Here is a 54,653-nt window from a genome sequence, read left to right on the forward strand (position 1 = left end):
TCGTTGGGTTCGGATCGATGGCCCACACCGAACGGCACGTACATCATCGGGGATCTGCATGATTCGTTGGTGATGGACTCCGAGACGTTTGGCCTGTCCAAGGAGGACGGTGGGTATAAGACCACCGTGGACTTTGCCACGCAGATGTCCTATTCGGGGATCTACGTGCACGCCGCGCCGTGGTCGGTGTGGGCGCAGGGCAATACGAATACCTCGCACGGGTGTATCAACGTCACCGACGAGGCCGCGCAGTGGTTCCAGAACACCGTCAAGCGCGGGGATATCGTTAAGGTGCGCAACACCATCGGCGGGGAGCTCAACGGGCTTGATGGGTTGGGGGACTGGAACATTCCCTGGGAGCAGTGGAAGGCCGGCAACGCCGAGGAATAAACCCGCCCGCCCCGCGGCGTCGCGCGGCCTTGCCATCCCTGGCGCGCGGGCCTGAGCTACCTTCGGGTCACGCCGTAGTCCGTGCGGCTGATCCACGCGGCGTTCTCGGCGTCCTCGCTGGGGTAGATGCGCACCTGCCCGTTGTGGGTGGTGTCAAAGATGAAGCCGCCGAAGAGCACCCGCTGGTTCCTGCTTACGTCGCCCACCGTGGTGACGTTCTCCAGGGGCTCCTCCACGGCCTCCACCTGCACCGGGTCGATGCCCGTCACGCGGATCTGGGTGGCGTGGTACTCGGCGGACTGATCGTAGACGGCCGCCCCGGACTCGGCGCTCGCGGCGCCGGGGATCCAGTCGGCCTTCTCGGGATCGTCCGCCTGGCACACCGGCTGCTCGTCGATCACGCAGCGCACGCGCAGCGAGGGATCGACGTCCACGAGCAGGGCGTCCCGGGACATCCCCTCGGCGGTGGCGATCTCCTGATCGTAGGCCTTGCGGTACACGTTGCCCTCCGCGTAGAGGCGGGGGGCGATCGGCGGGACCGCGCCGCTGACGTCGAGCTGGGCGGTGGGGAAGGCCAGCGCGTCCTCGGGGTCCTCGGAGGTGATGCGCAGGGCGCCCTCGGTGTAGCGCACCGTGGCGGTGGACTCGCCGGTGGCGTCGATGCCCGCCGTGGTGACCTCCAGCTCGGAGTTAGAGCGGCGATCCACGTCCACCACGGTGGCGACCTCGGCGGGCATGGGGGCGGTGAGCAGCTCGTCGCGGTGGAAGAACACGATGGTGGAAAAGGCCCTGTCCGCGTCCGGGTTGTCGAGGTCGCCCTCGGCGCCCACGAAGGTCACCCAGCTCAGCTCCTTGCAGGGGTCAAAGTGGTTGTCGGCCACCTGCCCCAGGTAGCCCCAGGCCTCGGACTGGAGCCCGGGGCTGGGGGAGCCCGCCGGGACAAGGGGCACAATGGGCACGCCGAGGACGGGGCGCAGCGCGGTGTCGCTGAGCATGACGTCTCGGCAGTTCTTCTTCGGCTCCGGGGCGGCGCTGGTGCTCGTGGTGGTGGGGGCCGCACTCGTGGTGGTCTCGGGGGCGGGTCGGTTTCCCGCCTGGCTGATCCGGGTGGCGGGGGCCGCGTCGAGGGGAGCGTCGGCCTCGTCCGGGGCATCGCCGCAGGCGCTGAGGGCGAGGGCGGCGGCGCAGCACAGGGCCGCGGAGGAAAGCGGGCGTAGTCTCATGGTTCCTAAGATTAGGCTGTGAGCGGCGTGTTGTCCGGCTGAGGAGCCCGGCGCGTCGCGGGATTCGCTCCGCCCGGGCCCGGACGCGACACAAGGGCCGGTACCTACGCCTGTGGGGTACCGGCCCTTGTTCTCGGGGTGGCTGACGGGGCTCGAACCCGCGACACCCAGGATCACAACCTGGTGCTCTACCAGCTGAACTACAGCCACCATCGCCGCCTCGCGGCAGCGAAAACAACCATAGCCTACCGAGGGTTTTTTACAAAAACCGCTGGTAGGCCTCTGTGGCCCCGGCCTGGGCGCGGGCGGCCTCCTCGGAGGTGGGGCCCGGGGCGGGGGTAAACACGCTGCGTCGATAGTAGTCCAGTTCCCGCACGGACTCCACGATGTCCGCCAGCGCCCGATGGGCCATGCCCTTCTCCGGCTGGTGGTAGTAGGCGCGGGGGAACCAGCGCTTGCTCAGCTCCTTGATGGTGGATACGTCCACCATGCGGTAGTGCAGGGCGGCGTCGAGCCGGGGCATGTACTCGCGGATGAAGGAGCGATCCGTGGCGATGGAGTTGCCCGCCAGCGGGGCGGGGTGGTCGGGGTGGCAGTGCTCGGCGAGCAGCGCGAGCACCGCGTCCTCGGCCTCGCGGATGCTCACGGCGGAGGAGCGGATCTCGTCGAGCAGCCCGTTTTTGCGGTGCATGGTGCTCACGTACTCGTCCATCCGGCCCAGCTCCTCCTCGGTGGCGTGCACCACCAGGTCCACGCCCTCGCCCAGGATGGCGAGGTTGGCGTCGGTGACCAGGGCGGCGACCTCGACGATCACGTGCTGGCGCGGGTCGAGCCCCGTCATCTCCAGGTCTATCCACACGAGGCGGTCGTCTTTTGCGGGTGCTGGCTGATTCATACGATCCAGGATAAGCGGGGGAGGTGGGAGCGCTAGATTAGGGAAGGGTAACTTAGGGAAGTATGCCTTCAGATCTCATTGTTGTCAGCGGCGCGGCGGGCGGCATTGGCGCGGCCATCGCTCGCCTGTGCGCCCAACGCCCCGGGGTGACTCTCGTGCTCACCGACCGCGACGCCTCCGCCCTGGAGGAGACCGCCGGTGCGGTGGCGGAGCACCGCGCGCCGGGGGTGAGCGTGCGGACCCATCCCTGCGACCTCTCCTCGGAGGCCGAGGCCACCCGGCTGGTGGAGGAGGTGGCGCGCCTGGGTCGGCTGCGCTACCTGCTGCACGCCGCCGGGGTGTTCGTGGACCGCCCGGTGGCGGACACCACCGCCGAGGAGTTCTCCCGCATGATGGAGGTCAACGCCTACGGCACGTTCTACCTCCTGCGCGCGGCGGCGCGCGCGATGGAGGAGCAGGGGGGCCGCGACGATCGCGGCATCGTGGTGGTGGCGTCCAACGCCGTGGGGGTGCCCCGGGTGGGCATGGGGGCCTACGCGGCCTCCAAGGCGGCGGCCTCCGCGCTCACCCGCTGCCTGGGCCTGGAGCTGGCCCAGCAGGCGGTGCGGTGCAACGTGGTCTGCCCCGGCTCCACGGACACCGCCATGCAGCGCGACTTCTGGGGCGAGGACCCCCAGGCGGGGCGGCGTCGATCCCTGGAGGGTGACCTGGGCGCGCACCGTCTGGGCATCCCCTTGGGGCGCATCGCCAGCCCGGAGGACGTGGCCCGCACGGTGGACTTCCTAGCCTCCGAGGCCGCCTGCCACGTCACCCTCCAGGAGTTCTTCGTGGACGGGGGTGCCAGCCTGCATGCCTGAGACTCCTCGAGAGGAAACCACGGACGCCCTGTGGAACCCGCTCACGCGGGGCGACCTCCTCTTTTGCCAGCCGGGTGTCTCCCGCTACCTGCCCGCCGCGGCGCTGACCCCGGTGCCGCCGAGCGCGGCGGAGAATCCCTGGCGGCCCGGGATGGTGGTGGCGGGCGCGGTGCCCTTCGACGAGGCCGGTCCCACGCCCCCGGCGCTGTGGACGGCCCCCGCGTGGCGCGCCTGGCGCGGGGGCGCGCAGGAGGGCCACGCCGAGGCGACCCGGCCGCGCCTGCGCGGCGTGTACCCCACCCGCGCCCCGTGGGAGTACGTGCGCGCGGTGCGCCGCGCGGTGGAGCGGCTGAGCGCCCCGGACGGGGCCGTGGAGAAGGTGGTGCTGGCCCGGGAGATCAGGGCCACCCTGGGGGAGGAGCCCGACTGGGCCGCGCTGATGGGCCGCCTGGCGGACCGCAACCCCTCCGCCACCGTCTTTTCCGTCCCGGTGCCGGGCGAGGCGGACCCCGGCGCGGTGTTCTTCGGGGCCAGCCCGGAGCTGCTGCTGCGCAAGTCCGGGGACGCGGTGCTCAGCCACCCGCTCGCCGGCTCGGTGCCCCGCAGCGCCGACCCGGAGGAGGACCGGCGCCGGGCGAACGCCCTGCTGGAATCCGCCAAGGACGCCCGCGAGCACGCCTTTGTCACCCGGATGATCGGCCAGGCCCTGGCCCCGGTGTGCGCCGAGCTGAGCGTGCCCGCCGCGCCGAGCCTGCTCGCCACGGACACGATGTGGCACCTGGGCACCCGGATCGAGGGGCGGCTGGCCCCCGAGCACGCCCACCGCGACGCCCTGAGCCTGGCGCGCCTGCTGCACCCCACCCCGGCGGTGGCGGGCTGGCCCACGCGGGCCGCGATGAGCGCGATCCGCCGCCTGGAGCACGCGGATCGCGGGCTGTACGCGGGGGCCGTCGGCTGGGTGGACGGCAACGGCGACGGCCAGTGGAACGTGTCCATCCGCTGCGCCCTGCTGCAAGGCCTGGAGATGAGCGCCTGGGGCGGGGCGGGGATCGTGGCGGAGTCCGTGGCGGAGTCGGAGCTCAAGGAGACCTCCGCGAAGCTGCGCACGATCGTGGAGGGACTGGGAGTAGACGCTGAGGAGGCGGAACATGCGCGATGGTAACGAGCCTAGGGACTGGGAGCGCGAGGCGCGGGACAAGCACACCCCCTACCCGGAGGAGGCGGCCCGGCGCTACCGGGAGGCCGGGCTGTGGATCGGGCGCAGGCTCGACCGGCTGGCGGGCGGCGCCCCGGAGGCGATCGCGCTGATCGACGCCGCCGAGGCCCTCACCTACGCGCAGCTCGAGGGTGAGGTGGCGGCCTGCGCGGCGGTGCTGCGCGAGCGGGGGGTGCGCAGCCGCCAGCCGGTGCTGCTGCACCTGCCCAACCGCGTGGGCGTGGTGGTGATGTCCCTGGCGCTCATGCGCTGCGGCGCGCTGCCGGTGTACCTGCTGGACTCCCACCGCGCCGCGGACGTGGCCAGCATCGCCGCCCGCGCCCGCGCCACGGCGTACCTCTCCACCGCCGAGCGCGTGGCCGGGGAGCGGGGGAACTTCGACCTGCTTCTCGACGCCGAGGAGGTGCGCGCCGAGGCCCGTGCGCGGGCGGGTGAGTGCTACGAGGCCCCGGTCGATCCCGGGGAGGTGGCCTTTCTCCAGCTCTCCGGGGGCACCACCGGGGTGCCCAAGCTCATCGCCCGCACCCATGACGACTACCTGTATTCCGTGCTGCGCAGCAACGAGGTGTGCGGGGTCAGCGAGCGCACCCGCATGCTCGTGGTGCTCCCGGCCACCCACAACTATCCCACCAGCTCCCCCGGTTACCTGGGGGTGCTGGCCGCCGGGGGCGCGGTGATCCTGTCCGAGAACTCCGCCCCCGAGCACGCCTTCGGGCTCATCGAGGAGCACCGCCCCACCACCGTGGCGCTCGTGCCCCCGCTGGCGCGCGCGTGGTCCGCCGCGGCGCCCGCCTCCGGGGCGGACCTGAGCAGCGTGCGGGTGGTGCAGGTCGGCGGCGCCAAGCTCGTGCCGCAGGCCGCCCGCGAGCTCGCGGCGGCCGGGCCCTGGCGGGTGCAGCAGGTCTTTGGCATGGCCGAGGGGATGGTGTGCTACACCACCCCGGAGGACACCGAGGAGCAGGTGATGGGCACCCAGGGCCGCCCCATGAGCCCCTGGGACGAGGTGCGCATCGTGGGGCCGGACGGGCGGCCCGTTGCCGACGGCGCCAGCGGCGTGCTCCAGGTGCGCGGACCCTACACCATCCGGGGCTACTGGGACGCCCCCGAGCACAACGCCCGCTCCTTTACCCCGGACGGCTTCTACATCACCGGGGACGTGGTGCGCCGCCTGCCCACCGGGCACCTGGTGGTGGAGGGGCGCGATAAGGACCAGATCAACCGGGGCGGGGAGAAGATCAGCGCCGAGGAGGTCGAGGACCACATCCTGGCCCACCCGGCGGTGTTCGACGCCGCCGTGATCGGCCAGCCGGACCCCTACCTGGGCGAGCGCGCCTGCGCCGTGGTGGTGCTGCGTAAGGGGCACACCCTGCGCCGCCCGGACCTCTCCAAGTTCCTGCGCGAGCGCGGGCTGGCCCGCTACAAGATCCCCGATTCCCTCCGCCTCGTCGAGGCATTCCCCACCACCAGGGTGGGCAAGCTCAGCCGCACCGAGCTGCGCAGAGAACTCTCCGCGCTGGTGCGCGACCGTGATAGCGAGAAAGCAGCAAAGGAGCAATGACCATGCCGCAGTCCCTTCCCGATTCCATCGCCTACGCCATGCCCGCCGCGCCCGAGGACTCGGCGGCCCGGTGGGGCGTGGATCCCGGCCGCAGCGCCCTGCTGATCCACGACATGCAGCGGCACTTCCTGCGCCCCTTCGCCCGGGAGCAGGAGCCCGCCGCCAGCCTCGTGGCCAACGTGGCCAGGCTGCGCGAGACCGCCCGCGCGGCGGGCATCCCGGTGTTCTACACCGCGCAGTCCGCCGAGCAGACCGAGGAGGAGCGCGGCCTGCTCAGCGACGTCTGGGGCCCGGGCCTGGTGGGCCGCCCCGAGGCCGCGGAGATCGTGCCCGGCCTGGAGCCGGAGGCGGGGGACGTGGTGCTCACCAAGCGGCGCTACTCCGCGTTCGCCCGCGCGGACCTGGAGGAGCGGTTGCGGAGCGCCGGGCGCGACCAGTTGGTCATCACCGGCGTGTACGCCAACATCGGGTGCGCGGTGACCGCCGCGGACGCCTTCATGCGCGATATTCAGCCCTTCCTCGTGGCGGACGCCGTGGCGGACTTCAGCCTCGAGGAGCACCGGCGCGCGGTGGAGTGGGTGGCCGGGCGCGCCGGGGCGGCCCCGGACACGGCGGGCGTGCTGGCGGCATGGGGCGCGGCGGCGGGCACCGAGGCGGAGGACGCGGCGGCGCACCCCGGGCCCGGTGGCGTGGACCTGCGCGCCTTGCTGGAGGAGGTGCTGGGGGAGGACCTCAGTGACCTCGACGAACGGGAGGACCGCCTGGACGACTGGGGCCTGGACTCCGTGCGCCTGATGACGATGATTACCCGCCTGCGCGAGTCCGGCGTGGACGTGAGCTTCGAGGAGATCCCGGAGGAGACCACGTTCTCGGAGCTCAGCGAGCTGGTCCACAGCTACCTCGAGGAGGAATAGGGCGGCGCGCGGCCTCGCTACCAGCACGAAAGTAGATTAGGATAGGTAAACCTTGATTGTGGGAGGGGTTCTGGTCTAGTCTGGGGCAACCTCGGCGGCGCGGCGGTCCCGCGCGCCGCCGCAGAGCCGAAGGAAAGGACACACAACTCATGGCTCTTCCCCGCCGCCCCCTCCGCAGCCTCGGCGCGGTGCTCGCCGCCTCCGCCCTCGTGGTCACCGGGTGCTCCCGGGCCACGGAGGACTCCCCGGAGTCCGGCCCCGCCCCCGGGGAGTCCTCCCGCGTGGCGGCCCTCGGGCTGGGCGATGCCGACACCCTCCTGGCGCTGGGGATCACCCCCGTGGCCGTGGCCCCCTTCGGCCCCCAGGGCGAGGTGGACCCCTCCGGCGTGGGCCCGTGGGCCACGGATCTGCTGGGGGACGCCGAGCCCACCCCGATCTACAACACCTCCTCCGGCTTCAGCGCGGAGATCATCGAGCAGGTCACCGCCGCCAACCCCACCCAGATCATTGCCGTCAACGCCGCCGTGGACGGCCAGGCCCGCGAGGCCCTGAACAAGATCGCCCCCACCACCGTCAAGCCGGAGGGCGCCACGGACTGGCAGATCCCCTGGGAGGACCAGGTGAGCACCATCGCGCGGGCGGTGGACAGGGCCGAGGAGGGTGAGGAACTCATCGAGGAGACCGAGCGGGCCTTCGAGGAGTTCCAGAAGAGCCACCCCGAGGCGCAGGGCAAGACCGCCGCCGTGGTGCTGCCCTACAGCGGCAAGATCAGCCTGTACACCTCCGCCGACGGCCGCGGGCAGTTCGTGGAGGACATGGGCTTTGACATCCCCGAGTCCCTGGAGGGCGAGGGCGGCTCCTTCTACCGCGAGGTGGCGCCCGAGAACTACGCGGACCTCAACCAGGTGGACTACATCTTCGTGCTGGACTACCAGGGTTCCGCCGAGGAGCTGAAGAACGACCCCACCTTCAAGAACCTCGACGCCGTGCGCGAGGGGCGCGTGCGCTACCTGGACGAGCAGACCGGGCTGGCCATGAGCATGCCCAACCCGGTGACGATCCCGTGGGCGATGGATAAGTTCTCCGAGCAGCTATGACCCGCGCCGCTCGCTTCGGCGCGGTCGGTGCCGTCCTCGCCGCCGCCCTGATCGCCCTGTCCCTGCTGCTGGGCTCGCGCGCCATCGCCCCGGCGGAGGTGGCGCAGGCGCTCCTGGCCGGGCCGGACGCCGCCACCGGGACGGGCACCGGGCACGTGGTGTGGAACCTGCGGGTGCCGCGCACGCTCCTGGCCCTGGCGGCGGGGGCGGCGCTCGGCATGGCGGGCGCGCTGGCCCAGGCGTGGACGCGCAACCCGCTGGCGGACCCCGGCTTCATCGGGCTGACCGCCGGGGCGGCCTTCGCCGTGGCCCTGGCCACGGCCCTGGGGTGGGGCGCCACCGGCGGGCGGATCGCGGCCGCGCTGCTGGGCGCGGCGCTCGCGGCGGCGCTGGTGCTCGCGGTCTCGCGGGTATCGCCGGACCCGCTCACCGTGATCCTGGTGGGGGTGGGGATCAGCGCCGCGCTCCAGGCCGGGACCACGGCGCTGGCGCTCTCCTCGGGCGGGGTGATGGACGCCATGCGGCAGTGGACGGTGGGCTCCACGGCCGGGCGCGGCGCCGCGGACGCGGCCGTGGCCTGGGGCGGGCTGCTCCTCGGCGGGGCGCTCGCGGCGGCGGTGGCCCGCCCGATGGACCTGCTCGCCCTGGGGCGCGAGGCCTCCACCGCGCTGGGAGCCGCCCCGGAGCGCGCCCGCCTCGGGGCGCTCGCGGCGGTGGTGGTGCTCGCGGGCGCGGCCACGGCGGCGGTGGGTCCCGTGGTGTTCGTGGGCTTCGCGGCCCCGCACATCGCGCGCACGCTGGTGGGGCCGAGCCTGACCGCCATGCTGGCGCCCACCGCCCTGCTAGGCGGCTGCCTGGCGCTGGGGGCGGACGTGCTGGGCCGCCTCGTGCTGCGGCCTGGCGAGCTGGAGATGTCCATCGTCATGGCGGTGATCGGCGCCCCGATGATCGTGTGGGCGGTGCGGCGCTACCGCTCGCTGAGCGCGGGGGTGGGGCTATGAGCTTTCGGGTCGTCGAGCGGGCGCGGCGCGGCAGGCTGCTGCGCGGGGCCTGCGCCCTGGCGGGCTTCGTGCTCGCGGCCGCCGCCTCCTACGTGCTGCTGCTGGGCTCGGGCCCGCTGCCGCTGGGCCCCGGCGAGGTGCTGGCGGCGCTCACCGGGCGCGGCGGGTACGCCGCGACCACCGTGGTATGGGACATCCGCCTCCCGGTGGCCATCGCCACCGCCGTCGTGGGCGCGGCGCTGGGCGTCGCGGGGGCGTGGACGCAGGCGATGTCGCGCAACCCCCTGGCCTCCCCGGACGTCCTGGGCGTCTCCGGGGGCGCGGCGGTGGCCGTGGTGGCGGGCACGGTGCTGGCCCGCCCGGCGTGGTCGCAGGGCGTGGACGCCTTCTGGTGGCGCGCCGGGCTGGCCGTGGTGGGCGCGCTGCTCGTGGTGGTCGCGCTGCTGGCCCTGGGCGGGTTCGGCACCTCGCAGCGGGTGATCCTCATCGGTTTCGCGCTCTCGCTGCTGTGCCAGGCCCTCGTGTCCTACTTCCTCGTGCGCGCGGATCTCACGCACGCCACCGACGCCCAGGTGTGGCTGGCCGGTTCCACCGGATTCGTGCGCTGGGAGGCGGTGTGGCCGATGTGCCTCGGCCTGCTGCCCTTCCTGGCCCTGGGCGCCGCCCGGTACCGCGACCTGCCCCTGCTCGCGCACGACGACGCCCTGGCCACCTCCCTGGGCGTGCGCGTGGCCCGGACCCGGGCCGCGCTGCTGATCGCCGCCACCGGCGCGGTGGCCGTGGTGGTCTCGGTGGTGGGGCCCATCGGGTTCGTCGCCCTGATCGCCCCGCAGGTGGCCCGCCTCGCCAGCGGCGCGCCCACCCCGCCGCCCTGGAACTCGGCGGCGGCGGGCGCGGCCCTGCTCCTGCTGTGCTCCGTGGTGGCCGCCCGGCTGCCCGTGAGCATCCCGGTGGGCCTGGTGACCTCGGCCCTGGGAGGCGTGACGCTGGTGGTCCTCGTGGTCGCGGCCGCCGTACGGATGAGAAAGGGGATGGCGGGATGATCGCCGTCGAGAACGTGTACGCGGGCTATACCCCGGAGCGCGACGTGGTGCGCGGGGTGAGCCTGCACGCCCGCGCGGGCGAGGTGACCACCCTGCTGGGGCCCAACGGCTGCGGCAAGTCCACCCTGCTCAAGACCATGTCCCGCCTGATCCGGCCCCGCGCGGGCGCGGTGACGGTGGACCGGCGCGACGTCCACGCCCTCCAGGCCCGGGAGGCTGCGCGCACCGTGGCGCTGCTGCCGCAGCAGCCGATGGCCCCGGCGGGGCTGCGGGTGGCGGAGCTGGTGGCGCGCGGCAGGCACCCGCACCGGGGATGGTTCGGCGGGCCGAGTACTGCGGACCGCGCCGCCGTGGAGGCAGCCCTGGAGCGCACGGACACCGCGGCCCTGGCGGACAGGGACGTGGCCCAGCTCTCCGGCGGCCAGCGCCAGCGGGTGTGGCTGGCCCTGGCGCTGGCCCAGGAGACCCCGGTGCTGCTGCTGGACGAGCCCACCACCTACCTGGACCCGGCCCACGCGCTGGCCACCCTCGAGCTGTGCCGGGAGCTGGCCCGGGAGGGCCGCGCCGTGGTGATGGTGCTCCACGACCTCATGCTCGCAGGTGCCTACTCGGACGCGATGGTCATCCTGCGCGAGGGGGAGGTGATCGCCAGCGGCACGCCCCGCGAGGCGCTGACCCCCGAGGTCATGGCCCGCGCCTACGGCCTGCGGGCCGAGGTGTGGCCGGACCCGCGCGGCACCGCGCCCGTGATCGTGCCGCGCGGGGTGGCGGGGAGCGTGGATTAGCCCATCTTGGCGTAGAAGCGCCCGATGAGGGGGGAGATCAGCGCGGTGGGGGCGATGGCGGACACGGCGTTCATGGCCTTGGAGAGGGGGCCGGGGACCACGCGGCGCTTGTTGGCGGCCAGGGCCTCCAGCGTCTCGCGGGCGCAGGACTCGTAGGTGGTCCACAGGACGTCCGGCACCACCTTGTCCACGATGCTGGCCTCCGCCGGGTCCACGGTGGCCTCGCGCACGGGGCCGGGGGCTAGCAGCGTGCAGTGCACCCCGGTGCCCCTCAGCTCGTAGTGCAGGGCCTCCGTGAAGGCGTTGACGCCCGCCTTGGTGAACACGTAGGTGGCGTTGTTCGGGATGGGCACGTTCCCGGCGGCGGACCCCACGTTGCACAGCGCGCCCTCCCCGCGCTCCACCATGGGCTCCAGCACGGCGCGGCTCAGCCGGAACACCGCAGCGGCGTTGAGCTGGAACTGGTTGGTCTCATAATCCCAATCCTGGCGCAGGAAGGGGCCGAAGGAGGCGATCCCGGCGGAGTTGATGGCGATGTGCACGCGCCTGCCCGCCAGGTGCGCGATGAGCCGGGTGACCTCGTCGGCCACGGAGAGGTCGCAGGCAAAGACCTCCGCCTCCACGCCGTGGCGGGAGCGCAGGTGCGCCGCGAGTTCCCCCAGCACCTCCTCGCGCCGGGCCACCAGGATCAGGTTGTGCCCCCGGGCGGCCAGCTCCCTGGCCAGGGCCTCACCGATGCCCTGGCTCGCGCCGGTAATCAGGGCGTAGGAATCGGGGGTGGGGGAGGGCAGTGCCATGCGGGTCATCCTTAGGGTGGGGCTTATCGACGTCCCGGCCCATCGTACAAGCACCGCCCCCAGGCGTCCGCCCCGGACGCTGCCCTGTGGCGTGGGACATAATGAGGAACCGTGAGGCATGGTTCACGCGACAAATACTGCGTGAAACCACATCGAGAGAGCGAGAAGCGCGCCCCGGGGCGCGCGAGCATGCGCGGCGTCGTTAGTAACGCCCACACCCTGGCTGGGCTGTTGGTGGCCCCCTTGATCCTCGTCGCGGCGCTGACGGGGTTGTTCTACGCCTTTTCCCCGACCCTGGAAAAGCTGGCCTACCGCGAGGAACTCACCGCCACCTCGCAGGAACCGCCCAAGCCCCTCTCGGAGCAGGTGGCGGCGGCCCAGCAGGCCTACCCGGGCCTTGCGCTCAAGGGGGTGCGCGCCTCGGAGAACCCGGGGGACACCACCCGGGTGCTGCTGGCGGACCCGGAGCTGGGCCCGGCCAAGAAGTTCTCCCGAGCCGTCTTTGTGGACCCCGGTTCCCTGGAGATCAAGGGCGACCTGGCGCAGTACGGCACCTCCGGCTCGCTGCCGCTGCGCACGTGGATCTCCCACGGGCACAAGGAACTCTGGCTAGGCCAGCCGGGGCGCGTCTACTCGGAGGTGGCCGCCACCTGGCTCGGCCCGCTCGCCGTGACGGGCGTGGTGCTCTTCCTCGCCACGCGGGTGCGCAACCGCGCCCCGGCGCGGCGCGGCAGCCGCCGCTACGCCAAGGAAAAGCATGCGCTGCTGGGGCTGATCGTGGCGCCGGGGATGATCTTCCTCTGCGTCTCCGGGCTGACCTGGTCCCTGGTGGCGGGCCACAACATCGCCCAGGTGCGCACCCACCTCGACTGGATGGCCCCAACCCCGGACACCGCCGTGGCGGCGCCGACGAGCCTTAAGGCCGAGCCGGGCGCGGCGGGGCGCGATCCCCTGGACACGGTGCTGGACGTGGCCCGCGCGGAGGGCCTGACCGGGTTCATCGACCTCACCGCGCCCAAGGACGGCGAGGGAGCCTGGAAGGTGGTGGAGGCGCGGCAGCCGTTCCGCTTTGCCACCGACGCGGTAGCGGTGGACGGCGCCACCGGGGCCGTGGTGGATACGGTGCCCTTCTCCTCCTGGCCGCTGGCGGCCAGGGCGACCTCGTGGATCATCCAGCTCCACATGGGCACGCTGCTGGGCATCTACACGCAGATCGCGCTGGGGGCCGTGGCGCTGTTCATCATGGCGGTGGTGGTGCTGGGCTACCTCGCCTGGTGGCGCAGGCGGCGGCACCACCGGGCGCTGCCCTCGCTTTCCCCCTGGGCGGCGGTGCCCGCGTGGGGCAAGGCCGCCCTGCTGGCGGCCTGCGTGGCCTACAGCGTGATCGCGCCGCTCTTCGCGGCGAGCATGGTGGTGCTCGTGGCCCTGTCCTTCCTCCTGGAGGCGGTGCGCGCGGCGCGCGGCGGGGAAGGCCGAGGGGAACGGGTGCGCCCCCGGCAGGATTCGAACCCGCGACAGTAAAGCCCGTGACCAGCGAAAACAGGGGCAATTTCCTCAATCTGACTACAATCTGACTACACGATTTTTACCTGTGCCAGCCGCTTATCCATCGCCGCCGCCACCTCATCGAGATCACCATCAAAAAGGTCTGCATACGTATCTAGCGTCATCGCTGCGCTCGCATGGCCTAATTGCCGCTGCACCACCTTCACATTCGCCCCCGAGGACACCATCAACCCCGCCGCTACGTGCCGCAGCCCATGAGGTGTAACGCGCGGAAAATCAGGATCAGCCTTCATGCACCGCTCCAGCGCCCCGTGATACCACCCGTCCTTGGCCGGGAGTTTCATCGGCCCGCCACTACGATCCACCCACAGTAGCCCGTCGGGGCCTTTATCCTGCATGAGTGGCGAGATCATGCCCATCACAAAACGCGGCACCGCCACGACCCGCTGCTCATGCGTCTTAGGGGTGCCAATGTGTATCCTGCTCCCCACCGTCACTGCGTTACGCTCCACGCTGATGCGCCCTCGCAGTACATTCACGTCCCGTACCCGCAGTGCGGAGGCCTCACCCCACCGCAGGCCCACCGTACCCAGCAGCCACACCAACTCTGGGTACTTTGCCTCATCGGCAAGCGTCTTTAGCTGCTCAGCAGTGAGGTACACGCGAGTGCCCTTGGCCTTGCGGGGGAGTTTGATTCCGCGCGCTGGGTTGCGCTCTAGCCGGTGATCCTGCACCGCCAGGTCAAGCACCTGTGCCAGGCACGCGTGAGCTTTACGCACGATGGACGCGGAGCGTTCAATCCCCATGACCCATTCCTGTACCTCTGAGGGCATGATCTCTCCAATGCGCCGCGTGCCCCAGTAGGGCAGTACGTGCACACGCCACGATTGCTCTGTGACGCGCATGGTGGAGGGCTTGAGGTGTCCCTGCATGGTCAGCCACCTGGTGCCGAGTTCCTCGACGGTGATCTTGCGGTGTTGTGGGTCGATCCAGGTGCCTTCGCTGACGGCGACGGCGTTTTTCTCGGCCCATTTTTGTGCTGCGTTTTTCGTGGCGAAGCCGCGTTTGGTGTGGGATTTTCCGTCTGGGCCTCGGTATTGGACGCGCCAGGCGTAGCCGCTTTTGGCGCGGGCGGAGGCGTACTTGGTGATGGAAGCCATGATACGATTGGTTCGATCCTTTTGGGCTGGGTGTGAAAAGGGTCAGTGATGGGTAAAGCCCCCGCAGTGTGTGATGAACTGCGGGGGCTTTACTTGACCGAGGCTGGTATTACTTACCGAAGCCGAACAGGCCACCGAGGGTATCGACGATGCCCTTGGCGGTCTCCACGCCCTTCTTGGCGTTGTCCAGGCGCTTGCCGGTCAGCTCGGCCTGCTGAACCTGCTCCTCGTAGGACTTGCCGGGGCGGACCGGCTTCACATCGGTCTTGATGGTGGACGGGTCAAACTCCGGCTTCTCAGCAACGGGAGCGTTGTCCGGAATGGCCGCCGTGCCGTTGTTAACCTCGTAGGCCATGGCGGGGGCAACTGCGGTGGTGGCAGCAACTGCCAGGGTCGCGGCTGCGATAGTAGCCTTACGGATCATATAGTCCTCCTAGGGGTTGGGGTTGAGGTGCCGTGGCGGGTTGCCAGGCACCGTGGCCGATCATACATTGGCGATGTAGCGGGGGGTGCTGGTTGTGGTATGGTTCGAGCTTCTTTGGTGTTCTTTTGGGGGTAGATTGGGGGTCTTGGTGACTTAATAGCGGGTTGCGGCACTGTTCGTGTGCTAGGGTCGTTAGCCAAGGACACTGATCGTGGCCTATAGTATCGGTTTGGTAGTTCTTAAGGGGTACGCAGGAATGAGTAAGGCGCGTCGTTTTCTAGTGTCGGCTGCTGCGGTGTCTGTCATGGCGGGTGTGGCCGCTGCACCGGCTATGGCTTGCGAGGACCACGAGCAAGAGGCGCAGAAGCCGCTGGTGAATGTGGAGTTTAAGCCGTCGATTCAGCTGGCTGATGAGATTGAGCTGGAAGATTTTGATGAGCTGTCCACCTCGTTTGACGTGGTGACCGAGGCTCAGGACGCGCTGTATGGGGTCGTTGGCCAGGCGCGTGACGCGGCTAATGGTGTGGTTGCTCCGCTGGGGATCACGCTGTAGCAGCATTCCTTTGTGTGTGCGTCGTGTGCACCAAGGAGACACGCAGGAAGAAACCCCCGCAGACTGTGGTGGCCTGCGGGGGCTTTTTGAGGCTGTAGAGTGAGATTAGCAAAGAGGGCCACGGAGTGTCCCGTGGCCCTGATTTTTTATCAGTGAGTGTTGCCTGAAGGCTCTGAAGATTCAGTCTTCCTGGATAGCCGGATGATGCCTATAATGAGCACTGCGGCCATGCCGGGTACGACTAGTTTCACCCAATCGGGGGAATCTCCAGTGAGAATCTTGAGTATGAGAATAACAGCTGCGGCTGCTGCGATTACGCCTATACCCACTCCTCCAGTGAATGATTTGATTCTCTCATTCATTGTTTACTTGATGATGTACTTGTAGAATACGCCGCCACCGCACGAGATGATTGCGATTGCTCCTACACGACGAAGGACAAACTTTGCAGCCTTGTTCCAGTCTGTGACCTGGGACTCAATAGCCTCCCATGCTCCGACTTCAGCGAAGAAGTCAATCCCCAGGCAGGCGCCCACAGCTCGCTTAATCTCGTCCCTGGCGTCATAGGTCTGAATCCGGGGGGTTGTGCGGGTGGGGTTAATTTCTACCTCATTGCCGGCTTCGTCAAAAGCCTTGACCACCTCATCTTCTTCTTTGAGACGAACAACATTGTCGGGGATTGACGAATACCCAAGTTCCTGAAGCAGGGCATTGATCTCTTCGCGCTGATCTTCGGCAAGTTCCACGGTTTGGGGGGCTTGCGTGGCGGTGAGTGACTCTGGGATCGGGGTTGTTTCACTTGCATTAGCGTGAGCGATGCTGGTTCCCGTAAGGGGGATCGTGATGGCAAACGCGAAGGCGGCGATGCGCTGCCCCATGTGCTTAGGCATGCGCTTTCCTCTCTGTGTGGGTACAACCTAGTTCCTAGGACTGTAAGCAGTGTTACATACTTCCAAGAAGTCTGCTATTTATAGCGTGATAGATATTATTTTTGAAAGTGAACCTGCAGTACATCACGCTCATACTGCAGATCTGTCGCATTGTTACATAGAGGCCTCTCCACTAGCGGCCCTTCGAGGGTTAGTTTTCGCAGGCTACGCCGTCGCCGTCACGGTCGAGTCGGCTGCTGTAGCCGGGGCTCCCGGCGTACAGCGGCGCGGCACCAGCGGCCTTAGCTTGGGCGCAACTGGAGTAGTAGGTAGATGCGGGCGCTTCTTCCTGACAGCGTGCCCCTCCTCGGAATGGGGCTCTGCGACTGCATATGTGCCTCTACGACCCTCTACGACCGGGGGCTAGCCGTCTATTTGTTGGCGTAGATAGCGCCGCACGTCTTGTTCAATGTCGCCGGCGGTTTCACCACGATCCGCTAGTTTCTCCGCCCACCCACGCCCAGGGTGGAGGGTATCCCAGCGTGGCCGCATCATGTCCTTGCGGCCTTTGCCCGGGTTGTGGTTGCCCAGGCCGTCAACAATGGCGTTCCACACGGGGCGGTGCAGTCGGATGGCCACCACCTCGGCAAGCGGTATCCAGGTGGGTGCTACTGCGAGCATGCGCACGTGGAAGTCCTCTGCGTTCAGGTTTTGGGCGGCGTCGATGGAACTCCGGTGGTTGCGCACGCGGTTGAACAGTTTTGTCCCTACGGTGACGGTCGCTTGGTTCGCTTCGCCTTTCCGGGCGTTTTCGGCTTCCGCTTTTCCGATGTACAGCGCCCAGGAGCCCGGCTGCTCACGGTTACGCTCGGCGAGGAGTTCGTAGGCGGGAAAGTCGCCGGTGTAGTACAAAGCGTAGATCCCAGCGCCGTCAAAACGCTGGATCTCTGTCAACGGAACGACGGGTTCGTCGTCTAGGGCGCGGGCGATGGAGGCGCCGAGGTTGTCGTAGGACAGGGGATCGAAGGCGACCATTTAGCTCACCGCCCGTAGGTGTCGTTGGATGGGCAGTTGTTGGATGCGGCGCATGGCGGTGTCTCGTTCGAGGTGTTCTGCCACGCTGAGCATCACGGTCTGGGCGAGGTGGACGGGCACGGCGTTGCCGAGTTGGCGTAGTGCTTCTGTCCAGGCTCCGTGGAGGGCGTAGCGGTCGGGGAAGGTCTGGATGCGGGCGGCTTCGCGCGTGCTGTAGTAGCGCACGCTGCCGTCGGCAAAGCGCATCATGTTCTCTCCTCCGGGGACGCCGTGTACCCCGGCTTTGAGTGCCTTGGAGGGCTCATCGAGGGGGGAGCCGGTGTGTCCTTTGTAGGAGCGGGCGCCTTCTTGGAGGCGATGGTCTAGCCAGCCCGGGGTGCTGCGGTCTCGGTGGGGGGTGGGCATATCGTGAAGGGCTTGGCGCACGGTAACCCAGGGGCGGCGCCCATCGTCGTCAGGAAGGTGTGCCGGGGCGCGGTAGTCGGATGGTACGCGGATACCGAAGAGCTCCCAGTAGTCGCCGTGGGCTTGGGAGCGCACCAGCGCGGCTTTACTGTGCGTGGCAGTCGGGAACGCCCAGTTTGCCTCGACGTCTTGGCGGAAGCCCACCATGATGACTCGGTGGCGGCGTTGGGGTACTCCATAGTCGGCAGCATCGACCAGGGTGGTGATCAGTTTGTATTGGAGGTCGCTGCGGATGCTGGTGTGCTCTTTTTGGAGCCGGGTGTAGTGCTCGCGCCAGGATTCACCGTCGCGGGCGCGCAGCTCGGGGTGGGTGAGTCGCAGCTTGATGAACTCGAAGTAGTCGCTGAAGCTGGCGCGGGTAAGGCCCTTGACGTTTTCGATGACGAAGGCGCGTGGGCGTAGTTTCTCGATGACGGCTGTGGTGGCGGGGAACATATCGCGGGGGTCATCGGCGTTGCGGGCGAGCCCGCCGAGGGAGAACGGTTGGCATGGGGGGCCGCCGGTGACAACGTCAATATCGGCGCCATCGGTGACCTCGTCCCAGTTGACGTGCCGTACGTCGTCTTCGATGACGCGGAGGCCCTGGACAAGTGGGTAGCCTGCGGCCGCGTTGGCGCGCATGGTTTGGCATGCCCACTTGTTCCACTCGACTGCAGCGATGTGCTCGACGCCAGCGAGCGCGGACCCTAGTAAGAGTCCGCCTCCGCCTGCGAAGAGCTCTACACCCTTAACCGTCATCATGCACCCTTTCTTTGACTAGCACACTCATTCTATAGAGGCTCATCCCCGCATGCGCGGGGAAAACAAGTACGCCTGGGCTGCGGCCACCTCCGGCTTGGGCTCACCCCCGCATGCGCGGGGAAAACGCTGTCTTGACCGTGACCATCAAGCCCTCCTAGGGCTCACCCCCGCATGCGCGGGGAAAACACTTAACTACCTGCGGCAACACACCACTATACCCGGAATTACATATAACCTTCCCGCCTCATACCGCCTCGCTACAGCAAGAGTCCCACATCTCACGCCACACACCGAGCAAATGCACAGTCACCCCCAGCTCAGCAGCGATCCGCGCAGGCACAGGGCCGTAGATACCCTCCGCGTGAGCATAATCCGACGCCGATACTAAAAGCCATGCTGCCCGCCGATCCGCCGCCGCCTCATGCTTAGGGTCATGCCCGCCAGGGTGATTGTAATAAGCGTGCCCCAGCTCGTGGGCTAGGGTGCAGCGGGACTGGATTTCATCGAGGCCATGCCGCAGGCTGATTGCCCTCCGGCTCGGTATCCACATGCCTTTGGGGCCGCCGGTATGCCACTCCACACTGATCCCGTCCGCCTCCGCTAAGCAGATCAGGTCATCAGTCGATAGGGTCCTCGCCACGTTCCCACCTCTCCTCTGTCTCATCCGGGCTGCTATCGGCAGCATAAAGCTCGGCCGTGGCGGCGGGGGTACTTTCGGTACCCCCGTCTGTGTGGCGCCCACGACGGGCAGCGAGTTCGTCCACGTCCGCGAGGGTGTGGAGTGCCTGCTGTTCGGTTATTGGCTCTTCACCTTCTTGTTTGAGTACGGCGTTGAGGCCGGCGGTGCGGCGGGTGATCTCCTGCTGGAGGAGTAGTAGCGCGCGGGCGATATCTTGCCCGTCGAGGGTCTTGAGACGTTCGGGGGCGCGGGCAATGTCGGCGAGGGCGTCAGCCAGGGTCGCAGGATTGAGACGCCGCGCGAGCTCAAGAGCAATCTCAGACTCGGAGGCATTGTCAAGGAGGCGGCCATCTGCATCCATGTAGGCCATAACCTCTTCGTCTTCTAGGTGTCCAAGCTCTACGAGAGCATCAACGGGATTTACCTCAAGTGCTCTACAAACCGTGATGAGGTCTGTGGCGTTAAGGCCGTCATTGATCCGGCGATTCGCCGTCTTTCGGGTGACGCCTAAAAGTTCAGCTATGTCGGCATCTGTGACTCGGCTATGCGAGGTTTCCGAGAGCCACTTTTTTATGTCCATACCTCAAGGCTACTGGGTAGTTTTCTACCCGTCAAGTGGGCATCTAGCAGGTCATATGTAACCGATATTCCCCCATTCAGGGTAGGCAAGGTTGCATGTCTGGCGACTGTGTGAGTAGATTTTGTACCAACGGCTTGAAGAAAGGAGGCTGAAAGGGAATGGTTCTACTCTCCCTGAACGAGATTGACCGGGTAAAGAGGCTTAACGGGATCACGTCCTGGGAGGCTCTTGAAGAGCGATCTGGGGTCACCCGCAAGACCTGGCGGCGCGCTGCCAGGGAGCGCGTACCTACCGACACCGTTATTCAGGCGCTTTACCGTCTTGGCGCTCGGCCAGAACGAATCCTGGTGGCAGAGGAGGAACCTGTGGCCGCTGGTCGTGTCGCAGCATAAGAAAACCCCGCCTGGCAGGGCGGGGAAAAGAAAACCTAAAGATAAGGAGGACCGTACATGAGTACTGAGCTGGTTTCAATCCCGTTCCACGGGAGCACGGTGCAGGCCGTGGATGTTGATGGTGAGCCGCACGTGGTGTTCCGACCCATTCCCGAATCGCTGGGTTTGGATGCGGATTCGCAGATGAAGAGACTACGGCGCAAATCATGGGCCTGCACGGTCAAGACGACCGTGCAGCTTCCCGGCGATACTCAGACGCGAGAAGTCACCGTCATCGACCTGCGCACGTTGACGATGTGGCTCGCCACCATCGACGAGAACCGCGTGTCCGAGGAGGCCCGCCCGCTGGTGGTTGCCTACCAGTCCGAAATCGCTGACGTCATCGAGTCGTACTGGACGCAAGGTGGGGCGATCAACCCGCGCGCCACGGGTGAGCAGTTGGATCGTCTCCAGCAGAGCATTGACCATGCGAAGGGGCAAGCCCAGGTCCTATCCCTGTTGAGGGGTGTGGTGGATGCGCAGCATCTGGAGGCCAAGGGGCGGGTTGTGTTGGCTCGCGCGTTGGGTGAGACCCCTGAGATTGAGGCTGGAGAGATGCCCCTGTATACGGAGGATTATCTGCGGGAGAAGGGTATGCCGGAGGGGTGGGTGAAGCGTCACCGCTCGGTGTTTGGGCGGCGAGTGAAGAAGGCGTTTATCGAGGCTCGTGGGTATGAGCCGTCGAAGGCCCCTGGTGAGGTTGGGGGTAGGGTGCGCAACATTTTGGCCTATACCCAGGATGACCGCCCGATTTTGGATGCGGTGTGGGATTCCCACTACGCAGAAACGTTCCCGGAGATCACCGCCGCATAAATCAGATCACGCCGCATAAGCCGCATAAACAAGAAAGGAGGTTAGCAATGTCAACTGTCCATAGTGAACGTGATGTTACCGCTCTGGTCCTCGCGACAGCTCAGGCTGTGCTTGATCACGTCTCCGCATTCCCGCCCGCCGGGAGTGGTCCACTGCAATACAGCCACGATGTCGAACTTGACTGGGATTCGTCCGTCATGGATGGGGTGGGGGCCCAGGAAGTTGACGGTATTGGGTCTTTGCGCACGAGTCTTGGTGAGAAGCTGCGGGTAAATGCTCTCCGCGTTGAAAGGGAATTGCTTTCCAAAGGTCACGCGCGGTGTGTTCCGGCAGATCCATATGCCGGGGGCTATCGGTTCTCCCGTGGTTTCTGCCGTGGCGTAGATGGTGAGGTTGAGTGCATCGTGGGGGCTGCTATTGAAGATGAAGATTTCCCCATTGTGTTCGACCCTGAATCCCCACTGATACTCGAAGTCTTCGCCAGCGACCTTCAGCGCTCGCCCGCTGATCGTGTTCGCATCCTCTGCCAGCTTGTTTGCATCTACAGCGATGCGATTCGCTTCGGTGGCTTCCGTAAGTGCCCCCTTGGCGATGCGGTTCGCCTTCTTCGACTCGCGGTGCGCGAGTTGCGCGAGCACTACACCCGAGAGGCCAGTGATGGCGCCAGCAATGCCGAAGGCGATTGACCACGAATCCATGCGGGTAATGCTACCGCACCGAAAACTACACAACGAGAAAAGAAAACCCCCCGCCTGGCAGGGCGGGGAACAGTAAGAAAAGAAGATGGAGGAGATTGTAGCAGATGAGTGAGTTGATTCCCATCGTGACTACCGATGAGGGTGTGCAGGCGGTGATGGGCCGCAGGCTCCACGCCTTCCTGGAGGTGGCAACACCTTACGATAAGTGGTTCCCACGCATGGTTGACTATGGCTTTTCCGCAGGTCAGGACTTTTCGACAGAAATGTCGGAAAGTACCGGCGGGCGGCCTAGGACTGACCACATCGTGACCTTGGACATGGCTAAGGAAATCTCCATGATCCAGCGCTCCGAGAAGGGCAAGCAGGCCCGCCAGTACTTCCTGGAGTGCGAGCGCCGCGCCAAGGAGGCTGCGCCGCGTGAGTTGACGGGCCGGGAGTTAATGGCCCGGGCCTTGATGGAGGCGGACTCCACGATCAAGGAGCTGGAGGCTACGTCGGCGCGCCAGGCGGCCGAGCTGGAGGCCGCCGCGCCGAAGATCACCTACCACGACGAGTTCGTGGCGCAGTATGACCTGATTCAGTTCCGCACCCTGGCAAACCAGTTGAACCTCAACGAGGGGCGTCTCCGTGCAATGCTGGCTGCGCACAGGTGGATCTATGACGATCCGGTGTCCCGGTGGTCGAACTCCAAGGGGAAGAAGGTCACGGTGCATCGCTGGCGGGCTTACGCGGACAAGAAGCCGTACTTTCACCTGGTGCCGCAGCATGAGGCACCGCGCCTGAATGGCGAGGTGCAGCAGACGTTGAAGATCACCCCTGCAGGCGCGGCGGCCATTGTGCGCGCGGTGCAGCGCTGGGGCGGGCAAACCGAACTGGAGGTGGCGTGACATGGCTTTGCGTGACGTGAGCGGTTTCCCGGTGGTGGACGCTGATCGGAGTGATTCTGATGAGTGGTTTGGCCGTGAAGTGCTCTGCGAGTTCGGTATGGCCGAGGCGTATGTGCCAGAGGTGGATTCGTGGCGGCGGCTCCCGTTGAGGCTGAGCCATAGTCAGAGTGCGGGGATTGCGCTGGAGGTCGGCCCCTACGATTTCTCCGAGTCGGAGTTTTCCGACCTAGAGGCAGCGGTGAGGGCAATGCGCGAGGTGCTGGATCGAAATAAGGGGTAGGGCGGTGTGATCCGTCTGGGGCGCTGCTAGTAGCCACTCCCGGTGCGAGGCCGGGGAGCGCGCGGGGATACGTGTATCCCAAATTATCGACACAGTGATGTATTTGCTGTGTGTGTTGTATCAAAAACTCAATAGTGCATAGCGCTGGTGAGATACGGGACGAAAAGGTGCGTGGGCGAGCGTGGTTCTTAGATCGTCAAGACCTCACAGTAGTCACCCGAGTAGTCCTACACCGTGTGGTGGGGTAGCGCCCCCACGCGAGGCAACGACCAGCGCGGATACAAATACCAGGCGCGCGACAGGTGCAACTCACCCGGTTCAAGTCCGGGCGCGCGCACTAGGGGGTGGGGTGTCCAAGCAGGTTTTGATTCTTGCCCTGTCAAGGGCCACCCATGACGGCGCTGATACCCCTTCGCGTCGAGGTGGCACCTGCACCCCACCCCCCCCGTACTGAGGAAATTCAAGAAAGAAGGTGATTTTATGAATATAACTATCGTTATTTCGGCCATATGTGCCGCTGTTTCTACCGCCTCCGCGTTCATCGTATGCGAGAGGCTGAAGACGCTCAGATTCTACTGGGAACTGACTGAAGGGTACGACACGAGCATTACGACACGTGAGAAGCGCTTACAGGCCCAGATCGACGAACTCAACAAGAAACCTGTCCGATGGGCATGATCCCGGAGGGCCTGTCCAGGGCTGAGCTTTTCCTCATATACAAGGTGCTGGTGAATGTCCAGCAGCAGGCCGAAAAAGAGAGCTTTTTTAAGGACCACACTCGTGAGGCTTTGCAGGCCGCGAGGGAAGAAGTATTGCGTAAAGCTCAGCTTTCTTCATATTCGGCATAAGAAGAGGCCCACGCCTGGGTACCAGCCAGGCGTGGGCGTGATTTCTAGGTAAGGAGAAACCGATGACGAGGCTAGTCTCTCAGGACGGCCTGCCGCTAATTAGCGCTAACGAGGCTGCTGTCCATCTGGGGCGGCACCCAGACACAGTGCGAACCATGATGCGGTGCGGGGATTTGCGCGCGGAGAAACCAGCCGGGCGCTGGTACACCACCAAGCAGTGGTGCGACGAATATGTGACGAACGGGGCGGCGGCATGAGCGAGCTGGACGAGATGACTGGTGCGATGGCTGGGCGTGCCTGGCGGCAAATCGCGCGCCGGATTGGGGAGATCAACGCTCGTACCCGGTTTTATAGCGGTAGGCAGCATGAGCAGATTCGGGACATGATCGCCTTGGCGGAGAAGTGGGCGCGTATCGCGGATGGGAAGGCTGGCAAGCATGACCACCAGCGATTCTGAGCTCACGGCTTTGGCGGAGGTGGTGGGGGTGCTGGAGCCGGAGCACTACGACGGGCGCGAGGAGTGGGCCGTCGGGATGCTCATGGCCCTGTTCGTGTACGGGTTGACGGTCATGGCGGCGGCGGAGGTGGCGCTACCGTGACGAAACCCCCGCACTACCTGCCCGGGGCGCTGCGCTACATCCTGCGCCGCCACCGCGACCAGATCAGCGTTGATCTCACCTACGCCCTGGAAAACGCCATCGACATTGCAGAAGATGATCTTGAAAAGGAGGAAAAGTGACACCACAAGAAGCGATTAGGGAGTTGCGGCCAGAACAAATCGCCGCCCTCAAGATGCTTGCCGGAGGCAAGAAGAAACCTAGCGAGGAGAACCTCCGCGACCTGGAAAAACTCGGCCTCATTATTGAAATCGATGGCCGCTGGCTGACCACCACACTAGGGTCCTACACCCTAAAAGCACACTCCGACATGGGGAGGAAATAATGGCGCTTATAACACGAATTGGGCGGTGCGAGAACTGCCAGCGCACCACGCAGCTCCGCACCCTCCAGCTATGCCACTCATGCTGGAAGCACCGAGACCAACCCGGATACCAGCCCTGGGCCCCACGCAATCACACGAAAGGCCCCGAGGGGGTGACCGTGGCGGACAAGCTGCGGGATGACTGGTGGCACTTCCAATCATTCCTCGGCAGATACTGGGCCGTCCAGCGCCTCGCAGATGCCTACAAGTGCAGTGTCTCGACCATCGAGAACTGGGTGCGTATCCACGACCCGGGCCCGATTGAAGAACCGGTGGCAGCATGAGCGCCCCACTGACCATCGAAGACATGCTCACCCGTTATCCGGGTACGACGAAGCAGTCCTGGGCGCAGCACCGCTACCGGGGTACCGGCCCGAGGTTCATCAAGGTGGGTCGCCGCGTCTACTACCGCCTGGAGGACGTGGAGGCCTGGGAGGAAACCCAAACCCGCACCGCAACGAAGGAAGAGGCGCTATGAGCAGAACACCCGCCATCCCAGCTTCTATCTATCAACCTGGAAAGGGAAACTAGACATGGAACTGCAATTCGTCGAGGAGAAGGATATTCCCCAGCTTCGAAATCACTACCGCACCAATCCGATTGACATTGAGATAAGGGAAAGTCTCATTGCCAATCCCGGGAAGTGGGCAATCTACCCGTGGGAAAAGCGCTACCCCGATAGGAGTTTTGATTCTGCGTATTCGTCCGTATACAACAAGACGAAATCCACGCACCGGGGCGCTTACGTGCGGACCGAAAACGGGAACTTTGAAGTCCGGCGCAGCGGAGCAGAACAGCGTGTGTATATCCGCTACGTGGAGGCCGCCGATGTGGAGCAGTAAGTGGCCCAAGCACCGGGCTAAGGAGGCTCAGCGCCGGTGGATGAAGCGCTGGGTGAAAACCCACGGCGACCCGAAGAACGAGAAACGTGAAAAATGACCAGACCGAACCTCGCTGACCTACGCCAACGCATCAGCCAGTTCTACAAGTCGGCAGAAAAAGAAGCCCAAGACTGGGACGCCACCAAGAACACCTACATGCGCGGCTACACATCGGGCCTCATGTCCGCATACCACCAGGCAGAAAACGAAATCATTTCCTTCATGAATGACGTTCTCACCGAGGTATGCAACGAACACCGGCCCCCTGACATAAAAGAATGGGAAGGGGCATCATGACCACATTCACCCAACCCGACGCCCCTCACTGGGGAGGCAACCGCGACATTGGCCGCGACAGGTGGGGTAGACCGCTTGTCACACCCCCAGGCGGCGGAGAACCAGTGGGCTACACCCGCTGCACCACCTTCATCGACAAGCTCTCCGACAAGAGCAACCTGATCGCATGGAAAGCCCGCATGACCGCCCTCGGCATCGCCACCCACGATGAACTGGCATTGCAGATCGCTTCCTGTGACCCGGAGGACACAAAAACTCTCAACAGGCTGACGAGCCAGGCGGCGGACGCTGCTGGGGCAAGCCGGGCCGCCACCATCGGCACCCAACTCCACGAGGCCACCGAACGCCACGATCTCAGCCAGCCTGCAACCCCGTTGGGCAAGTACCAGGCCCACCTGGACGCCTACACCGCCGCCACGAAAGGGATCACGTGGCACGCCGTCGAGCAATTCCGCGTCCATGACGACCTCCAGATAGGAGGCACCGCCGACCGCGTAGCGCTCATCGGCAACGAACTGTTCATCGCGGACATTAAGACCGGGGGCCTCTACGACGTCGGCAAGATGGCGATGCAACTAGCCGTCTACGCCCGCAGCACCCCCTACAACCCGGCCACCGGGCAGCGCGAACCCGACCCCCACCCCGTGAACCAGGAACGCGGCTTGCTGATCCACCTGTCGGAGAAAACCGGCACGTGCGAACTCCACTGGCTCAACCTCACCCTCGGCTGGGAAGGCGTACTACTCGCGCAGCGGGTAGACCGTTGGCGAAGATTCCACACCAATAAAGCCACCCGTGGCGGAATGATCCAGCCCTACACCAATGAGCCGCCAGCCTTCACCTGGTGATGAGCCTCCGCGCCCACCATGCGGCCACCACGAACGCGACGACCACCACGCCGCATTCCTTCACCAGCGCAACCCCCACCTGGCGGGACGACCCGCCACATGCCCCCGATGCCTCCAACCCGTGTGGGCAATCCTAACCCCCGGCATGGAGCGCTGCTGGCACGGCTGGCCCAACCACCCCTGCGAGTACGAGGAGTACGCCGTTGAACCCCACAAAGCCCCGATTAACTACCGGGGGCCGATCGCCACCTACACAGAAGGCCTCTGGTGGAAACACAACCCCCAACCCGCCGGGTACGGGGTATGCGCACACGCCATCCACCAATGCCCCGGCCTCCACCGCGATGCCCCCGGCACGCAAGATTCCCTCTTCTAACCCCAGTCTCGAAAGGAGACCCCCTCATGTCCATGTTCGCACAACCCGCCTCCAGCACCGGCCTTGACCTGAAGGCCAACGAAGGTGCCCTGTTGATGATTACCCCCACCGAGTTCAAGGAGGGCATCACTACCGCCTACGGCACCTCAGACGCGGTAGCCGCCAGCGTGGTGATCCTCGATGGCCCCAACGCCGGAGAGGAAATCGACGACACCCTGATCTTCCCCAAGGTGCTCCAAGGCCAGCTGAAGAAGTACATCGGCACCGGGCAGCTCTGCCTGGGCCGCCTCGGCAAGGGGCAAGCCAAGCCCGGCCAGTCCGCCCCCTGGATCCTCGGGGACTTCACCGAGGCCGACGCCCAGCTCGCGCAGCGCTGGATCAACTCCAAGAAGAACACCACCCCGCAGCAGCCCAGCAGCACCCCCACCACTGGTGCCGCCTCCGGCGACGTCCCCTTCTAGCCCCTAGCACCCCAGGAGGACACCCCATGATCCTGACCACCCCCTGCAAAATCTGCGGCCAGGACATGGACACCTCCTGGACCCCAGACCAACCCCCACCCACGCACCACCCGGCCTGCGATACAAGGCCCGCCGAGGAGAAAGCCCACGGCCCGCACCCCAAACTCGGGAAACTCGCCGCTGCTGCACACCACGCCACCCTGCTGATGGCCCAGGCGGCCCCCACTTCGACAGGCTCCCCACAATGGGAGGCCTTCGATCACGCCTGCGAAGCCGTCCACGCCGCCCAACAGGCGATCCTCAACGCGGATAAATCCAAGGCCGCCGCCTACTATGCTCGCACCCTCGGCTGGCCCGTATTCCCTCTCAAACCCGGAGGCAAAGCACCCCTGACCCCGAGGGGCTTCAAGGACGCCACCTGCGATCTCACGCAGGTGGGCGCGTGGTGGGAGACGTGGCCGAACGCCAACATCGGCCTGCCGTGCGGGGAGCACTTCGCAGTTATCGACGTGGACGTGCCCTACACCGAAAACCAGTGGGATGCCCTCGCCGCCGACCCGAACCTACACGTCTACGGGCTCGCGCACACCGCCTCTGGAGGCTGCCACGCCTACATCCTCCCCGAAGAAGGCCCGGACAAAAACGGGGTGAACATGTTCGGCCCCAAGATCGACTACCGCACCCGTGGAGGCTACGTCGTCGCCCCCTACTCCACACGAGCCGATGGGGCACCGTGGACATGGATCACACCACCAGCTACCCGCATCTACAACCCGCAGGAAGGACGGTGACACCCCATTGTGGCTTGGTACGAGAAATACCTCACCACCCCCGCACCGACCGGGGCACCTGCCATCCCCAGCAGCGTACAAGGGGCATTGGTGGGTGACCCGCAGGCCGCCCGCTACGCCCAAGGGGCGCTGCGCCGGGCGTGCGATGAAATCGCCCACGCCCCCGAAGGCACCCGCAACCACACCTTGAATGCTCAATCCTGGTCTGTAGGCCAGCTGGTGAAAGCCGGACACCTAGCGGAGGGGGAGGCGCAGGAGGCGTTGTGGTTGGCGGGCAGAGAGTGCGGGCTGCCAGATGCGGAGATTGCGCGTACTGTACCGCGCGCTATTGACCAGGCGGAGGCGAGGGAAGTACACCTCGACCCCAATAAGGCCCCTAGTAGCCCGCCTGAGGGCGGAAACATCGCCTGGCAGCCCAAGCCCAACACCCCACCAGGGGGCAATAAGCCGCCTGGTGGGCGTATAGAGGCCGATTCCACCCCCAGGGGAGGGGAAGCAGGCGGAGATGATGAGCAGGGGGCCGGAGAACATGCAGAAACGGAGGAGGATACCCTCAGCGTGGAGGAAGCCGGAAGAATCCGCTTCCAGCACGATGTTGCCCTAGAGGCCCGCCGCCTGGCCGTCCACGAGGAGGCTAAACGCCAACTCGACGCTGACCGGGCCGCCCACACCCTCGCCAATCTCACCCCGCCTATCCCGCTCCCGGATTTCCTGGCCGTCCAAGACCCTCCTGTGCAGTGGGTGCTCGAAGGCCTCCAGCCGGTAGGTACCCGCGCTCTGCTGGCCGCCCAGGCTAAATCCGGAAAGACCACGATGGTCGCCAACCTGATTAAATCCCTCGCCGACAGTGAGCCGTTCCTGGGGGATTTCCTCAACCACTTCGACGGCACCATCACCCTGGTTGATGATGAGCTTGATGAGCGTATGTTGCGGCGGTGGCTGGACCGTGTGGGGATCGCCCACCCGGAGCGTATTCAGGTTGTGCCTCTGCGGGGGCGGTTGGGGACGTTCAACATCACCGAGTCGAATGTCCGCGCCCGCTGGGTGGAATACCTCGCCGGTACCGACTACCTCATCCTGGACTGCCTACGCCCCGTGTTGGACGCTTGTGGGCTTGATGAGTCTAGGGAGGCGGGGGTGTTTCTTAATGCTTTCGATGAGCTGATGGTGGAGGCGGGGATTGATTCGGCGCTGGTGGTACACCACATGGGGCATTCCACGGCCAGGAGTCGTGGGGATAGCCGGATCATGGACTGGCCGGACGCACTCTGGCGGCTGGTGAGGGAGGAGCCGGAGGAGCCGTCCTCTGCCCGCCAGTTTTCGGCGTTTGGGCGTGAGGTGGATGTGCCGCCCCAGACGGTGCATTACCGCGAGGGGGTAGTAGTGCTTGCCGGGCAGTCTGCCCCGGTGGTGAAGCGCTCCACTGAGCCGCTTTCGTGGGTGATTGAGACGTGGATGAATGAGGCTCGGGGTGAGGGTAAGCCGGGGAAGTGGTGGGAGGATCACGCCAGGATTGATCAGGATGCGGGACTGTATGCGCCATCACGAGATGGGGTGCGCGAGTCGATCCAGTACCTCGTGCAGGAGGGGAGCCTCGTACAGTCCCGAGAAGGTAGGAGGGTGCTGCTGTCGCTCAACTCGGATCATGAGCGGGTGATTGAGGTTGTGGCTGGGGGTTAAGGCCTAACCGCCCTGTAAACCCTGCCCGCGATAGTGGGGACTCCCCATATACGCGGCATAAACCCCCAGCTCAGTACGCATTTTCGGTGGCAGAAAATGACCGCCGCGAACGTCCCGCGCTAATGGGTAACCCCCACTAATTTCCCTAAAACCCCAGCTCAGGGCATAAAAAATAGCCCCCAAACCAGGAGCTAAATGCATTTGCGCTTCTAGCGGCGCGACCGCATTGAGCGGCGCTTGCAAGCGCAAGCATAGCATCCTGAAAAAAATCCACCAAAACATCTACCCCCAAAAAGAGCAAAATGCCAGCACAACGCTACCCCCGCCCACCACCCAACAACCGGCCAGCAGGCATGGAAGGGGGAGTAAAACTGATACCATCAACACCCAGCACAAGCCGAAAGGAGGCCAAGCCATGACCCCAAACCTCACCACCGAACACACCGACCCCTTCCTAGGCCTGCACACCCCAGGACAAGAACTCGACTACAACGAAACCACTGAAGCAGGACGCCGCCAAGCCACCAGATGGGCCGAAACCCTCAACTGGCTCGCAGATAAGTGATCCCCCGGTACGCCCTTGACCTAAGCGCAGTAATCGAATTCAATGCCGAATTTAATGGCCCACACTGCCTACTGGACAGGGGGAAGCTGGAGGGTGCTTTAGCCCGCCCCCTCACCACAATCTTCGGGAAACCGCTTTTCCCTACGGATTACCACCGTGCCGCCGCCCTACTGGAATCCCTCGCTTTAGCACACGCCTTCATCGACGCGAATAAACGCACCGCCTGGTGGGCGTGTGTCACCTACCTAGACGGGTGTGGTATCTACCTAGCCGCAGACCCTATAGAGGCCGGGCAGATCGTCATAGACGTGGTGCGGCATGATCGAGATATCGACGATGTGGCTCGCTGGCTCTTAAAGCACGCCACATAACCCCCCACCCATTAACCACCCCCTGTTATCGCTTTTTGATGACGGGGGATTTTTCATGCCCAAAACCGAAAGGAGACCCCTATGAGGGAACCAACCCACCCCGCAGACCAACCCGGCGTCTACGAAATCCGGGCCACCATCACCACAAGCGGCTGGCTCGACGACCCCACCGACGACCGCGAGGTAGACACCTACCTCCGCCAAGCACTCGCAGACCGCGACTCTGCGGAAGTCGAAGTAGAGCGGGAATACGACCCCGGAGCCACCAGGGTGTACCTGGGGGAGGAATACGCAGAAATACAACTCGAATACGAAAGGGAATGGGAATATGACCATGACGAATACTGATGATATTCACGAAATCATCGGAGAAATGCTGGCCCTACAGGAAACCTTGAAGTGGGCCCATGGCAGCGTGGAGGGAATACGAGACACCCTCATCTCGCAGACCGCGACGGGAACTCCCTCAAAGGGCACGCTCGAGCACCTGGAATACCTCGAAACCGAAGGGGACTATAAGAACGCGCCCGGGGGCACCATCGTGGCCGCTGATGGGGGCGAAGCCTACACGCGGCGTGGTGGCTGGATACGTGGCGATGAGGTGTACGGCTCTCGCTACATGGCAGCCATGCCCCGTCGTGTCCTGCGTTGGGGGTGGGGAAGCATGAGCCCCCTCACCGACGCTGAGGAGGCCGCATGATCGACATCTACCGCGCCTACGCCACCCGCACCGATGGTGTGACCCAGGAAATCTACCGAGGGGATAGCCGCTGGGCCGCCGAACGCGAGGCCGAGGCCCGCCGTAAGTGGGGGTGGACAGCCTGGGTCACCCAAACCCCCGCAGGCACCGACACCGAACAGAAAGTGAGTACCCCGTGAATCAACTCGAAACCATCGCCTTCCACGGCACCCAACTCCCCGTCGTCGAAGTCGAAGGACAACCCCGCGTCGTTGTGCGCCATGCCTTCGATGAGATCGGCGTGCAAGGCAAGTGGCAAGTCCAGAAGTTACAAAAACAGCCCTGGGCCGACATTTCGTCAGTACGTGTTTCCCTTACTTATGCAGGTCAAGAGCAGATTAAGAGGGTTCTCACCTGTGACGTAAGGACGTTTTTGATGGCTCTGGCTCAGATTCCTGTAGGCACGGTCGCTGAGCATGTACGGCCCACTCTTGTGGCCTACCAATGCGAAGTCGCTCGCGTCATCGAAAACCACTTCACCAACCGAGGCGTCCAAGACCCTGTGCGTGATCCCTACACCTGGGACTGGGACGAAGTAGCAGCCCTACTTGGGCAGCGCTACGGCATCGACATGGACGTCAATGCCCTGCTGCGGGCCTTGCGCGACGGGGGAGTACTCAAAAAGACCAACCACCCGAAAAAGGCGTACCGGGATTGGTTTTGGTTCACCGGGTCTGCCTGGAACCTCCACCCCCATATCCTGCCCCGTCTAGCCCGCAAAGTCGCTGAAACCCGCAAAGTCCTCGGCGATGTACAGGCTATCCAGCTGGAGCTGGCGCTAAATCAGCAGATCGGAAAGGAACTCGCCGCATGACCTTGACGCGCACGTCACCACCGGGGATACTGGGAAGCGACAGCCCACCCCCTGAGACTGTCGAAAAGGCGAAGGGCCTCACCAGCCGCCTAAAGCAAGTGAAGCCCTTCGTGAGGCTAGTTGAGCAGCCACGTAGCAGCATCGCGGATTATCTCCGCGATTTCAGTGGCTATCAACGTCACCAGCACCTGGAATGTGATCTGGCGGATCATGTTCCAGGTGCTTCCTTTATCAGGAAGCGACATTCACCTCACCTCCCTCCAACGGTAGGAAACGAGCCATGCGGCACGCCCCACCCTGCGGTGGAGGTATCGCACCGCACGAGGGAGCCGGATTACTCCGGCCTAGGTGAGTATAGCGAGCAGCAGGTGGCGATATGACCTCCCCAATCCGCTTTTTCGTGCCGGGCCTACCGGCACCCCAGGGCAGCAAAAGGCATGTCGGGGGTGGGCGGCTGATTGAATCCTCCCGCGCCGTCAAGCCCTGGCGCACAGCAGTTGCTCGTACAGCCCGGGAGTACATAGACCGGCCTCTGGAAGGGCCGGTGGAAGTACACGTGGAGTTCAACATGCCTCGTCCCAAAGCATGGGGGCGTAAGCGCGATGATCCGATGACGGTCAGGCCGGATTTAGACAAATTATTGCGCGCTGTAGACGACGCCTTGACCTGCGTAGCATTCCGGGACGATTCCCAGGTCACCCGGCTTATCGGGCACAAACGCCGCGCGCCCCACGGCGCCCCCACCGGGGCACTCATCACCATCTACCCCCTGACCTCAAAGGAGGCACCCCATGACCACCTATGACCCCATCAACCCCGACTACTACAGGGTCGGTGGTATCGAAACCCTCGCCCTGGCTAGGGAATTGACGTTCTGCGCAGGCAATGCCGTGAAATACCTCGTGCGCTCCTGCCGCATTGACGCAGTACACAAGGCAGATCGTATCCAAGATCTGCGCAAAGCCCGCCGCTTCATCGAGGAGGAGATCAGCCGCCTAGAAGAAACCCAGGCCGATTCTGATACGGCGTGGCGGCAGCAGCAGGTCGCAGAAGAAGCGATTGAGGAGGGCTACGCGCAGACAGCAGAAAACCTCACACCCCTAGTCGATGACTACGGAAATCTCTACTGGGGGCACCTAGGATGCGCTAGCCAACCAGAAGTGGCCGACCGGGGTAACGTCCTTATCGAGCAGTGTGTCTACCAGCGGGCAGAATACCCGGATGCTCCCATCGCCCTCCAAATCCTCACCGACGACGGCACCCCGTACAAGGGAATCATTGGGCTGGGGGTAGACGACGCCACCCGAATCGGCCGAATCCTGCTGGAAGCCGCCCGCCTCGCCGAGAACCAGGAGGCAGCATGACTACGCACCTGCCTGTCATCGCCCGCCCTGGGTATGAGCCGACCCGCGCACATCTAGGCGATGCGGGCCTTGATCTCAGGGCTGCTCACGATCAAACGATCACCACTCCGGGGCATGCCGCCTGGGTATCCACCGGAGTGAAAGCAGCGATCCCTGAAGGGCATGTAGGGCTGTTGATGGCTCGGTCGAGTCTCTATAAGCATGGTCTTGAGCTTGCTAACGCCGTGGGGGTCATTGACGCGGGCTATCGGGGTGAAATTATCGTGGCGGTGCGCAACATCCGCTATAGCCTGCTCGCCTTGCAGTCCCTCGAGCCAGGGGATAGAAGTGCGCATGTCAAAGCAGGCCAACGCATCGCCCAACTGCTTATCGTGCCCATCGCCATCCCCGAAGTGAAACTGGTGAACACCCTGCCCGCCACCGAGCGCGGCACGGGCGGGTTCGGCTCCACAGGGGCCTAGGTCATTTTGCCTTGACCCTGCCTAGTCACCTCATGCATGATGGGTAGTGGACAAGCCACCCCCGCCTGTCCGATCAAGACGAAAGGGCCTCACAGCCGCCAAGCACATGAGACCCTTTCAGGCGCTAGCCGGTAACTAAGACCCAAAGCTCACGAACTGCATTCGTGAGTCCGTTAGTTACTAGCCCAACGAAGGCCTGCCAGCACAGCGTAACGAGTAGCTGGCGGGCCTTTGTTCGTATGCGGTAGAGAATCCTACGCATCCGATAGCACCTCCTCTCACCGCTGTAGAAATGGCCCGCACTACGGTGTGGGCCTCAGCGCTGCGGTGGCGCTAAGCACCGCAGTGAGAGGCCAGGTTTTGCCTGGCAGAGATAGATTACAGGCAAGGGGGAATGGAGCCTAGCCTCGCCGCTGGGAAGGCCGCTGCGCGTGCCAGGTGCGCACCTCGGAGGCGTCCCACAGGGGGGTGCGGGCGTCCAGGTGTGCCACAGGGGCGGGAGGCATGCCTTTACGGACATAGCCTCGCCAGGTAGTAGGACTCAACCCACAATGCTGAGCACACATGGCCCCCGTCCATAAAGTGCGCCCAGTGTCGCTATCCGTGATGTGGATGTGCATGGCGGCGCTCAAGCAGGGCGGAGCGAGTGTCGAGGGCTAGGCACAGGGTGGCTGCCGTGGCGGTGATGGCTATTGCAGCAGGGTGGGCATGTAGGGCGATCATGGCGATGGCTATGCCCACGGTGACGGTGGTCATGGTGTTCCTCCGGGTATCGTGGTGGGCGGTGGGTTCCCGGCTACTTGGTCTAGCCGGGAACCTGCCCTTTTTCCTTTCTACTACTTCTTGTGGCGCTTGATCGGATGCTTTATGAAGTGCTCTCTGGTCTTGAGGATTCCTAGCCAGATCGCTAGAAGCGAGCCGATCAGTTCTATCATCTTCCACCTCCTTTCTGTTGGTGTACCTCCATTATAAAACTCTAGAGTTCTATCTGTTAAGTCAAGGAGACTGAAGCCATGGACGAATTCCAATTCCGAAACGACGCCAGAAAACTAGAGTCGCTCTACCGCGACCTCGACACCGCCAAATACCAATCCCTCGACACCAAAGCCGAACGCACCTCCCGCCCCACCCCAGGCCCCGCACTCCCCGGCCAAGACTGGGCCATCACCCTCGACGCCGACATGTGCGACCGCCTCATGGAAATCACCTGCGACGTCCGCACCCACATCACCCCCGGCGTAGCACTCCGCAAAGACGGCCCCCACCTCTGCGAATACCTCGCCCTCCACGCCCAACCCATCTCCGAGCTCGACTTCGCCGATGACGTCCACGACGAGGTACGCGACCAAATCCGCCACCTCATCCCCAAGCTCCACCCCGATAGCGCCGGGGACATCGCCGCCCGCCCCGAGCGCTACCAGACCACACGCTCCATCCTCACCCGCCTACAGGCCATGGGGCACCACGTCACCCCAGACCAGCTCCGCAAATGGGGGGAGCGGGGCCACATCACCACCCGCAACCTCGGCACAAGGGGGAGGGGGTATCGCATGTCTGAAGTCCTCGAGCGCATAAGGGGAGGGGGATAACCCCCGCTACCTGCACTGTCCGAACATGGTGTATACTGGCATGTGATAGCACCACTGACCCTGACCCCACCACCGGGGCCAGGGTCTTTTGCGTGCTCACCCACGGCACACACCGCCACAGGCACGAGGAGCATGGAGGTGAGCCAATGACCCTCTACGTCATCACCGGCCCGCCCGCCGCAGGCAAGACCACCTACGTCACCGAACATGCTAAGTGCGGTGACATTCGCATCGACTACGACGCGATAGCCAACCTCCTCGCAGGCCAAGCCGCGGACAACCACTCCCACTCCACCGTCGTCAAGGCCATCACCAAGGCCGCACGCCAAACCGCCATCGACACCGCACTGCGCTACAGCGACCGCAAAGACGTCTGGATCATCGACACCACGCCCAGCGCCACAGCACTGGACACCTACCGCAAACACAACGCGGAGATCATCACCATCGACCCCGGCCGCGACACCGTCATGCACCGCATAAAAACCCAGCGCCCCAAAGGAATGCTCACAGTCGCCGCCAGATGGTACGAACAACACGACAAGGAAAAAGCTGCCGCGCCCGCATGGCAAACCAAGCACAAGGGGAAGCGAAAGCCACGGCAACGCCCAACTACCGAAGCCGCACCTGCAAACAAGACCGCGCTCACCACCACGCAACGCGGCCTCGGCTACGCCCACCAACAGCAACGAAAACGCACCCTCGCACAACTCATCGACGGCGAACCCTGCTGGTGGTGCGGAAGGCCCATGCACAAAGACCAAGCCCTCCACGCCGACCACAGCACCAGCCGCGCACACGGCGGACGCTACGCAGATCGAATGCTCCACGCGGTCTGCAACATGCAGCGAAGGGACGGAAGCAACGACGAACGGAGACCGGCGCTCGGAAACGCAGACTCCTACCAGGCCAAGCCCATCAAAATGAAAAACGGCGGCATCGACCACCGCTACCCCGTCGATGACGAGACGAGGGAGGGGGTAGCGAAATTTAATTGGGAATCTTTAAATGCGTAGTTCAAAATATTAGATAAGCAATTGGGTGCCCCAAATAATCTTAAAGGGGTACCCCAAATGACCCCACTCGCATTTGCGGCAGTCATTCTTTCTCTCTCTCCTAAAACTTTTGAATCTCCCCTTTTAGTGGGAAACTAGCTGGAAAGGAGGTGGGCCAATGGCAGCGTTCACCGATCTGGAGGATCGTATTTCCTCAGGTCATAGCCTTAACGGGTTCGATACTGAGGCCGTGGAGACGGTGGCGGGGCTGATCCGCCGAGTCCGGGACGCGGAGCGCATCATCGCCACGGAAGGTCCCATCATTGAGGACGAGAAAGGCATGCCGGTAGAGCACCCTGCGGTGAAGGTGGAGCGCATGGCGTCTGCGGAGATCCGTGGCTGGGTGAAGGAGCGCCCTGATCTTTTCGGCAAACGGGAAGCCTCGGGTGTGAGGCGCCGGAAGTTTGAGCCGAAGATTGTTGGTGGTTAGGGGAGCGGAGGTGGGTTGTGGCTCTACTGGGGGTGCAAGAGCCTCGCCTATCCCTAATTCCGGAGGGGGATATACGGCGCGGCGAGGAGGCAGTGCAGTTCGCCCGCTGGTGTGGTATGACGCTGTACCCGTGGCAGGAGGATTTGCTGCGGAATATGTGCCGGACTGATGAGTCTGGCCGGTGGGCTGCGCGTGAGGTGGTTACGGTGGTGGCCCGCCAGAATGGTAAGGGCGAGGTGTTAGTAGCTCGCGAGCTGGCAGGGATTTATCTCTTTGGTGAGAAGTCGATTTTCCACTCGGCGCATTTCATGGATACTGCGATTGATGCCCAGCGGCGCCTGTGGGAGATCATTGAGGCTAGTGATGAGCTGCTGTACTGGTGGGAGAATGAGACCTCCGAGCTGCCCAGGAAGCAGACCGGCAACGGCAAAGAAGCGATCATCTTCCCGAATGGTGCAATTATCTATTTCCGAACCCGTACGAAGAAAACCGGGCGCGGTCTTTCTGTTGAGCTCTTGGTGCTTGATGAGTGCTTTGATTTGCCGAAGGAGACGTATTCGGCACTCTCGAAGCTGACTCGCGCGAAAGAGCGGGCGCAGACGGTGTATATATCGTCTCCTGTCGATCAGAAGGAGCACGATCACGGCAAGGTGTTTTCCGCGAAGCGGTGGGCGGCGATTGATGGGGCGCCTAGAACATTGCTTGCGGAATGGTCACCGGGGAAAGATGACGACCCCTTCGTGCAGGAAACGTGGGCGAAGTGTAACCCCTCTCTTGTCGATGAGGGGTTTGGTGCTCAGTTGCAGGATATTGAGGCTGATGCTCGCGCCGCCCAAAATTCAGAAGCGCTGCTGGGCACGTTCATGGTGGAGACACTGGCTGCGGGCGATTGGTACCCGCGCGACGGGGAAGAGGTAGATGATTTCGAGCCTGTGCTCGACGCGGATCAAATCGCGGACATGACCTTGGAGAGCGTGGATCTCTCGGCGTTAAGTGGGCTGGTCGTGGCGGTTGATGTCTCCCCGGATAGGCAGGCGGCTTCTGTGGCTCTCGGGGGGCGTCGAGGGGAGGAGGTGATCGGCTATGTCGGGTATCACGGCCCGGTGTCCACGGCGGATATCGCCGCGACTGTCCTGGACGTTTGCGAGAAAGTTTCCCCCTGGAAGATTGTTATTGATCCGAAAGGCCCTGCATCTGTCATAGGCGAGGCCCTAGACCGCAAGGGCCTAGAGGTCACAAAAATGACATACCCTGACGTCAAAGCAGCCACGGCGGCTTTCTTACAGGGGCGGAAAGACGGCCGCTGGTTTGTGGTAGACCCGGACGGGCTCATGGCTGAGGCTTTTTCTCATGCGGAGTTGAAAATGGATTCCTCCGGTGGGGCTAAATGGGCGCGCTTTGAGGGGCGGGGAACGATATGCCAGCTCACGGCGGTGAATTTCGCTATGTGGCAGTCCAGTGTCCATGAGGAAATCACCCCTTTGCGTAGGCCTCCTGCTGTGCGGTCCCGCGCGGTGAAGTCAAATCGTACATCGGCCAAAAATATAGCGTTTTAGCAGGAAGGAGGGGGCATGGCTCACGAGATTGGGTACGCCCGCCGTCAAGGGGATTTCCCTGGGCGTGCGGCTGAGGATAATTGGGATTTGCAGTGGCCGCGCTCTATCCGGGCGTACTCGAAAATGGCGCGGGAAGATTCCCAGGTAAAAAGCGTCCTGAAGGCGATTATCCAGCCGGTGGCCCGTACTTCCTGGCGGCTCGACCCTAATGGTGCCGCCCCGGAGGTGGTGCAAATGATCGCAGAAGACCTTAACCTTCAGGTCACCGGTGAGGATATGGATAACCCCGTGGTGCGCACCCCCCGGAGGGCTTCATGGAGTCGCCATCTACGCCGCGCCTTAAAAACGATGTTGGTGTATGGGCATTCGTATTTTGAGACGGTGTGGGAAGACGCCGACGAGACGGAAGATAAGCGTACTCACCTGCGGAAACTTGCGCCTAGGCACCCGGAGACTCTCACGAAGATTAATGTCGCCGACGATGGTGGCTTGATTTCCATTGAGCAGGCAGGTGTGGGGGCGGCGGGGCCTGTCGTAATCCCTGTGAGTGAGCTGCTGGCATATGTCACCGATGATGACCGAGATGAGTGGGTGGGGGAGTCCACACTCCGTGCAGCGTATAAGCACTGGCGTCTCAAGGACGAGTTTCTGCGCCTAGAGCAAATCGTCCTGGACCGTAACGGCATGGGTGTTCCTGTGATGCGCACAGCGCCTATGGCGGAACAGGAGGATTTGGATCGCGCTTCGGAGATCGTTGAGGGGGTGCGCTCTGGTGAGCACTCTGGTGTGGCGATCAAAGACGGTGAGGCTTTGGACATTAAGGGTGTTTCTGGGCAGTTAGTCTCCCCCCGTGATGCTATTGCTTATCATGATTCTCAGATTGCTCGTACAGCTCTTGCCCACGCGCTGAATTTGGAGGGTAAGGGTGGCTCGTATTCCCTGGCTAGCGTGCAGATGGACCTGTTTTTCCAGGGGCTTAACGAGATCGCTCAGCAGATGGCGGATACCGCGAATCAGTATTTGGTTCGGGAGATGGTGGTGCGCTACTGCGGCGATGAGGTCGGGCCGTTCCCGATGATTACGTTCGACACGATTGATGCGCGCACTACGCTCACCTCGAATGACCTCGCGGCCCTGAAGAACGCGGGGCTGATTTTCGCTGACCCGCGTCTGGAGGCTCACTTACGGCGCTTGTATGAACTGCCCCCGCAGCAGCCCCATGACGAGTACCGGACCGAAAACAGACAGGAAGGAGGCGGGGCCCATGAGGCGCCTTAACCGTGTAGGTGATCGCCTAGAGCTACGGATTTACGAGGAGATTGGCCCCTCCGGGATCACTGCTAAGGCTATTGCTGAGGAGCTTGGTGATGCCACTGGTGACCTGGTGGTGCGGATCAACTCTCCCGGCGGTGATGTCTTTGACGGCATGGCGATCATGAATTCCCTACGTGCCCATGATGGGGAGGTTATCGCTATTGTGGAGGGTCTGGCCGCGTCGGCGGCCTCTTTCATCGCGGTGGGTGGCGCGCACCGCGTGGTCATGCGCCCCGGCGCGGAAATGATGATCCATGAGGCGTGGGGCATGTCGATGGGTAACGCCGAGGATATGGAGGCCATGCAGCTCCAGTTGGATCGCACTTCGGCTTCCCTCGCGGAGATTTACGCGAAGAAGGCCGGGGGGAGTGCTGACTACTGGCGTGGCCTCATGCGGAAAGAAGTGTGGTTCAACGCTCAGGAAACCGTGGATTTCGGCTTGGCGGACGTTGTGGAGGACGCCCGTGATAATGCCGCGTCCCCGGCGCCAGCAGCGTTCGCTCTGCTGCGCCGCTTCAATTATACGGGCCGTGATGCCGCGCCCGCCCCCTACGACCAGAACCGAGAGATTAAGGAAGGAATATCCATGACGTTTAACCAGGAGGTCGCTCGCCGTCTGGGGCTTACCGGCAGCGAGGACGAAGCCACGGTGCTTGCTGCCCTGGAGGAAACCCTCAACGAGCAGGCCGATAGCGAAGCCGACGCTGAGGATTCCCCGGAAGTCCCGCCCGCCGATACCGAACCGGGTACGGAGGACACCGAGGAATCTGAGGACACGGTGGAAGAAGATAGCGAGGACGATGAGCCTGCGGCTACCGTGGTGCAGCTTGATCGTGCTGTCTACGAGGACCTCCTCGAGCGTGCCGCACGCGGTGATGCCGCCGATGAGGAGGCTGCCCATGAGCGGGCCGTGGCCCTGGTCAGTAAGGAGGGTATTTCCGCTGGCCGCCTGCTGGGGTGGCAGCGTGACCAGTGGGTCAAGGCCGCCACCGAGAATTATGAGGCCACCAAGGCTGAGCTTCTTGCCCTGGCCCCCGGGCGGATTTCCCTCAAGGAAAAGGGTTATGCGGGGGTTCCGAGTGGGCAGGAGGAGAGCCGGTCTGATTTGGCGGCCCGCGCCGACAAGCTGGGGTTTGCCCCGAAGCCCACGATCTGATTCACCAGTCTACCACTGGAGGTATTTTCCTATGTCTAATCCCACTTTTTCCTTGGGTGATCTCACCCGTAAGGCCGGTAAGCCGGTCGAGAAGTTCCGCCTCGTCAAGGAGCACGAGGGCAAGATTGAGCACGCTGGGGCGGAGGATTTCCCCTTTGGTGTGGTCACCGAGTCGGCCGCACCAAAGGGGGACCCGGAGGCGAATGTTCTCACGCATGGGCTGCCGGAGAATGTGCGTGTCGGCACCACGCAGCGTGTCGTGAAGATCACCACCGATGAGGAGATTTCCGCAGGGGTGGTGGTGTACGCCGCCGCTGATGGCAAGGTCGCTTCCTCTGGCTCTGTCAAGGTAGGCGTCGCCGACCAGGCTTCTCGTGATGGGCTTGTGCGCGTACACCTGTTCCACCCGTCGGTGCTCGTCTAGGCGAGCCGTAGGGCTGTTTTCCCCTTCCCCTTTCCCGCCGTCTGAGGCGGGGCGGGGGATTTCGTCTATCTACCCCCCTAGATAGGGGAGGAGGAGAAAAATACTCATGGTCAATCATCTAACCTCCGCCTTCGGCGGAGACACTATCACCGTCGATGAGATGGTCAAGGACCCTCATTTCATTCCGGAGCGGGTCCTCACCAACCTTGATGGGGCGTTCCTGGAGGCCGCCCTATTTCGTAACGGTGGCCCTAATGATGGGGTTGTTGCTTTCCGCGAGGCTGCCGCACCGTTCCTCAATGACGATTCTGAGGAAGTCGCGGAGTTCGCCGAGATTCCCGTTTCTGATCTCAATCGCGGCAAGCTGCACAAGGTCATCGGAGTCAAGACCGCGTTGGGTGTGCGTATTTCCCGTGAGATGCGCCGCTTCAACAAGATCGATCAGCTGAACCTCCGCCTCACTGCGTTGCAGAACACGATGGTGAAGAACGGGGTGGAGGCGTCCCTGGCGGCGTTTAAGTCCGCGGAGATCCCGGAGCTGGCGGTGGGGTCTGACTGGGAATCCCAGGACGCTGATCCTATGCGTGATATCCGCAAGGCCAAGCGCATGATCTCTACGGCTACCGCACCTGATCGCAAGGACGCTTTGATGGGCTATAAGCCAGACGTCCTGGTCACTAATGAGGGCACTCTCGACGCGGCGCTTTTCCACGAGTCCGTGCAGCGCTTCTACCGTGGTAATGCGGCGGTGGAGAACCCGGTGTACCAGGGGATCACCCCGCAGATTCTCGCTGGCCTGCGTGTGGTGACCTCCCAGTACATTCCCGAGGGTGATGTGTATATCATGCAGTCCGGTGTGGCTGGTTTCATTTCGGATGCGGACCCGCTGACGATCACTCCGTTGTACGCCGAGAACGGCGAAAATGGTTTTGGTGGTGCGAACCAGTCCTGGCGTATGGATGCCTTCCGTAATCGGGTGATCGCAGTCGATAACCCGCGCGCGGTGGTCAAGCTCACCGGGGTGGGCTCCTAATGCGCTACATATTTCGTGTGCCGTGGGAGGACTACAGCAATCGCTATACGCGCTATGCGGTAGGTGACGCGGCCCCCGAAAAGCACCCTAAATGGGAGTGGCTGGTACGCCACAACATCATCGTGGACGCTAACACCTACCCCCATGCAGAAGAGGCCGCCCCGGTGGCTGCACCCCTGAGGAGAATCCCGTGGAAGAGCCACGCTCCTCCGCGGGGAAGATGAAACGCCCCTACAAGGCCGCGAAGCTCGCCGTGTGGCAGGAATACGCCCGCGCCCAGGGACTTGACCCTAAGGGAATGACCCGCGAGGAGATTATCGCCCGATTTATCTAAGAGAGGAGGGGTCTGATGGTCGTTTCTCCCGAGGATTTTCAGGATAGATTCCCCCGCGCTTTATCCCCGGAGGAGGAAAAGCGTGCTGCTGTTCTACTCGGTGACGCGGAGGGGCTGATTCGCGCGGAGTTTGCCCGTCGCGGCCGGAGCTTCGATACGGCAATCCGATCTGTGTGGATAGGGCTCATCGCCAGGCGCGTGATTATCGAGATGGTCTCCACTGCGATCCTAGTGGGGGATCAAGCGGGCGGCAGGTCAGGGTCTGTCCAGTCCGGGCAGGTCTCTGAATCCTGGTCGTATGGGGATGCAGGATCAGCGATGTGGGGAGCAGTGCAGCTCACGGAGGGGCACCTGCGGGATTTAGGGCTTGTGGCGCGTAGTCGTGGGCGGTTCCCCCAGCCTCCTCGCTGGCCGGAGAGGCGGTGTGAGTAGGTATGCCGTGGCTGCAAAAAATGCGGGTAGTCAAGCCCGCGCGAGTCCAGGACCCCTACGCCCCTAAAAAAGCGTCCAGGATCACCCTCGACCTTGAGAAAGGCGCGGAAATCCTCCCCGAGGTGTGGCTAGTGGAGTGCCAGCCGATCAGCCTCATCGAGGAGACGGAGAATAACACCCGCGTGGCGGCTGCTACCGCGTGGCGGATCATTAGTCGCCGTGGACAGCAAATCACCACTATCGGCCCCGAAGACGGCGTGATCGTCGAGGGGATCGAGGGGGTGCTGGCGGTGGAGGGTGAGGTGGGGCAGTGGCGGACGCCGACGCGGCTGGCGCATACGGAACTTACAGTAAGGCGGTGGCGCGGGTGAGTGCGAAGATTGATGGTGATGATTTATTTCGCCAGGTCATGGGCACTACACAGGTGCAATCCGCCGTGTATAAGGAAGCTGTGAGGATCGCTGCGAAAGCTCGACGCCTTGATGCATCTGAGGGGAAAGGTACCGCCACGATCAAGGTGGAGCGTATCCCGATCGCCAACGGGCGCGCAGCCTACAACGTCACCTCTGATGACGTCAGTGGTGAATACGGCACCTCCGAAGCTAAGCGCCTCCGCACTCTGCGCCGCGCAGCGAAAGGAGCGTAATGCAACCTGATGTGCTCAAAGAGATCATCCACTGCCTGTCGGATGTGACGGGGGTGTGGGTGGCCGACACACTCCCCCCAGGGGATAGCCTCTCGGAGGAATTGCCGTGCGTGCGTGTCGATGAACTCCCCGGTACCTCGAAACTGATCCCGTGGCAGATCACCGGCGAGATGGAACTCCAGGAACTCGGCATTGATGTTGATGTTTTTGGGGCTTCGCGCTATGAGACTCGTGCGGTGCGTGAGGCTATCCACAAGACCATGATGCTGCTGCCCCGTACAGTGGCGGGGATAACCCGCGTGCAGCCGGGAGCGACTTTCCACACTCGACCGGATTTCAACCAGAACATTCGCCGTGTCGGGGCGGAATACCTGGTGACTGCGCGCACCGGATAAAACGCGCAGCTGCAATACCCCCACATCTAACCCAGGTGGTGGGGGTTTTCTTATACCCAATTTTTTCCCTTTTTTAGGAGGAGAAGTTATGGCAAGTCAGGAAACGCTTCAGGGCTTCCGCTCTGCTGCGCTGCGAGTCGGTGTGACTGGCGCAGTGCGTGTCGCAAAGCTCGGGGCGAAAGTCCCGAAGCTGACAGATAAGTATGACCCCGAGGTGTATCGCAATATCGGCTACATCTCCAACGATGGCGTGGAGCTGTCTTTTGATGAGGACGCTCAGGAATACGTCCCCTGGCAGGAGTCCCTGCCGATCCGCCGCGACATCACCAAGTCCGTGAGCAGCGTGAAGCTGACCTTGTGGGATTTCGGCAAGGAGAACGCAGAAATGTTCTTCGGGTCGGAGGCTCAGGACGGTGAGGATGGTACCTGGTATATCGACCAGGCCGGTAAGCCGAATTTTGAGCGCATGATGTTCGTCATCGACGTTGTTGATGGCGATGAGGCGATGCGCTTGGTGCTCCCGGTCGCGCAGGTCACCGGGCGCGAGGGGATCACCTTCAAGTCCGAGGAAGCGATCTCCCTGGGCATCACGGTGACCGCATACCCGGCGAGCGTGGACGACTACCCCGAGTTTGAGGGGAAGTCTGCGCGCTGGATGTTTTCTAAGAGCTGGGACGGCAAGGGCGTGAAGTCCGTGGTCGAGTCTACCGGTATGCCCGACAGTGAGGACCGTGGGGATTCTGATTCCCGTGGCGACTCCTAGCGTACCGGGGCCTGGGTAGACACTGGCGGGTTCGCCCAGGCCCCCCTTTTTTGGTGTCTTTAATCATGTGCCCGCCGGTATTCTTTTTGTCTCTCTTTTTCTTTTTGAGGAGGAACCCGCATGTCTAATAATTTGAATGATCTGCTTAAGCAGCGCGCGGAGGCGACCGGTGTTGCCGGTGACCGCGTCCCCTTTGAGTTTGGAGATAAGACCTTCACGTTTCGTGACCCCATGCTCCTCACCGACGAAGACAAGGACGACCTCGCCGGCCTGAGCCACGATGTCGATGTCGCTGAGTTCTACATGGGCGCAGACCAGTATGACGATTTCATCGCCACGACCGCCACGATTGAACTCGATAACGGCGAAAAGCTGGAGGTTGAGGGGTCGAGCTCTGTTTTCATGCTGGCTTTCCGTGAGTATGTCAAGGGCCTGGCGGATGTGGACGAAAAGGGAAATCCTATGACGTCCAATCGCTCCTCGCGTCGTGCGGCGGCCCGGAGCCAGCGGAAGCGGCGCTAGAGCAAGCCTATGGTTGGGATGTGCTGGGGGCTTTTTGGCGGGGGGAGATCACGCTGCGGAAACTTCGTGTATTGATCTCCTACCTGCCCCCGGATTCCCCCATCTATTGGCATCACACTGACGGCCGCCCCTGGACGATCACTCAATCCATGCTGTGGCAGATGCTGTGGGCCATGTCTGCCGAGGCGCACAAGGGGCTGGAAAAGGGGACGAACGTTTTCAAGAAAATGCCCCGGTACCCGTGGGCGGACGCTGTGGGTAGCCAGCGTCGTGGTGGGTGGAAGCACCGTGACGGCAATGAAGTTTTGGATTACCTATCCAACCTGTAGGCCCCTTTTTTTGGGTGGGGCGTGATTCTTGTGGAGGTGTAGGGAAATGACCAGTGCAGTATGGGTCCCCGTCAATGCGAGCATGAAGGGCTTCGTCGCTGAGGTCGTTAAGCAGGCCTCGGGGGCGGCCTCCAAGGGATCAAAAACCCTGGCCGAGGGGTTCTCCCAGGGCGGTAAAAAAGCTGGTGAAGCTGCCGCCCAGGGGCTTGCTTCCCAAGCCTCCCAGGTGGAGAAGGCTTCCGCACAGCTTGCTTCGGCGCGTACCGCTGAGGCGAAGGCCTCGGCAGATGTGACCGCTGCGGAAGCGAAGCTGGAAGCGCTGCGGAAGAATGCGGGGGCGTCCGCCTCGCAGATCGCGCGCGCCGAGCAGCAGCTTGAGACCGCGAAGAACCGCCAAGGTGACGCGGCGGCGAAGGTGGCGCGCAGTGAAAAAGACCTGGAGGCAGTGCGCGGCGGTGGGCAGGCCACCGCCCAGAAGTTAGCCCGTAGCGAGGACGCATTAGCGAAAGCGAAAACGGACGCGACGACGGCTGCTGGGAAGGTCCGCACCGCTGAGCTGGGAGTCGATGAGGCTAGGGCGAAGGCCCAGCAGCGCGCTGAGGCGGTTGTGGGGGCGGAGAAGAAGGTTGTTGCTGCGCGCGCCCAGTATGGTGAGGGGTCGAAGCAGGCGGCGGCTGCGGAGAAGCAGCTTGAGGCTGCGAAAAAGCAGTCAGGGTCAGCAGATGCCCAACTCGCCGCAGCAGCCGGTAATGTGACGAAAGCGCGGGCTGATCTCGCTAACGCCACCGATAACGTCAAAGCTAAAGAACTGTCCCATAAGGCCGTGCAGGAGGACGTTGCCCGCTCGGAGAAGGCAGCGGCTGAGGGGGCTGAGGACGCGGCGAAATCCATTAAAATCCTTGGTGATGCCTCCGAGGATGCGGAGGGGAAGTCGTCTCGTTTCGCGGCTGTGCAGGATAAGGTGAAGTTGGGGGTTGCTGCGGTTAGTGCTGCTGCGGCGGCTACTGGCGCGGCGCTTTTTAAAGTCGGCCAGGATTTCGATGAGGCTTATGATGCTATCCGTGTTGGTACGGGTGCTTCTGGTGAGGCTTTTGAGGGGCTAAAGGAGTCCGCGCGGAACGTTTACAAGGAAATCCCCGCGATGGACGGTGGTTTTCAGCAGGTCGGTAGTACTCTCGCTGATCTTAATACTCGCTTGGGTCTTACTGGTGAGCCGCTGGAGAAGATGACTTCCCAGTTTGTTGAGCTGTCGAATATGGGGATTGATGCCGATATTAACGACGTGTCGGCGGCTCTGAGCGCCTTTGGCGTGGAGGCTAATCAAGCCCCGGCAGCAATGGACGAGCTGTTTCGCGCTTCGCAGGCCACGGGTTTGACGATTAGTGAATTGGCGCAGTCTGCAGTCAAGGGCGCCCCGCAGCTAAAAGAGTTCGGTTTTGACATGGCCGAGTCTGCCGCTTTAGTCGGCAAGCTTGATAAGGCCGGTGTGGAAGCCGATAAGGTCCTTGCAGGCATGGGCAAAGCGATGGTTCAATTCGCTAAAGATGGAAGGGAGCCGCAAGCAGCCTTATTTGAAACTGCTCGGGAGATCGAAAACTACCTTGAGCTAGGGAATGAAGTTGAGGCTACAAATGTTGCCGCAAAGCTATTCGGAACTAAAGGCGCAGGGCAGTTTATTGAGGCGGTAAAAACCGGGGCTTTGTCCATCGACTGGCTCATGGGGAACATTGGGGCCACGGAGGACACGATCCTGGGTGTCGCTAAGGAGACCCAAAGTTTCAGTGAAAAGTGGGCTCTGCTGAAACAAAACGCCCTGGCCGCTTTAGAGCCTATCGCGTCGAAGATTTTTGACGCCCTTAGTCCCGCGATGGACGCAGTGCTGGGTGGCATGGAAAGAATAGCCCCGTGGGTGGAGTCGGTGCTTGCCCCGGCGATTTCTGTCGTGTCTGCGAAAATCTCGGAGTTTGTAGGATACGTCTCAGCTAATCTGATCCCGCTTGTCGTCCCCGCTTTTGAGCGGCTTGGTGAGATTTTCCGTGGCCTTGTGGAGAAGGTACAAGGACTAGTCCAGTGGGGGCGTGAGCATCAGGGTGTCATGGCGGTGCTCGCTGGTGCGGCTGGGGGTCTTGCGGTGTCTTTCGGCGCTGTGGCCCTCCAGATGAAGGCCACGGCCGTGGCGCAGACCATCATGAAATCCGGTGGACTTATCGGCTGGATTAGCAAGATGATCACCTCAACGAATTTGTGGGCGGGTGCACAAAAAGCCCTCAACTTCGTTATGAACATGAACCCGTACATGAAGATCATCACGGCCATCATGACATTGGCTGGGGCCCTGTGGGCGTTTTTCGCCAAGACCGAGACCGGGCGGGAGATGTGGGCGAAATTCACCGACGCCCTCGCACGCGGCTGGGATTGGTTTACTGAGAAACTTTCCGCCGGGTGGCAATGGATCAAGACTAGCGTGTGGGACCCCTTCATGGGGTTCATTACCGGGACTCTCGTGCCCTTGTGGAACGCGGCCTGGGGTCTTATTCAGGCGGCGTGGGATAAATTCACCAGTGGGTTGTCCTGGGCGTGGGAGAACATCATCAAACCGGTGTTCGATGCGATCTGGACGGTGGCCAAAGCCACCCTTGGTGTGATCGGAACGGTGATCCTCGCCCCGCTGATCCTGTACTGGAAGGCCATGTCGGCTGCCGTGCAGTGGGGCTGGGAGAATATCATCAAGCCTGCTTGGGACGCTTTGAGTACTGCGGCAAGCTGGATGTGGGACAACGTCCTCAAACCCACCTTTGGGTGGATTAAAGACCGCTGGCAGGACATGGTTCTGGGCATCCAGTTCTACTGGGAGAACGTCTGGAAACCAGTCCTGGAAACAGTAGCCGAGGTTGCTAAGTGGCTCTGGGAGAACGTCCTCGCCCCCGCATTTGAGGGGATTAAGCACGCCTGGGAACTCATGGTCGATGGGATCAAGTGGGCGTGGGAGAATATCCTCAAACCGGCGTGGGAGGCGGTGAAAACCGCAGCTCAGTTCATGTGGGATAATGTCCTGCGTCCGACTTTTGATCTAATCAAGGCGGCCTGGGAGGTGCTGTCTAACGCTATTAAATGGGCGTGGGAGAGCATCATTAGGCCCGCCTGGGAGGCGCTGCAAAACGCGGCGAACTGGCTGTGGGATAACGTTCTCAAGCCGGTATTCGACGCGATCAAGAGCGGCTGGGAAGCCATGTCGCGGGGTATCGAATGGGTCAAGGACAACGTGATTCTCCCGGTATTCCGCGCTGTCCAAGACGGTATCGACACTCTTAAGGGGTGGTTTGACCGAGGTGTGGACGCTATCGGTAGGACGTGGGAAGCCCTCCGGGAAAACACCGCCGCCCCGATCCGATGGGTGGTGGACACGGTGTATAACAACGGCATCAAGAAGGTTTGGGATAATATCGCCAAATTCATTGGGCTGGGAGAATTGCCGGCGGTTGATTTGTCGTTCGCCACCGGCGGCGTCATGCCGGGCTACACCCCAGGCCGAGACGTCCACCACTTCACCAGCCCTACAGGTGGACGGCTACACCTATCTGGTGGAGAAGCGATTATGCGCCCGGAGTGGACCCGCGCCGTGGGCGGACCCAAGGCTGTGGAGAGCATGAATCGAGCCGCGCAAAACGGCACTTTCGTTTCTCGCTACTCCAACGACTCGCCTCAGAACCCCCTGAACAAGGGGATCGCTGCGATGGGGGCATACCCTGAGCAGGCATTCGCAGGTGGCGGCGTCATTGGGTCGATTACCGCGCTGGTTAATCGGTTCTTCCCTGGCATGACTATCACTTCCACCCAGCGGGCATCGAACGATTACCACGGGCAGGGTCTCGCGGTGGACTTCTCTAACGGCACGGATACCACCCCGGAGATGCAGCGCGCCGCAGGGTTCTTCTTCGAGAACTACGGGCCCGCGCTGCTGGAGTTGATCCACAGTCCTTTCGGGCACAACGTCAAGCACGGCCAGGACGTGGGAGACGGCTTCGGATTCTATGGGGCGGGGACGATGAGCGCGCACCGCAACCATGTCCACGTCGCTGCGAGCTCGCCGCTGCCGGAGCCTGGCACTCCGATTGAACCAGTCACCTCTGGTGGCGGAGGCTCTATCGGTGGCTACCTCATGTCCAAGGCAAAAGGGCTATGGGACGATGCGATGGAGAAGATCAAGAGTGCACTTCCTGACTTTGCAGGCATGGTCGGCAAAATCCCGAGTGCATTCATGGAAACCGCCTTCGGGAAGCTATGGAGCCACATCACCTCGAAGATTCCCTTTGGCGGTGGAGGCTCCGGCAACGGACCGGGTGACCTGCCTGGTGGCGTGGAACAGTACCGCGGTCTTGTGGAGAAGATCCTCAAGGCAAAAGGTTACGACGTAGCCCTCGCTGATACTGTTCTGCGGCGCATGAACCAGGAGTCCGGTGGCAACGCCGGGGCGATCAATAACTGGGACATTAACGCCGTCAACGGTGTCCCGTCGAAGGGGTTGATGCAGGTCATTGATCCTACGTTCCAGGCACATAAGGACCCTGGGCATGACGACATCTGGGACCCCGAGGCCAATATCCGTGCGTCCATGAATTATGCGATGGCGCGGTACGGGTCGCTCCCAGCGGCATACAACCGCCCTGGCGGGTATGACTCGGGCGGGTGGCTAGAGCCTACTCCTGGAGGCTTTTCCACCTACTACAACCACACCGGTAAGCCGGAGGCGGTGCTCACCCACGACCAGTGGGAGGGAGTATCCCGCCTGGCCGAGGCTGTTGTCCGGCTTGTGCCCGCGTTGGAGGGCGTCCCGACAGCGGTCGAGGAGCTGGCGGTGTCCTACCGCGACGGTGTGGGGATGCTAGGTGATGCGGTGCGTGCCGTGCAGGATAATCCTCTGGCCCGCGCCGCAGGGCACCTCGCCGGGCCCTTGGCGGAACTCGGCAAGTCCGCGTTCGAGACCTACTCGAACCTGGAGCCGAACCAGGTCATGGGAAATCTCGCTCACGGGGTGGTCACCGGACACCTGGAGGACGCCGCTGGGCTTTTGGGTATCCCCACAGAAAAGCCCGCGTGGATGGACGCTGCGGAGCAATTCCGCGCCGCAATCCCCGGCGCGATGACCTCTGCGCGGGACTCTTTGGCCTCGTCGATTGAAAAGGCCAAGGGCAAGTCGCAGGCGCCCCAGGCCGGGGCGCTGGGGCTGTCTGATGATGGTCAGGCCGCTAAGGAGTCCGGGCTGGCACCTGTCCCGGAGGCGGTGGAGACCGCCGCACAGGGGCAGGCCCCGCAGGGTGAGGGCCAGGATTGGGCGTCGTTTGCTGCGGGGATTTTGGGTGCGGGCTCTGTGATGGAGTTGGGCCGTAACGCCATGCACGGCGGCATTGAGCTGGCTTCTATGGGGGCTAGTCATGGTGTCGGTGTGCTGGAGTCGATGGCTTCCCAGGGGTGGAGTGCGGGTGTGGGCACCATGCAGTCGATGGCGTCCGCCGCGCTCAACTCCGGGGTGTCGTTTGCTTCTAATGCGCTCAATGCTGTGGGTGGCTCGGCCGGTGCGGTACTCAACGCGGTTGCCCCTGGTGCGGGCGCTGCGGTGGCCCCGTTCCTGGCCCAGGCGTTGCCGCAGGCGCAGATGGCGTTGTCGAGTCTGATCCCTGCGGGGGAGATGGCGATTGCTACGGCGGGCACGCTGGCTGATGTGTATGGGCAGCAGGCGATTAGCGGCGCGGGGATGCTGGCGAATATCGGTATTGACCAGGTGGCTCAGGCTGGTGGTCGCATGGTGGACGCCGGTTTCGACACCGTGCAGGACGAGCTGCCGAATATGCCACTGCCGGGGGACACGTTGGCGAAGCTGCCGGAGGCTGCCCAGTCTGCGGGTAGTGAACTGGTTGGGGGCGCTGCTAGGGCCTCAGAGATCACCCGCAGGGGAGTTACCTACATCACCAATGTGGGGTCGAAGGCCGACGCTTATGAGGTCACGAAGCACCACCAGGCCCGTGAGCTTGCGGGTTATGGGCTGACTCGTTGAGAATCAGGAGGTTTCACGTATGTCGGATGGAAAGATCGCTATTGATGTGATCGGTGTCCACGGCGAGGAGTTCCGTATCAGCGGGCCAGGCGCGGGCCGGGAGGGTGTGTGGCTTGATCCTGGGTTCGTTGGCGTGGTCAATGCGGCGTTTTCCACGGTGTGGACTTCCGCGGCGGATCAAATCGGCGGGACGTTCGCGGACGCGAAGTTTCCCGCGCGGGATGTCACCTTGCCGGTGACCCTGCTGGATTCGCCGCTGAGGGATTGGGAGACGGTGTATAGCCGGTGGCTGACGGCCTGGTCGATCTGGGAGGACGCCACGCTGGTGGTGACGACTCCGGCGGGGCGGCGTGAGTTGCGGTGCCGTATGTCGGAGACCCCGGAGATTGATTTGGGGCAGATGGGTGGTCATGTGCAGGGGCGCGCGGGTATTTTGATGAAGCTGCGGGCGGGGGACCCGTTGTTTTCGTCGGGGGTAGATGTGACTGGCTGGGAGTTTAATGGGACTCGCTGGCATGGTCATGTCACTGTGTCGAATCCCACCGATGTTCCTGCTTGGCCGAAGTGGGTGTGCACTGGCCCGGCGTCGTTGATCCTGCCGGATTTTTCGTTCGAAACCCGGCGCGGTTTCCCCGGCTATGAACACCGCAAACGCCGAATCACCATGCCATTCCAGTCGTATAAGCAGCACGTGCTGGTTGATACCGATCCGATGGTCGAGCAGGTGGTTGCCATCGAGACAGAACCGGAGAACCTCGTCGATGATCTGGCGGGGTTGCTTCGGCGGTTGTTACCGGAGGGGCCGCAGTGGTGGGCGCGCATGAATGGACAGTTTTTCACCTACCCGATTCCGCCGCGCACCCCACCCACCCAAATCCCGGTAGCAGTCAACCCGCTGCCGTGGCTGCCTAATTTGTGGCGTACGCTCCAAATTCCGTTTTCGATCCCGACGGATTTCCTGGTGCTGTGCGCGGAGGCGATGACCACGGTGATGTCGCCGGTGTCCCAATCTGTTGTTTTGACTATGCGGCCTGATGATCTCGCGGATCGTATCGACCAGGCGGTACGTCAGGCTACGGGGATTTTTGGGCAGGCTGGTGAAGCAGCAGGGGAGATGGCGCAGACCATCACGAAGACCTTGACGCGGGCGACCATCGGCAAGGTGGTGGCTGATACGTGGGCGCATTCCTGGGGGTCGCTCAACACGATGGCCGGTGCTGGGGTGCAGGTGCGCGTGGAGCGGAAGTGGACTTCGGCGTTTGGCATGGACTTGGAGGTGAGTCGTGATGAGTGAGTCCTACTCGCAGGATTTTGCGGCTCGTATGGAGACGATCTGGCAGGCTGCGCTTCGTCACCGCGAGGCGCGGGAAGCATACCGCCGCCAGAAGCCTTTTGTGCGCCTCTGGGACGGGGACTGGGTGCTGCGTGGGCGGGTTGCCGGGGAGATTGAAGCGAGTTTTTCCTTCAAGCTCAACGACGTGGGCTCCGGCCTGGTGGTTCTCCCGGCCACGCACCACCTGGCGGTGTGGGCTTTGGACGTGTGGGGCCGTAAGACGGAGAATATTCACGTCACCGCCGATTTCCGGGGCGCACGCTGGGGCGGGCGTATGCAATCCGTCTCCCTGGTCAAGGGCTCTGATGGGGCGCGCACCGTGGAGATTCAGTTCCTCCACGACCTCAAGGAACTCGACCATGTTTTGTGTTGGCCGAATCCGTTTTTGCCTGCGGGGGTGCAGTGGCCGAAGCACTTTGTGCTGGCAGGCCCCTCGCGCTACATGCTCAAGCTGATCCTCTTCCTGAACCTGATCCGCTTGCATGGGAACTTCTGGCAGCTGCCTGATGATCCCCTGGACCCGCGCACCTGGTTTGAGGGGGTGACCCCCTGGAACTGGTCGATCGCCGTGGCCCCGGGCTCGCTGCTCATGGACGACTCGCAGTGGTGCATCCTTTCCTCGCGGATGAATACGTGGCGGGAGGTGGCCGAGCCGATCCTGGAGGATGCGGGCCTGATGGTAGAGTGCCGCCGCTGGCTAGAGGGCGATGAGAAGCCCAAAGGGTGGATCGGGCCGCTGCGTAATGGGCAGCTCATCGTGGACGTGGTGGACAAGTCCGGTGTCTTTGAGACCACCTCGTTTGGTGGCACCATCTTCGGCGGGATGCTGCGCACCTCCACCCGCCTGGCGGACAACCTCGTCGATGACCTCATCACGGTGGTGGCCTCCCCACCGGAGCCCGCGGAATACTCCGTC

General features: G+C 63.4%; 67 protein-coding genes and 1 tRNA gene (1 of these 68 running past the window's edge). 55 read left to right on the forward strand and 13 right to left on the reverse strand.

All coding sequences use genetic code 11. The annotated features are described in order from the left end of the window. Positions 1-390: L,D-transpeptidase (locus B140_RS0110775; protein ID WP_156801717.1), on the forward strand; the 390-nt coding region annotated here is incomplete at its 5' end. A gap of 56 nt (positions 391-446) precedes the next feature. Here the strand turns inward: B140_RS0110775 and B140_RS0110780 are convergent. The 3 genes from B140_RS0110780 to orn form a co-directional block, all read right to left on the reverse strand. Continuing rightward, positions 447-1,613, reverse strand: coding sequence for an LppP/LprE family lipoprotein (locus B140_RS0110780; protein ID WP_156801762.1), 1,167 nt, complete (start codon positions 1,611-1,613; stop codon positions 447-449). 137 nt (positions 1,614-1,750) lie between these two features. Then, positions 1,751-1,823 (reverse strand) — tRNA-His (locus tag B140_RS0110790). 49 nt (positions 1,824-1,872) lie between these two features. After that, on the reverse strand, positions 1,873-2,508 hold the full coding sequence (gene orn / locus B140_RS0110795; RefSeq protein WP_156801763.1) for an oligoribonuclease: 636 nt from the start codon (positions 2,506-2,508) through the stop codon (positions 1,873-1,875). A 62-nt stretch (positions 2,509-2,570) separates the two neighbouring features. Here orn and B140_RS0110800 point away from each other — a divergent pair, with 62 nt between their 5' ends. The 8 genes from B140_RS0110800 (at position 2,571) to B140_RS0110835 (ending at position 10,979) form a co-directional block, all read left to right on the forward strand. Beyond that, the gene (locus B140_RS0110800; RefSeq protein ID WP_026166253.1) at positions 2,571-3,365 is read left to right on the forward strand and encodes an SDR family oxidoreductase; all 795 of its coding nucleotides are present in this window, start codon (positions 2,571-2,573) and stop codon (positions 3,363-3,365) included. Further along, positions 3,358-4,527: an isochorismate synthase gene (locus B140_RS12640; protein ID WP_018119366.1), complete on the forward strand. Its 1,170-nt coding sequence runs from the start codon at positions 3,358-3,360 to the stop codon at positions 4,525-4,527. The genes B140_RS0110800 and B140_RS12640 overlap by 8 nt, the downstream gene beginning before the upstream one ends. Continuing rightward, a complete protein-coding gene (locus tag B140_RS12645) occupies positions 4,514-6,139 on the forward strand; it encodes a (2,3-dihydroxybenzoyl)adenylate synthase (RefSeq protein ID WP_018119367.1) in 1,626 nt (541 codons plus the stop codon). The genes B140_RS12640 and B140_RS12645 overlap by 14 nt, the downstream gene beginning before the upstream one ends. A gap of 2 nt (positions 6,140-6,141) precedes the next feature. Beyond that, positions 6,142-7,053, forward strand: coding sequence for an isochorismatase family protein (locus tag B140_RS0110815; protein WP_051069303.1), 912 nt, complete (start codon positions 6,142-6,144; stop codon positions 7,051-7,053). Between the two features lie 149 nt (positions 7,054-7,202). Beyond that, a complete protein-coding gene (locus tag B140_RS0110820) occupies positions 7,203-8,150 on the forward strand; it encodes an ABC transporter substrate-binding protein (protein ID WP_018119369.1) in 948 nt (315 codons plus the stop codon). Next, complete coding sequence (locus B140_RS0110825) at positions 8,147-9,151, forward strand: FecCD family ABC transporter permease (protein ID WP_018119370.1); 1,005 nt, start codon at positions 8,147-8,149, stop codon at positions 9,149-9,151. The genes B140_RS0110820 and B140_RS0110825 overlap by 4 nt, the downstream gene beginning before the upstream one ends. Next, positions 9,148-10,194, forward strand: a complete 1,047-nt coding sequence (locus B140_RS0110830) for an iron ABC transporter permease (protein ID WP_018119371.1) — start codon at positions 9,148-9,150, stop codon at positions 10,192-10,194. The genes B140_RS0110825 and B140_RS0110830 overlap by 4 nt, the downstream gene beginning before the upstream one ends. Continuing rightward, entirely contained in the window at positions 10,191-10,979 is a 789-nt protein-coding gene (locus B140_RS0110835; protein ID WP_018119372.1) for an ABC transporter ATP-binding protein, read from the forward strand. Before B140_RS0110830 ends, B140_RS0110835 begins: the two co-directional genes overlap by 4 nt. On the opposite strand, the gene cmrA is transcribed toward B140_RS0110835, so the two are convergent. Then, positions 10,976-11,776, reverse strand: a complete 801-nt coding sequence (gene cmrA / locus B140_RS0110840; RefSeq protein ID WP_018119373.1) for a mycolate reductase — start codon at positions 11,774-11,776, stop codon at positions 10,976-10,978. The two genes, B140_RS0110835 and cmrA, sit on opposite strands and share 4 nt — an antisense overlap. 141 nt (positions 11,777-11,917) lie before the next feature. On the opposite strand from cmrA, the gene B140_RS12650 reads away from it, so the two are divergent. After that, on the forward strand, positions 11,918-13,297 hold the full coding sequence (locus B140_RS12650) for a PepSY-associated TM helix domain-containing protein (protein ID WP_156801764.1): 1,380 nt from the start codon (positions 11,918-11,920) through the stop codon (positions 13,295-13,297). 53 nt (positions 13,298-13,350) lie between these two features. Here the strand turns inward: B140_RS12650 and B140_RS0110850 are convergent, their stop codons facing one another. Continuing rightward, positions 13,351-14,442 (reverse strand): site-specific integrase, encoded by a 1,092-nt coding sequence (locus B140_RS0110850; RefSeq protein ID WP_018119375.1) that lies wholly within the window; start codon positions 14,440-14,442, stop codon positions 13,351-13,353. Between the two features lie 109 nt (positions 14,443-14,551). Beyond that, positions 14,552-14,866: a hypothetical protein gene (locus B140_RS12655; protein WP_040426516.1), complete on the reverse strand. Its 315-nt coding sequence runs from the start codon at positions 14,864-14,866 to the stop codon at positions 14,552-14,554. A 256-nt stretch (positions 14,867-15,122) separates the two neighbouring features. Between B140_RS12655 and B140_RS0110860 the strand changes: the two genes are divergently transcribed. Continuing rightward, entirely contained in the window at positions 15,123-15,419 is a 297-nt protein-coding gene (locus B140_RS0110860; protein ID WP_156801765.1) for a hypothetical protein, read from the forward strand. A gap of 365 nt (positions 15,420-15,784) precedes the next feature. Here B140_RS0110860 and B140_RS0110865 read toward each other — a convergent pair whose 3' ends face one another. From B140_RS0110865 to B140_RS13910, 6 genes are all read right to left on the reverse strand, one after another. Continuing rightward, positions 15,785-16,309 carry a hypothetical protein gene (locus tag B140_RS0110865; RefSeq protein ID WP_018119378.1) on the reverse strand — a complete coding sequence of 175 codons (525 nt, stop codon included), beginning with the start codon at positions 16,307-16,309 and terminating at the stop codon, positions 15,785-15,787. 190 nt (positions 16,310-16,499) lie between these two features. After that, entirely contained in the window at positions 16,500-16,682 is a 183-nt protein-coding gene (locus B140_RS13470; protein ID WP_280512665.1) for an excalibur calcium-binding domain-containing protein, read from the reverse strand. 29 nt (positions 16,683-16,711) lie between these two features. After that, positions 16,712-17,323 (reverse strand): Eco29kI family restriction endonuclease, encoded by a 612-nt coding sequence (locus B140_RS0110870; RefSeq protein ID WP_018119379.1) that lies wholly within the window; start codon positions 17,321-17,323, stop codon positions 16,712-16,714. After that, the gene (locus B140_RS0110875; protein WP_018119380.1) at positions 17,324-18,529 is read right to left on the reverse strand and encodes a DNA cytosine methyltransferase; all 1,206 of its coding nucleotides are present in this window, start codon (positions 18,527-18,529) and stop codon (positions 17,324-17,326) included. 244 nt (positions 18,530-18,773) lie between these two features. Continuing rightward, complete coding sequence (locus tag B140_RS13475; protein WP_342341596.1) at positions 18,774-19,214, reverse strand: ImmA/IrrE family metallo-endopeptidase; 441 nt, start codon at positions 19,212-19,214, stop codon at positions 18,774-18,776. Beyond that, entirely contained in the window at positions 19,147-19,788 is a 642-nt protein-coding gene (locus B140_RS13910; protein WP_026166255.1) for a hypothetical protein, read from the reverse strand. The genes B140_RS13475 and B140_RS13910 overlap by 68 nt, the downstream gene beginning before the upstream one ends. A gap of 449 nt (positions 19,789-20,237) precedes the next feature. On the opposite strand from B140_RS13910, the gene B140_RS0110885 reads away from it, so the two are divergent. After that, positions 20,238-21,032: a phage antirepressor N-terminal domain-containing protein gene (locus tag B140_RS0110885; protein ID WP_018119383.1), complete on the forward strand. Its 795-nt coding sequence runs from the start codon at positions 20,238-20,240 to the stop codon at positions 21,030-21,032. A 50-nt stretch (positions 21,033-21,082) separates the two neighbouring features. On the opposite strand, the gene B140_RS0110890 is transcribed toward B140_RS0110885, so the two are convergent. Further along, positions 21,083-21,730, reverse strand: a complete 648-nt coding sequence (locus B140_RS0110890) for a hypothetical protein (RefSeq protein ID WP_018119384.1) — start codon at positions 21,728-21,730, stop codon at positions 21,083-21,085. Positions 21,731-21,834: 104 nt separating this feature from the next. Between B140_RS0110890 and B140_RS0110895 the strand changes: the two genes are divergently transcribed. The 43 genes from B140_RS0110895 to B140_RS0111090 all read left to right on the forward strand — a co-directional run. Further along, positions 21,835-22,617: a phage antirepressor Ant gene (locus tag B140_RS0110895; protein ID WP_018119385.1), complete on the forward strand. Its 783-nt coding sequence runs from the start codon at positions 21,835-21,837 to the stop codon at positions 22,615-22,617. A 1-nt stretch (position 22,618) separates the two neighbouring features. Next, positions 22,619-22,897 (forward strand): hypothetical protein, encoded by a 279-nt coding sequence (locus tag B140_RS0110900; RefSeq protein WP_018119386.1) that lies wholly within the window; start codon positions 22,619-22,621, stop codon positions 22,895-22,897. A 668-nt stretch (positions 22,898-23,565) separates the two neighbouring features. Further along, a complete protein-coding gene (locus B140_RS0110905; protein WP_018119387.1) occupies positions 23,566-23,745 on the forward strand; it encodes a hypothetical protein in 180 nt (59 codons plus the stop codon). Positions 23,746-23,998: 253 nt separating this feature from the next. Further along, complete coding sequence (locus tag B140_RS0110910) at positions 23,999-24,202, forward strand: hypothetical protein (protein WP_018119388.1); 204 nt, start codon at positions 23,999-24,001, stop codon at positions 24,200-24,202. After that, positions 24,183-24,344, forward strand: a complete 162-nt coding sequence (locus B140_RS13915; RefSeq protein WP_018119389.1) for a hypothetical protein — start codon at positions 24,183-24,185, stop codon at positions 24,342-24,344. The genes B140_RS0110910 and B140_RS13915 overlap by 20 nt, the downstream gene beginning before the upstream one ends. Then, entirely contained in the window at positions 24,341-24,484 is a 144-nt protein-coding gene (locus tag B140_RS13920; protein ID WP_018119390.1) for a hypothetical protein, read from the forward strand. The genes B140_RS13915 and B140_RS13920 overlap by 4 nt, the downstream gene beginning before the upstream one ends. Further along, the gene (locus B140_RS0110925) at positions 24,481-24,687 is read left to right on the forward strand and encodes a hypothetical protein (RefSeq protein WP_018119391.1); all 207 of its coding nucleotides are present in this window, start codon (positions 24,481-24,483) and stop codon (positions 24,685-24,687) included. Before B140_RS13920 ends, B140_RS0110925 begins: the two co-directional genes overlap by 4 nt. A gap of 158 nt (positions 24,688-24,845) precedes the next feature. Further along, positions 24,846-25,010 (forward strand): hypothetical protein, encoded by a 165-nt coding sequence (locus B140_RS13925; protein ID WP_156801766.1) that lies wholly within the window; start codon positions 24,846-24,848, stop codon positions 25,008-25,010. Next, the gene (locus tag B140_RS0110930; protein ID WP_018119392.1) at positions 25,007-25,204 is read left to right on the forward strand and encodes a helix-turn-helix transcriptional regulator; all 198 of its coding nucleotides are present in this window, start codon (positions 25,007-25,009) and stop codon (positions 25,202-25,204) included. Before B140_RS13925 ends, B140_RS0110930 begins: the two co-directional genes overlap by 4 nt. A 55-nt stretch (positions 25,205-25,259) precedes the next feature. Then, positions 25,260-25,568, forward strand: coding sequence for a hypothetical protein (locus B140_RS0110935; RefSeq protein WP_018119393.1), 309 nt, complete (start codon positions 25,260-25,262; stop codon positions 25,566-25,568). 93 nt (positions 25,569-25,661) lie between these two features. Beyond that, a complete protein-coding gene (locus tag B140_RS13930) occupies positions 25,662-25,904 on the forward strand; it encodes a hypothetical protein (RefSeq protein WP_156801767.1) in 243 nt (80 codons plus the stop codon). A 104-nt stretch (positions 25,905-26,008) separates the two neighbouring features. Then, a complete protein-coding gene (locus tag B140_RS0110945) occupies positions 26,009-26,752 on the forward strand; it encodes a PD-(D/E)XK nuclease family protein (RefSeq protein WP_169332543.1) in 744 nt (247 codons plus the stop codon). A gap of 402 nt (positions 26,753-27,154) precedes the next feature. Then, positions 27,155-27,589, forward strand: a complete 435-nt coding sequence (locus B140_RS12660; protein ID WP_018119395.1) for a hypothetical protein — start codon at positions 27,155-27,157, stop codon at positions 27,587-27,589. 26 nt (positions 27,590-27,615) lie between these two features. After that, entirely contained in the window at positions 27,616-28,380 is a 765-nt protein-coding gene (locus tag B140_RS13065; RefSeq protein ID WP_018119396.1) for a bifunctional DNA primase/polymerase, read from the forward strand. A 558-nt stretch (positions 28,381-28,938) separates the two neighbouring features. After that, positions 28,939-30,060, forward strand: a complete 1,122-nt coding sequence (locus B140_RS0110960) for an AAA family ATPase (RefSeq protein ID WP_018119397.1) — start codon at positions 28,939-28,941, stop codon at positions 30,058-30,060. Positions 30,061-30,475: 415 nt separating this feature from the next. Then, positions 30,476-30,625, forward strand: a complete 150-nt coding sequence (locus B140_RS13935) for a hypothetical protein (RefSeq protein WP_156801769.1) — start codon at positions 30,476-30,478, stop codon at positions 30,623-30,625. After that, complete coding sequence (locus tag B140_RS14660; protein WP_083912324.1) at positions 30,622-30,996, forward strand: type II toxin-antitoxin system death-on-curing family toxin; 375 nt, start codon at positions 30,622-30,624, stop codon at positions 30,994-30,996. The genes B140_RS13935 and B140_RS14660 overlap by 4 nt, the downstream gene beginning before the upstream one ends. 81 nt (positions 30,997-31,077) lie before the next feature. Next, complete coding sequence (locus B140_RS0110965; RefSeq protein ID WP_018119398.1) at positions 31,078-31,344, forward strand: hypothetical protein; 267 nt, start codon at positions 31,078-31,080, stop codon at positions 31,342-31,344. After that, complete coding sequence (locus B140_RS0110970; protein ID WP_156801770.1) at positions 31,325-31,696, forward strand: hypothetical protein; 372 nt, start codon at positions 31,325-31,327, stop codon at positions 31,694-31,696. The genes B140_RS0110965 and B140_RS0110970 overlap by 20 nt, the downstream gene beginning before the upstream one ends. After that, positions 31,693-31,875: a hypothetical protein gene (locus B140_RS0110975; RefSeq protein ID WP_018119400.1), complete on the forward strand. Its 183-nt coding sequence runs from the start codon at positions 31,693-31,695 to the stop codon at positions 31,873-31,875. The genes B140_RS0110970 and B140_RS0110975 overlap by 4 nt, the downstream gene beginning before the upstream one ends. Continuing rightward, entirely contained in the window at positions 31,872-32,549 is a 678-nt protein-coding gene (locus B140_RS0110980; RefSeq protein ID WP_018119401.1) for a phage antirepressor N-terminal domain-containing protein, read from the forward strand. Before B140_RS0110975 ends, B140_RS0110980 begins: the two co-directional genes overlap by 4 nt. 376 nt (positions 32,550-32,925) lie before the next feature. Beyond that, the gene (locus tag B140_RS13490; protein ID WP_083912325.1) at positions 32,926-33,354 is read left to right on the forward strand and encodes a RusA family crossover junction endodeoxyribonuclease; all 429 of its coding nucleotides are present in this window, start codon (positions 32,926-32,928) and stop codon (positions 33,352-33,354) included. Further along, the gene (locus tag B140_RS13070) at positions 33,341-33,913 is read left to right on the forward strand and encodes a DUF3310 domain-containing protein (RefSeq protein ID WP_018119403.1); all 573 of its coding nucleotides are present in this window, start codon (positions 33,341-33,343) and stop codon (positions 33,911-33,913) included. Before B140_RS13490 ends, B140_RS13070 begins: the two co-directional genes overlap by 14 nt. Next, on the forward strand, positions 33,910-34,374 hold the full coding sequence (dut, locus tag B140_RS13495; RefSeq protein ID WP_018119404.1) for a dUTP diphosphatase: 465 nt from the start codon (positions 33,910-33,912) through the stop codon (positions 34,372-34,374). The genes B140_RS13070 and dut overlap by 4 nt, the downstream gene beginning before the upstream one ends. Before the next feature lie 1,013 nt (positions 34,375-35,387). After that, positions 35,388-35,963, forward strand: a complete 576-nt coding sequence (locus tag B140_RS0111010; protein ID WP_018119406.1) for a hypothetical protein — start codon at positions 35,388-35,390, stop codon at positions 35,961-35,963. A gap of 146 nt (positions 35,964-36,109) precedes the next feature. Then, on the forward strand, positions 36,110-36,979 hold the full coding sequence (locus B140_RS12680; RefSeq protein WP_018119407.1) for an AAA family ATPase: 870 nt from the start codon (positions 36,110-36,112) through the stop codon (positions 36,977-36,979). Between the two features lie 157 nt (positions 36,980-37,136). Beyond that, entirely contained in the window at positions 37,137-37,448 is a 312-nt protein-coding gene (locus tag B140_RS0111020; RefSeq protein WP_018119408.1) for a P27 family phage terminase small subunit, read from the forward strand. Between the two features lie 116 nt (positions 37,449-37,564). Next, on the forward strand, positions 37,565-39,004 hold the full coding sequence (locus B140_RS12685) for a terminase large subunit domain-containing protein (protein ID WP_018119409.1): 1,440 nt from the start codon (positions 37,565-37,567) through the stop codon (positions 39,002-39,004). A gap of 15 nt (positions 39,005-39,019) precedes the next feature. Then, positions 39,020-40,282, forward strand: coding sequence for a phage portal protein family protein (locus tag B140_RS12690; protein ID WP_018119410.1), 1,263 nt, complete (start codon positions 39,020-39,022; stop codon positions 40,280-40,282). Next, on the forward strand, positions 40,269-41,474 hold the full coding sequence (locus tag B140_RS13080) for a head maturation protease, ClpP-related (protein ID WP_018119411.1): 1,206 nt from the start codon (positions 40,269-40,271) through the stop codon (positions 41,472-41,474). Before B140_RS12690 ends, B140_RS13080 begins: the two co-directional genes overlap by 14 nt. A 31-nt stretch (positions 41,475-41,505) precedes the next feature. Beyond that, positions 41,506-41,898, forward strand: coding sequence for a hypothetical protein (locus B140_RS0111040; protein ID WP_018119412.1), 393 nt, complete (start codon positions 41,506-41,508; stop codon positions 41,896-41,898). Between the two features lie 106 nt (positions 41,899-42,004). Further along, a complete protein-coding gene (locus B140_RS0111045; RefSeq protein WP_018119413.1) occupies positions 42,005-42,931 on the forward strand; it encodes a phage major capsid protein in 927 nt (308 codons plus the stop codon). 190 nt (positions 42,932-43,121) lie between these two features. Further along, positions 43,122-43,265 (forward strand): hypothetical protein, encoded by a 144-nt coding sequence (locus B140_RS13940; protein WP_018119414.1) that lies wholly within the window; start codon positions 43,122-43,124, stop codon positions 43,263-43,265. Between the two features lie 15 nt (positions 43,266-43,280). Then, positions 43,281-43,697, forward strand: a complete 417-nt coding sequence (locus B140_RS14665; protein ID WP_083912328.1) for a Gp19/Gp15/Gp42 family protein — start codon at positions 43,281-43,283, stop codon at positions 43,695-43,697. A gap of 20 nt (positions 43,698-43,717) precedes the next feature. Beyond that, the gene (locus B140_RS0111055; RefSeq protein ID WP_018119415.1) at positions 43,718-44,068 is read left to right on the forward strand and encodes a hypothetical protein; all 351 of its coding nucleotides are present in this window, start codon (positions 43,718-43,720) and stop codon (positions 44,066-44,068) included. After that, positions 44,065-44,343 carry a hypothetical protein gene (locus B140_RS13945; RefSeq protein ID WP_156801771.1) on the forward strand — a complete coding sequence of 93 codons (279 nt, stop codon included), beginning with the start codon at positions 44,065-44,067 and terminating at the stop codon, positions 44,341-44,343. The genes B140_RS0111055 and B140_RS13945 overlap by 4 nt, the downstream gene beginning before the upstream one ends. Continuing rightward, on the forward strand, positions 44,343-44,738 hold the full coding sequence (locus B140_RS0111060) for a hypothetical protein (RefSeq protein WP_018119416.1): 396 nt from the start codon (positions 44,343-44,345) through the stop codon (positions 44,736-44,738). Before B140_RS13945 ends, B140_RS0111060 begins: the two co-directional genes overlap by 1 nt. Before the next feature lie 88 nt (positions 44,739-44,826). Continuing rightward, positions 44,827-45,501 carry a phage tail tube protein gene (locus B140_RS0111065; protein ID WP_018119417.1) on the forward strand — a complete coding sequence of 225 codons (675 nt, stop codon included), beginning with the start codon at positions 44,827-44,829 and terminating at the stop codon, positions 45,499-45,501. A 120-nt stretch (positions 45,502-45,621) separates the two neighbouring features. Further along, positions 45,622-46,023 carry a hypothetical protein gene (locus B140_RS0111070; RefSeq protein ID WP_018119418.1) on the forward strand — a complete coding sequence of 134 codons (402 nt, stop codon included), beginning with the start codon at positions 45,622-45,624 and terminating at the stop codon, positions 46,021-46,023. 71 nt (positions 46,024-46,094) lie between these two features. Further along, positions 46,095-46,352, forward strand: a complete 258-nt coding sequence (locus B140_RS12700; protein ID WP_169332542.1) for a hypothetical protein — start codon at positions 46,095-46,097, stop codon at positions 46,350-46,352. Positions 46,353-46,398: 46 nt separating this feature from the next. Further along, positions 46,399-52,404, forward strand: a complete 6,006-nt coding sequence (locus B140_RS14475; RefSeq protein WP_018119420.1) for a phage tail tape measure protein — start codon at positions 46,399-46,401, stop codon at positions 52,402-52,404. Between the two features lie 19 nt (positions 52,405-52,423). Beyond that, positions 52,424-53,698 carry a hypothetical protein gene (locus tag B140_RS0111085; RefSeq protein WP_018119421.1) on the forward strand — a complete coding sequence of 425 codons (1,275 nt, stop codon included), beginning with the start codon at positions 52,424-52,426 and terminating at the stop codon, positions 53,696-53,698. Then, positions 53,691-54,653, forward strand: partial view of a Gp37-like protein gene (locus B140_RS0111090; protein ID WP_026166257.1) — the 5' portion only. Its footprint extends 702 nt past the window's final position; 963 of the gene's 1,665 nt are visible here — the first part of the coding sequence; its start codon is at positions 53,691-53,693; the stop codon falls past the right edge of the window. Before B140_RS0111085 ends, B140_RS0111090 begins: the two co-directional genes overlap by 8 nt.

The sequence above is a fragment of the Corynebacterium mastitidis DSM 44356 genome (assembly GCF_000375365.1).
In the GTDB taxonomy this organism is placed as follows: Bacteria; Actinomycetota; Actinomycetes; order Mycobacteriales; family Mycobacteriaceae; genus Corynebacterium; species Corynebacterium mastitidis.

Bases quoted from the DNA above. Each gene is read 5' to 3' on its own strand.
- B140_RS0110900 (WP_018119386.1), top strand. From the start codon at position 22,619: ATGGCTTTGCGTGACGTGAGCGGTTTCCCGGTGGTGGACGCTGATCGG.
- B140_RS13910 (WP_026166255.1), bottom strand. From the start codon at position 19,788: ATGGACATAAAAAAGTGGCTCTCGGAAACCTCGCATAGCCGAGTCACA.
- orn (WP_156801763.1), bottom strand. From the start codon at position 2,508: ATGAATCAGCCAGCACCCGCAAAAGACGACCGCCTCGTGTGGATAGAC.
- B140_RS0110970 (WP_156801770.1), top strand. From the start codon at position 31,325: ATGACCATGACGAATACTGATGATATTCACGAAATCATCGGAGAAATG.
- B140_RS0110895 (WP_018119385.1), top strand. From the start codon at position 21,835: ATGAGTGAGTTGATTCCCATCGTGACTACCGATGAGGGTGTGCAGGCG.
- cmrA (WP_018119373.1), bottom strand. From the start codon at position 11,776: ATGGCACTGCCCTCCCCCACCCCCGATTCCTACGCCCTGATTACCGGC.
- B140_RS12685 (WP_018119409.1), top strand. From the start codon at position 37,565: ATGACGCTGTACCCGTGGCAGGAGGATTTGCTGCGGAATATGTGCCGG.
- B140_RS0111065 (WP_018119417.1), top strand. From the start codon at position 44,827: ATGGCAAGTCAGGAAACGCTTCAGGGCTTCCGCTCTGCTGCGCTGCGA.
- B140_RS0110875 (WP_018119380.1), bottom strand. From the start codon at position 18,529: ATGATGACGGTTAAGGGTGTAGAGCTCTTCGCAGGCGGAGGCGGACTC.
- dut (WP_018119404.1), top strand. From the start codon at position 33,910: ATGACTACGCACCTGCCTGTCATCGCCCGCCCTGGGTATGAGCCGACC.
- B140_RS0110965 (WP_018119398.1), top strand. From the start codon at position 31,078: ATGAGGGAACCAACCCACCCCGCAGACCAACCCGGCGTCTACGAAATC.
- B140_RS12645 (WP_018119367.1), top strand. From the start codon at position 4,514: ATGCGCGATGGTAACGAGCCTAGGGACTGGGAGCGCGAGGCGCGGGAC.
- B140_RS0110800 (WP_026166253.1), top strand. From the start codon at position 2,571: ATGCCTTCAGATCTCATTGTTGTCAGCGGCGCGGCGGGCGGCATTGGC.
- B140_RS0111020 (WP_018119408.1), top strand. From the start codon at position 37,137: ATGGCAGCGTTCACCGATCTGGAGGATCGTATTTCCTCAGGTCATAGC.
- B140_RS0110890 (WP_018119384.1), bottom strand. From the start codon at position 21,730: ATGGATTCGTGGTCAATCGCCTTCGGCATTGCTGGCGCCATCACTGGC.
- B140_RS0110870 (WP_018119379.1), bottom strand. From the start codon at position 17,323: ATGGTCGCCTTCGATCCCCTGTCCTACGACAACCTCGGCGCCTCCATC.
- B140_RS14475 (WP_018119420.1), top strand. From the start codon at position 46,399: ATGACCAGTGCAGTATGGGTCCCCGTCAATGCGAGCATGAAGGGCTTC.
- B140_RS0110885 (WP_018119383.1), top strand. From the start codon at position 20,238: ATGAGTACTGAGCTGGTTTCAATCCCGTTCCACGGGAGCACGGTGCAG.
- B140_RS0111040 (WP_018119412.1), top strand. From the start codon at position 41,506: ATGTCTAATCCCACTTTTTCCTTGGGTGATCTCACCCGTAAGGCCGGT.
- B140_RS0110820 (WP_018119369.1), top strand. From the start codon at position 7,203: ATGGCTCTTCCCCGCCGCCCCCTCCGCAGCCTCGGCGCGGTGCTCGCC.
- B140_RS0110860 (WP_156801765.1), top strand. From the start codon at position 15,123: ATGAGTAAGGCGCGTCGTTTTCTAGTGTCGGCTGCTGCGGTGTCTGTC.
- B140_RS12660 (WP_018119395.1), top strand. From the start codon at position 27,155: ATGTCCATGTTCGCACAACCCGCCTCCAGCACCGGCCTTGACCTGAAG.
- B140_RS0110930 (WP_018119392.1), top strand. From the start codon at position 25,007: ATGAGCGCCCCACTGACCATCGAAGACATGCTCACCCGTTATCCGGGT.
- B140_RS13070 (WP_018119403.1), top strand. From the start codon at position 33,341: ATGACCACCTATGACCCCATCAACCCCGACTACTACAGGGTCGGTGGT.
- B140_RS13475 (WP_342341596.1), bottom strand. From the start codon at position 19,214: ATGCTGCCGATAGCAGCCCGGATGAGACAGAGGAGAGGTGGGAACGTG.
- B140_RS12655 (WP_040426516.1), bottom strand. From the start codon at position 14,866: ATGATCCGTAAGGCTACTATCGCAGCCGCGACCCTGGCAGTTGCTGCC.
- B140_RS12680 (WP_018119407.1), top strand. From the start codon at position 36,110: ATGACCCTCTACGTCATCACCGGCCCGCCCGCCGCAGGCAAGACCACC.
- B140_RS0110830 (WP_018119371.1), top strand. From the start codon at position 9,148: ATGAGCTTTCGGGTCGTCGAGCGGGCGCGGCGCGGCAGGCTGCTGCGC.
- B140_RS0111060 (WP_018119416.1), top strand. From the start codon at position 44,343: ATGCAACCTGATGTGCTCAAAGAGATCATCCACTGCCTGTCGGATGTG.
- B140_RS13915 (WP_018119389.1), top strand. From the start codon at position 24,183: ATGACCACCAGCGATTCTGAGCTCACGGCTTTGGCGGAGGTGGTGGGG.
- B140_RS14665 (WP_083912328.1), top strand. From the start codon at position 43,281: ATGGTCGTTTCTCCCGAGGATTTTCAGGATAGATTCCCCCGCGCTTTA.
- B140_RS12690 (WP_018119410.1), top strand. From the start codon at position 39,020: ATGGCTCACGAGATTGGGTACGCCCGCCGTCAAGGGGATTTCCCTGGG.
- B140_RS0111045 (WP_018119413.1), top strand. From the start codon at position 42,005: ATGGTCAATCATCTAACCTCCGCCTTCGGCGGAGACACTATCACCGTC.
- B140_RS13935 (WP_156801769.1), top strand. From the start codon at position 30,476: ATGACCCCAAACCTCACCACCGAACACACCGACCCCTTCCTAGGCCTG.
- B140_RS0110835 (WP_018119372.1), top strand. From the start codon at position 10,191: ATGATCGCCGTCGAGAACGTGTACGCGGGCTATACCCCGGAGCGCGAC.
- B140_RS0110850 (WP_018119375.1), bottom strand. From the start codon at position 14,442: ATGGCTTCCATCACCAAGTACGCCTCCGCCCGCGCCAAAAGCGGCTAC.
- B140_RS0110825 (WP_018119370.1), top strand. From the start codon at position 8,147: ATGACCCGCGCCGCTCGCTTCGGCGCGGTCGGTGCCGTCCTCGCCGCC.
- B140_RS12640 (WP_018119366.1), top strand. From the start codon at position 3,358: ATGCCTGAGACTCCTCGAGAGGAAACCACGGACGCCCTGTGGAACCCG.
- B140_RS0110935 (WP_018119393.1), top strand. From the start codon at position 25,260: ATGGAACTGCAATTCGTCGAGGAGAAGGATATTCCCCAGCTTCGAAAT.
- B140_RS0110975 (WP_018119400.1), top strand. From the start codon at position 31,693: ATGATCGACATCTACCGCGCCTACGCCACCCGCACCGATGGTGTGACC.
- B140_RS13065 (WP_018119396.1), top strand. From the start codon at position 27,616: ATGATCCTGACCACCCCCTGCAAAATCTGCGGCCAGGACATGGACACC.
- B140_RS0111055 (WP_018119415.1), top strand. From the start codon at position 43,718: ATGCGGGTAGTCAAGCCCGCGCGAGTCCAGGACCCCTACGCCCCTAAA.
- B140_RS13490 (WP_083912325.1), top strand. From the start codon at position 32,926: ATGACCTCCCCAATCCGCTTTTTCGTGCCGGGCCTACCGGCACCCCAG.
- B140_RS0111010 (WP_018119406.1), top strand. From the start codon at position 35,388: ATGGACGAATTCCAATTCCGAAACGACGCCAGAAAACTAGAGTCGCTC.
- B140_RS0110865 (WP_018119378.1), bottom strand. From the start codon at position 16,309: ATGCCTAAGCACATGGGGCAGCGCATCGCCGCCTTCGCGTTTGCCATC.
- B140_RS13930 (WP_156801767.1), top strand. From the start codon at position 25,662: ATGACCAGACCGAACCTCGCTGACCTACGCCAACGCATCAGCCAGTTC.
- B140_RS0110780 (WP_156801762.1), bottom strand. From the start codon at position 1,613: ATGAGACTACGCCCGCTTTCCTCCGCGGCCCTGTGCTGCGCCGCCGCC.
- B140_RS0110905 (WP_018119387.1), top strand. From the start codon at position 23,566: ATGGGCATGATCCCGGAGGGCCTGTCCAGGGCTGAGCTTTTCCTCATA.
- B140_RS0111070 (WP_018119418.1), top strand. From the start codon at position 45,622: ATGTCTAATAATTTGAATGATCTGCTTAAGCAGCGCGCGGAGGCGACC.
- B140_RS0110910 (WP_018119388.1), top strand. From the start codon at position 23,999: ATGAGCGAGCTGGACGAGATGACTGGTGCGATGGCTGGGCGTGCCTGG.
- B140_RS0111085 (WP_018119421.1), top strand. From the start codon at position 52,424: ATGTCGGATGGAAAGATCGCTATTGATGTGATCGGTGTCCACGGCGAG.
- B140_RS13080 (WP_018119411.1), top strand. From the start codon at position 40,269: ATGAGGCGCCTTAACCGTGTAGGTGATCGCCTAGAGCTACGGATTTAC.
- B140_RS0110815 (WP_051069303.1), top strand. From the start codon at position 6,142: ATGCCGCAGTCCCTTCCCGATTCCATCGCCTACGCCATGCCCGCCGCG.